The sequence below is a fragment of the Methylotenera sp. genome (assembly GCF_029945535.1).
Lineage (GTDB): Bacteria > Pseudomonadota > Gammaproteobacteria > Burkholderiales > Methylophilaceae > Methylotenera.
In genome coordinates, this window is sequence record NZ_JAQSCU010000006.1 from 115,343 (window position 1) to 172,526 (window position 57,184).

The following is a 57,184-nucleotide window of genomic DNA, read 5'->3' on the forward strand; positions in this document are numbered from 1 at the left end:
CTCCTCTTGTACTTCACGAATCGCAGCTTGCACAGGCGTTTCACCTTGCTCTAAGCTGCCCGTCACAGATTGCCAATATCCTAGTTTATCAGCGCGCTCCATAATCAGCACTTGCAGGTCTTTGGTGTGAATTAACACCAAAGCAGATACGGGGGTTTTAAACATAGTGAATAAAAAAGATGATTGCGTAAGCTTGCTATTGGATTTTCTGGGCTTGCGTCAAATTTTTAGGTAGTTGAAACACAACACTTTCAATAACACCTTGTAATTCTTGCACGTTACTTGCGCCTAGTTGCTGTAACTTGGCAATCACTTCATTGACCAACACTTCTGGTGCGGACGCACCCGCTGAAACGCCAATTTTCTTTTTACCTGCAAGCCATTCTGCTTTTAAGTAGCTGGCGTTATCTATCATATAGGCTTCCACCCCTTGGTTTTCAGCCACTTCACGCAAGCGGTTGGAGTTAGAGCTATTGGGAGAACCCACAATAATCACTAAATCACAATCCTTTGCCATGATTTTTACTGCATCTTGGCGATTCTGTGTGGCATAACAAATATCATCACTTTTTGGTGCATTGATTTCTGGGAATTTAGCCTTTAGTGCGTTAATTACCATAGAGGCATCGTCAATTGATAGCGTAGTCTGTGTCACATAAGCTAACTTTGATGGATTCTTTACAGATAATGTTGCTACGTCTTCGGGCGTTTCTACTAAATAAATGCCCGCGCTTCCTTCTACTTGCCCCATTGTCCCTTCTACCTCAGGGTGACCCTTATGACCAATCATGACAATTTCCATATTCGCAGCACGCATTTTAGCGACTTCAATATGCACTTTAGTAACAAGTGGGCAGGTCGCATCAAAAGCGTTTAAGCCGCGTGATTCAGCTTCGGCACGAACGGCTTTTGAAACACCGTGCGCACTGAAAATCACTGTGCTGCCAGCTGGTATTTCATCTAACTCTTCAACAAATACTGCGCCTTTGCTGCGAAGTTCATCCACCACAAATTTGTTGTGGACAACTTCATGGCGCACATAAATAGGCGCACCAAATTTTTCGAGTGCCTGCTCCACAATAATAATCGCGCGATCAACCCCTGCGCAGAAGCCGCGAGGGTTTGCTAATACAATTTCGGTCGGATTTGGCTTGTTTGAATCGATATCTGTCATACACACTTTTTAATCATTAAATTCACTTAAGGTATAATGCACATATTAACCTAAATAAGGGTGCGCTTAAAATTCAAGCATGCTTAAAATATGAATAATATTGCTGTAAAAACCACTGCCGCTAAAAATACGGCAACACTATTAATTACTTGCCCAGATAGCAAAGGTATTGTCGCAGCTATCGCTGATTTTTTATATCAGCATAATGCCAATATTTTGCATGCTGATCAGCACCAAGATGCAGAAAATAATCTCTTTTTAATGCGCGTTGAGTGGGATTTGGCAGGCTTTAGCCTTTTGCCAGCTGACTTCGAGCAACATTTTGCCGAGATTGCAAAGCGTTTCAGCATGGAGTGGCAGTTAAAGCTCTCACAAAAACCACTACGCGTTGCCATTATGGTTTCGCAGTATGACCACTGTTTAGCTGATTTGTTGCATCGCCATAAAAACGGTGAGTTGGTGTGTGATATTCCGTTGATTATTAGTAATCATAGAGACACCGAAGCCTTAGCTAAATTTTACGGCGTTGACTTTCACTATATTGAAGTTAAAAAAGACAATAAGCCAGAAGCGGAAGCGCAGCAATTTGCTTTGTTTGCAAAGTACGATATTGATTTAATCGTGCTCGCTCGCTATATGCAAATATTGTCGCCAGATTTTGTGGCGCGTTATCCTAAGCAAATTATTAATATTCACCATTCATTCTTGCCTGCGTTTATCGGTGCGCGACCTTATCATCGTGCATTTGAGCGCGGCGTTAAGCTGATAGGCGCAACGGGTCATTATGTGACTGAAGTGTTAGACGAAGGTCCGATTATTGAGCAGGATATTGACCGTATTTCGCACCGCGACCAAGTAGAAGACTTGATTCAAAAAGGCCGTGATTTAGAGCGTATAGTATTATCCAAAGCTGTGCGCTGGCATATTGAAAATCGTATTCTGCTGTATGCAAACAAGACTGTTATTTTTGATTAATAACTCAATCGGTAATAAAAAAAGCGAAGCACATCATGCTTCGCTTTTTTTGACTTTAAAACAGCTTACTTAATTACTTACCATCGTCTGTGGCTGGCGCATCAAGAGCTGGAACTGCCGCCTCATCGACTGGTGCAATCTCAGGTAATGCTTCATCTGCATATGCAGAAATGGCGCTAAATGCAAATAGTGCTGATAAAACTAAAAGAACTTTTTTCATACTTTCCCCTATTCTAAGCAACTGTTTTTAAAATTTATATTTTAAGAGTTAAACACCCTTAAAATACAAATTTACACCCAGAGAATAGCTTGTGCAACATAAATAGTCGTTTTGGTTTATGGTAGGCACTGTTCTAGTGCAAATAAGTCAGCAATCTGTTCGCGCTTTCTAATTAAGTGACATTTATCGCCATCTACCATGACTTCAGCCGCGCGAGGTCTAGTGTTGTAATTGCTAGACATGCTCATACCGTAAGCTCCAGCTGACATAATGGCGAGTACATCGCCTTCAACTAAAGCTAGCGTTCTATCATGGCCTAGAAAATCGCCACTTTCGCACACTGGGCCTACTATTTCATAAGTTAGCGCCGCCGTATCATCTTTTCTTGGCTGCACAGCTTGAATATCATGATAAGCATCGTATAAAGCTGGGCGCATTAAGTCGTTCATGGCAGCATCAACAATCGCGAAGTTTTTTGACTCGGTATGTTTTAGATATTCAACTTTAGTCAGTAAAACACCTGCGTTACCTACTAACGCTCTACCAGGTTCAAACACTAGTTTGACTTTACGATTGCCAAGTTTTGCACGCATAGCTGCGGCAAATACAGTGAATTCAGGAGGCGTTTCGTCGCTATAGCAAATACCAATACCGCCACCAGCGTCAATGTGCTGAATGACAATACCGTTTTGTGCCAGCGCATCAACTAGCGCTAATACACGGTCAAAAGCATCTAAAAATGGCGATAACTCGGTAATTTGTGAGCCGATATGGCAATCCACGCCGTGAATAGCGATGTTGCTCATTTTGGCTGCTTGCAAATAAATGTCTAATGCATCCTCATAAGCCACACCAAATTTATTATTTTTTAAGCCAGTAGATATGTACGGATGTGTCTTTGCATCGACGTTTGGGTTTACACGTAAAGATATTGGTGCGACTTTACCCATAAAATTAGCAACATCGTTTAAACGCTGCAACTCGCTGGCAGACTCAACGTTGAAGCAAAAAATGTCAGCATTAAGGGCTGCTTGCATTTCAGTCTCAGTTTTCCCGACACCTGAAAATACGATTTTTCTAGGGTCACCACCTGCTGCCAAAACACGCGCAAGCTCACCACCAGAAACAATATCAAAGCCAGCGCCAAGCTTAGCAAATAAATTCAAAATCGCTAGGCTAGGGTTAGCTTTTACTGCAAAACACACCAAATGATCGCAGTCATTAAAGCCCACACTAAAGTTCTCAAAAGCTTGAGTCAGCGCAGATTTGGAATAAACATAGCAAGGCGTATTAAATTCATCTGAAATGCTAGTAAGTGCAACATTTTCAACGTGTAATGTATTGTTTTTAAGTGTAAAAGAGTTCACAGGATCGCTTGTCAATTTAGATTGGATTAAGGTAAGGCAAAGCAAAGTGTTTATTTGCTAGCTGGCGCCGACTGCGGATATTCTTTCTCAGGAATATATAAAGGGCCTTTAGTGCCACAGCCGTATAGCGTAAAGCATACGGATAAAAGCAATAGTATATGGATAGCATTTTTTTTCATATATTGATAGCTTTCAAATTTAAAGTGCAGTGAGTATTTCAAAGCAGCTAATAACAACAAATTTTATTGATAGAATTTTAACATAAAGGTTAGCTGCATGATATTTTGCATTTTTGCTTATTTCGACGTCACTTTATTGATTTTTCTGATTTTAAGTATCAATAAACAGCCGCTTATCCTGCTTACTTCGCCGATTGTCGGTTGTTACTAGACTTTCGAAAGGCATGTGAGCATGATGCACTTAAGTAAAAAGGGGAAGTAAAATGAACTGCAATAAAAAAATCCAATTTAGATCACTATCTAATAGTTTACAAAATGGCTTTACTTTAATTGAGCTAATGATTACCGTCGCTATCATAGGTATTTTGGCAGCGATTGCTATTCCTCAATATAGCGACTATGTCATAAGAGCCAGCTTGCCTGATGCTACAAGTACTCTTATGGCTATGCGGGCTAAAATGGAGCAGCATTTTCAGGACAATCGCAGATATGATGATTCAGGTACTTTCATATCGCCCTGCAATCAGACTATAGCATCAGCTGGAAAATTTACTTTTGCTTGCTCAAATGTAGCTCCTACAACTTATACAGTTACTGCCACAGGTAGTGGTGTGGTTGCACTTTTTACATATAGTATTGACCAAGCGAACACTCAAAGAACCGTAAGTGTTAAGCCTGGATGGGGTGCGGCGACCACTGCATGTTGGATTACTAAAAAGGGTGGTACTTGCTAATCTACAGCTGAACTATTCAAGAAATTATATGAAAAATTTTAATAAGAATTCTGGATTTTCTCTCATAGAGCTAATGGTGACAGTTGCTGTGTTCGGAATAATGGCTGCGTATGCAATTCCAAGTTTTAGTACTTGGATTCAAGACTCTAAAACAAGAACAATTGCTGAATCATTGCAAAATGGTGTTCGATTAGCACAAGCGGAAGCTGTTAATAAAGGGCGCCAAGTGGCTTTCTTTGTAACTAATGTGCAACCTTCTGCAACAGCCGCTGCTGCAACAGTTGGCAGTAATTGGGGGGTCAGAGTAGTTGTGCCAACGCAAGCTGATGCTGATGGTTATTTGCAGGGTGCTGCATTAAATGGTGAAGGTGGCTCTGTTGTTGTGACAGCAGATGTAGCTGAAATTAGATTCAATTCAATCGGTAGACTTGTTAATAGTGGGAGCGCGGTTAACTATAACATCACAAATTCTAAAGGTACTAGGCCGCTAAGAGTTGTTGTTAGTAGTGCGGGTAGCGTCAGAATGTGTGATCCAAGTAAAAGTATAGTAACTGCTGCTGATGGGTGTTGATGTGAACAATAAATATAACAATTTAAGAAAGAACAACTCTGGCTCGGTACTCTTAGAAGTGTTGATCTCTATACTGCTTTTTGCTTTTGGAGTTTTAGGGCTCGTGGGCATGCAGTCTATCTCAACACAAAATTCAATGAGCTCTCAAGATCGAGCTGTCGCATCAATTTTAGCTAACGATATGGTTTCGCAAATGTGGGCAAGAAATATTAGCAGGCAAGCAAATCTAACTGTTGATATAGCTGCTTGGCAAACAAGAGTGCAGAACTCAATACTGCCTAATGCAAATGGCAATGTGGCTGATGTAAATGGTTTGGCAACAATTACTATCACCTGGAGGTCGCCAAGTAAAGCTGCTACAGAAAATGATAATAGATACGAAACAACCGTATTTGTTAATTAACTGGTAACTCAAAAGCTTTGAAGCTGAAGTAGTAAAGTCATCGCTCAGGAATTTAATTTAATGAAAAACATCTTCAATACATATTTGGTTAAGCCGCAATCCTCGAAGCAGCGGGGCTTCTCATTAATAGAGCTTATGGTAGGTTTGATAATAGGTTTACTTATGTCGCTAGTTGTATATAACGTATTAAATGTTAACGAAGGCAGAAAAAGAACAACCACATCATTAAATGACATTAATCAGGCTGGTAGTTATGCAATATATCAATTAGATAAGCAAATCAGAAGTGCAGGGAGTGGATTTACGGGAGGTGGGGATCAAATTGGTGCTAACTTTACCTATGGATGTAGGCTTGATATGGCGCTTAGTGGGTCGCAGCTTACGCCAGCAGCATCTTTCCCAGCTCCCTTTAATGCTGTCAATGGTGTCGTTAGAGTCGCCCCTGTAATAATCTTTGACGGCGCAGCAGGTGCGGGTGGAGATGTTATTGTGACCATGGCAGGAACTGCAGGCTTAGGTGAATTGCCCAGTGCCTTCTCATCGCCAGCAACTGCTGCAACTCTTCAATTAGTAAATCAGGCTGGGATGAGAGCAAATGATGTCTTGTTGTTAGCTGATCATACCGCGACAAATATCTCCCCTTGCTTGATGCAGCAGGTGGCATCAACTTTTACTCCAGTGGCTAATGGAAGTGCGGTGCCTTTATTAGGTGCTTACAATTCCGCTTCGGTCAACGGGACATCGGCCACAAGTTTTACTGCAACGGCACAAGCAGTTAATTTAGGCCAAGCGCCAAATCTAAATATGTTTGCAGTCGCCGCAAATGGTAGTAACTTTAATTTAATGAAGTATGACCTCATGCAACCCGTAAACGCAGGAAGCGCCGCTCCTAATCCCGCTATTTATGTTGATGGTGTCTACCAGATACATGCACTTTATGGCGTAGATACAAACCCTACTACCTCAACATTAACGTGGGTTGCACCTACAGGCGCATTCTCAGCAGTCAATTTATTAAATGGTTCATTAGCAGCCAATGCAGCGTTGCAAAGAATTAGGGCGATTAAAATTGGGGTAGTCATGCGCACATCTTTATTGGAGCGTGAGGCCGTTAGCGGTGGGCCAGCACATGCTGTTAGCAATACAACACTAACACTATTCAGTGACTCAGTACCCGTCACTGTAAATTTAAACCCTACAACTTACCGTTATCGTGCTTTTGAAGCTGCTGTGCCACTACGTAACACTTTGGTGCTAAGCGGTGCTTTAGGCAATTAAATTACCTGTTAAGCAAGGCAATTTCACATAATTAAATGTAAAAATTAAATGATGACTAATTTACAAAAAAACAACTTATCTCGTGCTAAAAAGCAGTCAGGCGTGGTGCTTTTTATTACATTAGTGGCTTTGGTCATTATGCTAATAGCCAGTGTGGCATTAATTCGCTCAACAGACACCAATCTATTGATAGCAGGTAGCTTAGCTTACAAAAGAGATGTCGTAAATCAAGCGGAAAGAAGTCTCCCTGTCATTCGGGCTCGGTTTGAGGCTGGTGCGCTTTCATCAAGCGCAGCTAAAGAGACTGACAGTCTAGCTAATAATTACTATGCCACCATTCAAGCTAGTAATGCAAAGGGTATTCCAAATATTTTGTTGGATACAGATGGTTTTGATACGACCTTCCCTAATAACAATATTACTAACGCAGCGGCTGGTATAACCATTCGATATGTTATAGACCGCATGTGCTTAGCGACTGGCGCAGTCTCAACAGGTAAATGTACTGTTAGTAAAGCTGGTACAGACGACGGCTGTAATGTAGGTACTTGCGAGACTAAACTTCCTGGGCCGGATATGCCAGTATACCGAATAAGCATACGCGCTACTGGCCCCAAGAATACAGAATCATTTATACAATCTACTTTTACTATTTAATCAGTTTATATCGAGAATATTATGTTTAAACACATTAAAAGATTACTTGCAGTTTCTACCTTAACGCTACCATTACTTTCGATTGCTGCTACTGATTTAGCCGATAAGCCTTTATTAACTGGAAATTCCGTTCAGGGTAACGTGGCAATTACTATTTCCGCAGAATTTCCTACGCCGCTTGGCTCCGCATATCAAGGCGCCTATGATAATGCAGCCAATTATATTGGTTATTTTGATAATACAAAATGTTATGACTATAAAGGTGATGTAGACACGGAGCTACGTTACTTTGTTCCTAGAGCTGCGCTTGCAGCAAATCACCAGTGCCCCGCCAATACTGCTTGGAGCGGAAATTTTCTTAATTATGCGTTAACGCAGACTATAGATCCATTAAGAAAAGCCTTAACGGGTGGGCATAGAAGTGTAGATACAGCAGCTTTAACAGTTTTAGAAAAGGCTTACGCATCAGGCCAAGGTGGCGGTGTGAATAGCCCATCAATTGCAGCTAATGCTAATTTATATACACCTTTTACTTGGACATCTGTGAATGTAAGAATTAACGGGCTTGGTAAAAGGTTCAGAATTACAGGAACTGGTAACTTAAGTAATGCTGGTGTGGAAATTGGCACAACTGCAGTTGCCACAATTCCAGTGGCTCCAGCCACTACTAATATTTACGAGTTTTATGCTCGCGCAAATGTGTGTGTTGCAGGCCGATTGGAAAGTAATTGTACTCAATATCCTAATGGAAATTATAAGCCAACAGGCCAAATTCAGAAAAACTCTAAAAAGTTAAATTTTGCGGCATTTGGTTATCTAAACGATGCCGCCGCCGCAAGGGATGGCGGCGTGCTAAGAGCTAAAATGGCACCATTAGGCCCATCGGTTGCTGTTCCTGGTGGTGTGGATATCGTTAACCCAAACTCTGAATGGGATGCTGCGACGGGTATATTTAATACAAACCCAGACCCTGTCGATGCAGCTGCAAGTGGCGTCGCTAATAGTGGTGTGATTAATTATTTAAACAAATTTGGATTGACTGCAGGCAGTTATAAGACTCTTGACCCCGTAAGTGAGTTGCTCTATACAGTAAGTCGATATTATAGAAATAAGGGTAATGTATCAAGCTACACAAACAATCTAACACCAGCAATGATTGATGGTTTTCCTGTGATTACAGCATGGAACGACCCAATAAAATACTCATGCCAAGCCAATTTTATTATTGGTATTGGTGATACCAACTCTTGGAATGATGCAAATTTGCCAGGCAGTACATCGCGTGGAACTGCTGAACCTGCTATTCCAGCAGAGGTTACCGCAGATTTAGGAAACGGCGATATGTCCGCTGCAGCAACAGCTTTAGTCAACAATCTAAATGTGGCAACAGCGACAAATAAAGTAGGTGATTTGCAAGGGACACCTTCGCCTTTAAGTAACTTTAATACTGGTGCAGGCCAAGCCCGCTATTACATGGCTGGTATTGCTTATGATTTACATACGCGTGACATTCGGCCAGACTTTAGTGGCAATCAAACTGTTACCACTTACTGGCTAGATGTATTGGAAAGTGGTTTCAGAAATGATGGTGGAAATCGGTTTAATCAATTTTATTTAACAGCAAAATTCGGTGGTTTTGATGTGCCAGTTGGATTCGATCCATACAGCCCGACTGCAGTGATGCCCGCGGTTACGACATGGGACAAAAATGGGGATGGAGATCCAGATAATTACTACAGAGCTAATAATCCAGCGGCTATGTTGGCAGGCTTGGATAAAGCTTTTGCAGATATTTTAAGTAAAATAACAGGATCATCAAATACTTTTGCGGTCATTAGCCCTCTGGTAAGTGCGGGTAGCATGAGCTTTGCAACGGCATATAAAACAGATGCTTGGACAGGCAATGTGGTGGGTAACGTAGTATCAATCGCTAATGGTGCTGCGGTAGAAACCAAAGCATGGGATGCCTCGGCAAAATTAGATGCGCAAGTTGCAGGTAGTGGATGGGATACAGCAAGAAAAATAGCTACATCAACTTGTACGGTTGGCACTGATGATACACAGAATTGCGTTGGTACTCTTTTTAGACCTGCAAATTTGGTATCTTTATTGTCAAATTTCTCTGCTGTAGCTACAGATCAAGCAAATGCAGTAAATTTTTTGCGTGGGGATGCAAGCAATACAGGGTCACTAGGTACGAAAAGTTTTAGAACTCGCACTAGTGTATTAGGAGACATTGTAAACTCTAAAGTAATTGCTGTAGGTCCACCACGTGCTCAATTTACTGATGAATTTACTCCTGGCTACGCAGCATTTAAAGCTACCTACGCCAATCGATCTACTGTTGCGTATGTTGGTGCCAATGATGGAATGCTACACGCATTTAATGGTGTGCCTACGGGCGGCAACGAGCTGTTTGCCTACGTGCCTAATGCAGTTATTAAAGGCCCAACCAATACTCCTTATGATAATGGTATTGGTTTTCTCGCAAATCCTTCATATGCACATAGATATTATGTAGATGCCACTCCAGTAAAATATGATGTGGATTTTGGTACTGGTACCGCTGACTGGCACACAATTTTAATTGGAGGTTTAGGTAAAGGTGGTAAGGCATATTACGCTTTAGACATAACTAACCCTGCAGGAATTACTAGCGAGGCCAGCTTAAGTAGTAAGGTTTTGTGGGAGTTCACCCATAAAAATATGGGGTATTCATACGGCAAAGCGATAGTTGCGAAAACTGCAAAGTATGGCTGGACCGTAATAATTACCTCTGGATATAACAACGCTGATGGTAAAGGTTACTTTTTCTTAATTAATCCAAAAACAGGTGCTTTATTTGAACCCCCAATTTCAACAGGTGTAGGTGACACTACGAATGACGCAGGTTTAGCTCATCTTGGCGCTTATATGGCAGATGTTAGAAATCCAATCATAGATGCAGTTTATGCTGGAGATAACTTAGGTAATGTGTGGCGCTTAGACCTTGCTAGCAATACAACCATATCAGCACCAACCAGAATAGCAGCTTTTGGTGCCAATCAGCCAATTACGACACCGCCCTTAATTGAGGTTGATAAGAAAACTTCGAAACGTTATGTTTTTGTGGGAACTGGCCGTATTCTGGCAGATAGTGATATTAATAGTACCCAAACACAAACTTTTTATGCGCTATTAGATGGCAACAAATATCAACCATTTAGTGCTAGCACATTACCATCAGGTGGTTCATATCCTGTTTCACGTGGGCTACTGGTTGATAATACCAACACACTGGCTACTACAGGTGTGGTTGTGGATGCTACTAAGCCAATGGGCTACTATATTGATTTAGGTAGCAGTGGAAGCTCACCAAATAGACTCAATGTTGATATTATAAGCTCCGCGGGTGTAGTTTCATTTGTCGCAAACTCGTTAGCTGGTGACGCATGTAATCCTTCAGGGAACTATCAAAAGTTTGCAGTTACTTATGGTAATGGTAAATCTAGACTTAGTGTTGGTGGTTCTGTAGTCGGATTTATTGCCGGTTCAGGCATGGCTACCTCAAATGACTTTTTCTCGTTAGACGGAGGTAAGACAGCACAATCTGGAGTTAGTCGTTCAGATGGTCAGCGAGATACAACAATCGTTGATCTCGGTGGCGCCTCACCATTCACTCAATTAAATTGGCGTGAGCTTCCTACCTCAGATTAGTTTATTGTCTGATTAGATCAAGATATAGATGAGAAATAAATTATTGACAGCATTATTGGTATCTGTATTTGCACATGTAATTTTAATATTTAATTTATCAATGGCTAAAAATTCAAATTTCTCTAAAAGAGATTTGAGAGGTAAGTTACTAATATCCAGCTTGAGCGCTCCTGCACTCCAAGTTGGGTTTTTGACTAAGCCTCTACCCTCACAAAATAAGCAAGAGCTTAATAACAAAAGCAATATCGGTGATGATATGCATACGGGACTTAATAGCAGTCTCCCAATAAAACCGCAAGGTGAACATACTCACCCTCTAGTGGGCTTAGCTCATAGTGATATCAGTGGAACTGAGGAGCTTAAGCAGTATTACAAAGTTAGTGAAGTTGATATGAGTGCAATTCCCCAGCACGGCATAGAGTCTCCAATAAGTGAATATAAATTATTGGAAGTGTATCAATTAGGAGTTTTTATTAATAAAAATGGCAGCGTGGACAAAGTCGTTAACTTAATTGAAGGTAAAAAACCTCAGCTTTTTTATACAAAAATTGAAGAGCAGGTCAAAAATCTTACATTTATTCCTGCAAAAAAAAATGGTATTGAGGTAGATAGTTATATTGAGATTGCATTAGAGATGTAAGTAATTTGTTGCTTCAATTTTAATAAGCTTTTTCGCAATGAGCCCGTTGACTAACCCAAAAAATAAGGCCGCAGCAGCAAACATTGGTATTAAATAACTCACCCCAGCATTAGGAATCAACCATAAGCGCACAACGATTAGTTGCCCTGCAATATGCGCGAAGGCTGCAACTATACTTAAAGAAACAGGGCTGAACCATTTTTTTGGTAGGTGCATCGCTAGCCATAGAGCACATAAGCTTAGCAACGCGCCACTTAAGCTTAATACGAATGTAGGTGATAAAAACTGCCCTAATAGCAAGCTGCTAGCAAACACTCGCAATATACTTACCCATGCGGCGGTTGCAAAGCCGTATTGGTATAGTACATATAAGGTCACAATATTGGCGATGCCGGGTTTTACGCCTGGTAATGGTGATGGGATAACAGCTTCAACCATGTGTAATGCGATTGCAATCGCTGCAAGTTTAGCAATTCGGTGGTCGTCTTCAGTGCTTTGAATCTGCGTGATTTTCAAGGTATTTGCTCGGCGTCGAGGCTAATAATTAAGCGTATCGTAGGGTTTAGTTTCACCAAGTAGCTCCAAACTGATTTGGTTGGGTAGACAAATGGCGGCTTGCCCTGCGTGCGTTAACCAGCCTTGATGCACGCAGTATTGCGTATGACAGGGTGATTTTGAAAACCTTGCCTTGCCTTGCGCGATGCTGATAGTAGCATCACCTAGTTTCCCATGTACATGAATCTCACGTTGTTGGTTTAGGCTGTAAGTAGCGTAAATCTTATCGCCCAGTCTGATTTGCACTTTAGCTGCGTGTTCATTAGTCCACAATGTTTGAAACAAATAAATGACACATAAGATGCTGGCTATTAGTACCAACCAGTCGCCAGCCAGAAATTCTTGAGTAAGGCTTTTAAGCTGGGCGCGTAAGTTATTGCAGTGTGGCGAATTTAACATTGGGACTTAGCCAATTGAGTTTTTTCACCATATTTGTCGAAACAAAGATATTGGCTTGATCATCAATGACCATGAAGTTTTCTATACCTAACTCACGAGCAGCTTTACTTCTATTTTGAGGCGATTCTATAAAAATTGGTTTTGATGCTACGTCTGACAATACACCTGCTTGTGACTGATTAGCAGGTTGTGGAGCTACTAGTACGGTGACTGATTGCGTGTGCTGAGCTGGGTAGCCTGTGCGAGGGTCGATGATATGACAGTAACGTTTACCCTTCAACATAAAGTAGCGCTGGTAATCGCCAGAAGTGCCTACCGCCCAGCCATCGGGTAAATCGACAGTGGCAATCGCTGTGGGCGCGCGCGGGTGCTGTATACCTACTCGCCAAGGCTTGTCGCCATGCTTGCCTATCGCAATAATGTTGCCGCCTATGTTAATTAATGCATTATTCACATGCTGTTTGCGTAAATAATTAGCTGCAAGGTCTAGAGCATAGCCTTTTGCATAGCCACCTAGATCAAGTTTTACCGCAGAGTTTTTACTATATGCCGTATTATTTTCAAGCACGATGTCGTTCATACTTGGGCTAGATTTGACGAGTTTTTTGATTTTTCTATCATTAACATCAACGGCACTAAATTCATCGCGCTGAAAGCCCCAAGTGCCGATTAAATGACCTATAGCAGGGTTAAATAGACCATGCGATTTAACTGATAACACTTTGGCATCAACTAAAATGGCAACTAAGTCTGGACTAATATTTGTTAGCATACGGCCACGCTCGAATGTCGAATTGAGTTGGCCTAACTCGCTCGGTTTGCCTTCAGAGATTGGTTTCCATGCATGTAAGCGGTTATGCAGACTTTGGAAGTCTTGCAGTATATGGTTGGAGAGTGAACGTGCGCGCTCATCATCTTCATCGTAAATACTAATATCGACTAAAGTGCCAAAAACATAACTTTGTGTGTGGTAAAGCGGCTCTTCGCGCGATAGCAGATAAGCGCCAAATACAAGGGCAGCAACTAGAGCAATGATGACGTATGGTTTGCGCATTTAAAATGCGGCATGCCGCTCCAGAGCATCTATCATAATGCTGGCAGGGTTGCAGGGCTGAGGTAAATGGCTGGTTTGTTTGGCGATTTCTACCATGCCTGTGGGGCTAGTGACATTGATTTCGGTTAGATGCTCACCAATCACGTCTAAGCCCACTAGAAATAAACCTTCAGCTTTAAGTACTTTACCTACGGTTGTGGCGATTTCTAAATCACGTTCACTAAGTAATTGTGCAACACCAGTGCCACCAGCGGCCAAATTTCCACGTGTTTCACCAGCTTTAGGGATGCGTGCTAATGAGTATGGTAGAGGAACACCATCAATCACAATGATACGCTTATCGCCTTGTAAAATTGCAGGTAAATAACGCTGTGCCATAATCGTGCGTTTGCCGAAGTCAGTAATGGTTTCTAGTATCACACTGATATTGGGGTCAGTCAAACTTAGCCTGAATATGCTACTGCCACCCATACCATCAAGCGGTTTAACGACTATATCTTGGTGAGTAATTAGAAACTCTCGGATTAAATCATTATTGGCGGTGACTAGAAACTCTGGTGCAAATTGTGGAAACCGGGTAACAGATAGCTTTTCATTCCAACTGCGGATTGCGCTAGGTTTGTTATAAACCTTTGCGCCTTGATTAGCTGCAATTTCAAGTAAATAGGTGCTGTATAGATACTCGTTATCAAATGGCGGATCTTTGCGCATGATAATGCCATCAAAGTCTGCTGGCGCGTATTCAATCGCTTCTTCTAATATGTAGCTTTGCTCAGTAAAAATGAATCTCTTTGCGCTAACTCTTGCTGTTGCGCCGCGTAAAAAAAGCTCATGCTGCATACTGACAAACAGCTCATGTCCACGCAGGCTCGCCTCACGCATGATGGCTAAACTGGTGTCTTTGTAACTTTTGAGGTTCTCGAGTGGATCCAAAATAAAGGCTAGTTTCATAATGACATGCTTTATTGGTTAAGCGGATCTTGTTCTTGCAACTCAATAGCTGCGGCAAGTAAAGCTAAACGCGCTACTACGCCGTAAGCATAAAAGCGATTAGGGGCTGCATCTGGCGCTCCTGCACAGTCGGGTGTAGTACATGGCTTTTCGAAAGCTAATGGCACAAATTGTGAGCCTGGCGCATTGAGGTTTTCATCTATGCCGCGACCTGTATGTACACGGTAGAAGCCACCGATTACAAAATGGTCCATCATATATACGACAGGCTCTGCAACCGCATCGTTGATACTCTCAAAGGTATAAACGCCCTCTTGAATAATCACTTCTGAGACTTGCAAACCTTCTTTTACGACAGACATTTTATTGCGTGCTTTGCGATTTAGATCGCGTACATCATCGGGTGATTTAACCGTCATAATGCCCATGCCATAAGTACCTGCATCGGCTTTTACAATGACAAATGGTTCTTGCGTTACGCCGTATTGTGCATATTTAATTTTGATCTTTGCCAGTAACTCTTCTACTTTAAGTGCAAGGCATTCTTCGCCAGTCCGCGCGTGAAAGTCAATTTCACCGCAGGTATCAAAGTATGGGTTTAACAACCATTCATCAATACCAAGTAGGGCAGAAAACTCACTTGCCACGCGGTTGTATGCAGCAAAATGTTGCGACTTACGGCGCGTACTCCAGCCTGCATGTAGCGGCGGGATTAAATTCTGTTCAAGATTTTCAAGTATTGCAGGAATGCCGGCAGACAGGTCATTGTTAAGCAAAATCGCACAGCTATCAAAGTCGCCAAGCTCTTCGTTGATGAGTTTAATGCGGTTGCCTACGCGCACAACAGGCTCTAATAAAAGCGTATGACCATCATGAGTTTCTAGCTTGGTAGGTTCAGTAATCTCGGGAGAAATAGAGCCAACTCTTACGTCAAGACCCGCTTGCTTCATGATATTCACAAGCTCAACCACATTGCGTAAGTAGTAAGTGTTACGTGTATGATTTTCAGGAATAATCAGCAGTCGATGCGCTTCTGGGCAGACCTTCTCAACCGCAATCATCGCGGCTTGAACACTTAAAGGTAAGAAATCAGGATTGAGGTTATTAAAACCGCCGGGGAATAAATTAGTATCAACAGGCGCCAATTTGAAGCCAGAGTTGCGTAAATCTACGCTGGCATAAAACGGTGATGAATATTCTAGCCATTGCGAGCGAAACCAATGTTCGATTTTCGGCATGGCATCAAGCATGCTTTTTTCTAAGCTAAGTAAAGGGCCATTGAGCGCGGTTGTTAAATGTGGAACCATAGAATCTCTTTTCGGTATCTAGTTTAGGCTACTCTGTCATCGCGACGTGTGCATTTTCTTTTATCTAGCTTATTAAATGACTTCATGCGCTTGAACGTCAGCGTGATAGCTGCTTCTTACCATGGGGCCACTAGCCGTATTATTAAAGCCCATCGCATCAGCTTTTTCTTTTAATTTTTCAAATGATGCAGGTTCTACATAGCGCATAACAGGTAAGTGATGCACGCTAGGTTGTAAATATTGACCTAAGGTTAACATACTGACGTTGTGTGCACGTAAATCTGCCATGACTTCTAGAATCTCTTCGTCAGTTTCTCCTAAGCCTAGCATTAAGCCTGACTTTGTTGGTACATCAGGATACATCTCGCCAAAGGTTTTTAATAGCTGTAATGAGTTTTGATAGTCCGAGCCTGGCCTTGCTTGCTTATACAGGCGAGGAATTGTCTCAAGATTGTGATTCATGACATCAGGCGGTGCATTGCGCAGAATTTGCATGGCAACATCTAAACGACCACGAAAATCCGGTACAAGGATTTCAATTTTAATATTGGGTGATTGCGCACGCACGGCCCGTATACAATCTACAAAGTGTTGCGCGCCACCATCTTTTAAATCATCGCGGTCTACGCTGGTAATCACAACGTACTTGAGCTTCATTTGGGCAATCGTGCGTGCTAAGTTCTCAGGTTCGTTCACATCTGGTGGCAGTGGTTTGCCGTGCGCAACATCGCAAAATGGACAACGACGCGTGCAAATATCACCCAAAATCATAAAAGTAGCAGTGCCGCCACTAAAGCATTCGCCGATGTTTGGGCAACTAGCTTCTTCACATACAGTATGAAGATTATTCTCCCGCAGAATTTTCTTAATCTCTTGATAGCGCGCAGAATCAGGCGCTTTCATGCGTATCCACTCAGGCTTGCGCAGCATGGGCATCGGAATGATTTTGATAGGAATGCGCGAAGTTTTCGCGCTATCAATTTCTTTTACACCAGCGATTTTTGATGTTCTTACATCAGTCATTTGTATTTCCATTTGCTAAGTTTTTTGTAAGCCAAGATTCTTCATTAGGATGTTGAGTAACAACTCCCTTATTATTTCAAAATTGGCGTTAATGCCTAAATCTTTAGTTTGTGTGACTTTTAAGCCCACGTAGCCACATGGGTCGATGGCTTTGAACGGTGATAAGTCCATGTTTATATTTAAACTTAAGCCATGATAACAGCAATTATTTTTGATGCGTAATCCCAGCGAGGCAATTTTAGCTTCTTCAACATATACGCCGGGAGCATCGGCTTTTGCAACAGCCTTTTTACCGAAAGTATCCAGTAGCTCTACGACGGTATTTTCTAGCAGGCTCACCAGTTTTCTAATATTGAGGTTATTCCGTTTTAGGTCAAATAGAACGTAAATAATTACCTGACCAGGTCCGTGATAAGTGATCTTCCCACCTCGGTCAGTAGGCACTAATGGAATATCATCTCGAATGGGTAAGCGCACATTTTTGCGATTCAGCCCCAGTGTATATACAGCCGAGTGTTCAGTTAACCATAGCTCATCAGGCGTATTTTCAGTGCGCTCTGCCGTAAACTTTTGCATCGCATGCCATGTAGTTTCAAAATCAGTAAGACCTAGCTGCCTGATTAAGAAAGGTTGCTGCACAGTCATTGGTTTTAGTCTGGTGAAATTACTTTAAAAAATTAAGTGTTAGTTTTAAAGTGCAAATTTAACCAGTGGGTGCGCACTGATTAGGCGATAAATGTCGTCTAATTGCGCTTGTGATTCGACACGCACGGTGCAGGTGAGACTGGTATATTTGCCAGAAGAACTTATTCTGGATTCAATGTTTTCAGGGTTGAACGTCGGCACGGTTGTTTGAATAAGCAAAATCACAGTATCGGGAAATTGGCTTTCAGTCTTCCCCATGACTTTAATAGGGAAGTCCGTTGGAAAGTCAATGAGTGGGGGGGCGGTGTGTGGTTCTATGTCAGCCATGATGTTGAGCTCAGTAAATTTGCAATGATATTTATTGCATTAACAGTTTAATTGAATCCCAAGCGCGCCCTAAAATACCCGCGCCATCGATAGACTTCGCGGCCACTAAGCTGCGCTCTTCTATTACTTTGCCATTGAGTGTGAATTTCACACTGCCGATTACTTGACCTTTTTTAATAGGGGCAATCAGTGGTTGAGTACTAGACATCACCGCCTTAACGTTGGCGTAGTCACCTTTTGGAATGGTGACAAATAAATCATTAGCTACAGTTGAAGCTAATTGATTTTCAGTACCTTTCCATACTTTAAGCTGATTTATGCTTTGACCTTGTTTGTAGACTAATTTTGAATCAAAGTATTGAAAACCATAATTAAGTAGCTTTTGACTTTCGCTTGCACGTGCTGAGTCTGTTGGCGCGCCTAGCACCACAGAAATACGACGATTACCATCACGTTTTGCTGATGCAATTAAACAATAGCCTGCAGTTTCGGTATGACCAGTTTTCATGCCATCTACGTTTGGATCTGACCATAGCAAGCGATTGCGATTTGGCTGGGTGATTTTGTTGTAGGTATATTCTTTGACTGAGTATAAACGCTGATATTGGTCAGGGAAGTCACGTATCAATGCTGTAGCTAGCGTTGCTAAATCGTCGGCAGTAGTGAAGTGCTGAGCATCTGGCAAGCCAGTCGCATTCATATAGTGTGTATTTTTCATGCCTAATCGTGCGGCTTCCTTGTTCATCATATCTGCGAACTGTGGCTCAGTACCTGCAATACCTTCAGCCAGTGCGATAGAAGAATCGTTGCCAGATTGAATAATCGTACCGTGTAAAAGCTCATCCACTGTTACAGGCTTATTAGGCTCAATAAACATTTTTGAGCCTTCAACTTTCCACGCCAATTCGCTGACTGGTAGCGTTTGTGTTAGTGAGAGGTGACCATTTTTGAGTGCTTTAAAGGCCAAGTATGCAGTCATGATTTTAGTCAGTGAGGCAGGTTCAATGCGCATGCTGCTATTTTGTGATGCGATTACATAATTGCTATTAAAATCTTTAAGTAAATAGGCTTTAACCGCTAGGTTTGGCGGCGGTGCAATTTGTGCACTTTCAGCCTGCGCTGTAGACGAAATAGCCATCGCCGTTGCACTGAGCACAAAAGCGCATAAAAGATTTTTGAATGGAGTACTAGTTAGTTTTTGCATGTAATTATGTTTTGATGATGTTGATTAATTGGTGACGTGTGCGGCAATGTTTAATTGTCTGCGGATATTTGCAGCTGAAACATCGGCTTCAGATCTACTTGCATATGGCCCAAGCTTTACGCGATACAGGCCACTATTATACACGTTAGCTACTCCTACATTTTCGCCCAAATCCAAACTTTGGATTTTTTTCTGTAATAAATCGCCATTCGCTTCACTCTTAAAAGCACCCGCTTGAACATAGAATTGTGAGTTTAGTGTGCTGGTAGCAGCAGTCGTGATTGCAGGTGTTACCGTTGGTGTTGCTTCCATCGCAGTAGTCTTTGCAGCAGGCATGGTATTGCTTGGCGGTATGTTTTCAGGCAATATATTTTGAGATGTGGCAGCCGTTTGAATTGATGAGTCAGCTGGAGCCTTTCGCAAAGCTTCTAGGCTGGTGTCTATCGTTTCTACTTCTACCAAGCCACTGCCTTGTTTAATCAAGCGCAATTGATAAGCGGCGGCATAAGATAAATCAATCAGTCGATCACGTTTAAACGGCCCTCTGTCATTAATGCGTACTATGACAGAGCGCCCATTCGCAGGGTTCGTGACTTTTGCATAGCTAGGAATCGGCAAAATGGTATGTGCGGCAGTCATGGCGTACATGTCATACACTTCACCTGTTGAGGTTTTTTTGCCATGAAAACGCTTGCCATACCATGAGGCAACGCCTTGTTTTTTATACGGAACGTAACTAGTCATAGGCGTGTATTGCTGACCTAGTGCTGAATATGGCTTATTTGCACGCTTGTAAGGCTGTTCCGTTTTTAATGTAGCACTGGGAATGCTGTCTATATTCGCTGGTGCATTTTCACCTGGACCATCATCTAAGTAATAACCACCTGAGCCTGGTTTAGGCTCAGTTTTTGTCGTGGATTCGTTGTTAGGTGCAGTTGGGGATTGTTTTGCTGGAGCAGAAGCTGTCGGCACTTTAGGGGTAGATTTGAGTGGAGGATTTTCTCCGCAAGCCGCTAACAGTGCAGTCATTACCAGTATGAATAAGCGAGCGCGCAGCAATTGATGGTTAGTAATATTGAAATTCATTAAGTGGCTACCAATTTTTTGTGTGTATGTATGCTCATTAGAATACCTAGACTAAGGCAAAGCGTCACCATGGAAGTTCCGCCATAGCTAATTAATGGTAATGGTACACCCACCACAGGTAAAATGCCGCTTACCATGCCCATATTCACAAATGCATAGGTGAAAAAAGTCAGCGTAATACTGCCTGCTAAGAGTCTCGCAAAAGTGCTCTGCGCCTGTGAGGCGATGACTAAGCCGCGTAAAATAATCAAAGTAAATAATAGTAGCAGCAATAAATTACCCAATAATCCGAACTCTTCACCGAAGACGGCAAAAATAAAGTCGGTCGTCCGCTCGGGTAAAAAATCTAACTGAGCTTGCGTACCATTTAACCAACCTTTACCCGCTGTGCCGCCAGAGCCAATTGCAATAATCGCTTGTATGGTATGGTAACCAGCGCCTAGAGGGTCTTGTGTAGGGTCTAGTAAAATTTCGATACGCTTACGTTGATAGTCATGCAGCATCGACCAAAGAATAGGCGTTGATGCGGCAAATAATACTCCGCTACCTAGCAGTAACTTCCAGCTTAAGCCGGCTAAAAATAATACGTAAAAGCCTGATGCAGTAATAAGCAATGACGTGCCTAAGTCTGGCTGCTTCATAATCAGCGCGACGGGTACCAATAATAGTAAGCTCCCTATCGCAAAATCAGCCATCTTAGGTTTGCCTTCTTGCTTGGAAAAATACCAAGCAAGCATCATCGGCATGGCAATACGCATGATTTCAGACGGTTGAATTTTAGTAAAACCTAGGTTAAGCCAGCGCTGCGCGCCATGACTAATCGAGCCAAATAATGCCACTGCGATTAATAATAGTACGCCAAAAATATAAAGTGGCAGAGCCGCCCGCTCAAGTTGATTGGGGGCAATATTGGCGGCCACCCACATAAAGCTTAAGGCAACTACTATGTTAATCCCTTGCCCGTATATGCGCGCAACGCTTTGCCCAGATGCGCTATAGAGCACAAACAAACCGACCATTAGGGTGAAAAATAAACACACCATCAGGAACGGATCGATGTGTTTAAAAAATTGCTTTAACAGTTGATTAATCATGCAATTCTTCTTCTGGCACTGGTTGAGTTGCCGCTGTACCTAATGCATTATTAGGTGATTTTGACGGTACTTTTTTATCGTCCTTAGCTATTTCAGGCACAGGTACTTTGCCTAATAGATAATAATCCATCACTTTTCTAGCGATTGGCCCAGCAGTGGTGCCGCCGTGATTACCATTTTCTACGATGACTGCTATCGCAATTGTTGGATCCTCCGCTGGGGCGTAGGCAATAAATAAGGCGTGGTCACGATGACGCTCATCAATGCTGCTAGCATTATATTTTGCATTTTGTTTGATGCCAATCACTTGAGCCGTACCTGTTTTTGCAGCAATAGAATACGGCGCATTTGCACCTACAGCAGCGGCGGTACCACCTGGTTGCGTGACCGCAATCATGCCGCGTTTAACAATATCAATATTCTCAGGTTTTAGTGGAATGGTATCTTGCACAATCAGTGGTACCGTTTGCGTTTCATTGGTAATGGTTTTTTGAATCTTAGCGACTAAATGCGGCTTCATTGCCACGCCATTGTTCGCTAATGTCGCTGTGGCTTGAGCTAGCTGCAGAGGCGTCACTAAAGTATAGCCTTGGCCAATGCCAACAATGACGGTTTCACCTTGATACCAAGGTTGCTTAAAGCGTCGCATTTTCCATTCTGGCGTGGGTAGTAGGCCCTCATTTTCACCTTGAATGTCTATGCCAGTTTTCCTGCCAAAATTAAAATGACGGACAAAACTCGTCAGCTTGTCGATACCTAATTCCAGCGCCAATCCATAGAAAAACGTATCACAAGAGATGGTGATGGCGCGCTGCATATCTACCATGCCATGACCAGATGGTTTCCAGTCTCTATACTTATGCACGCTATTGGCTAAAGTAAAATAACCAGGGTCGCTGATGCTAAAAGGTGGAACACGTTTATCATTTTCTAGCCCAGCCATTGCCACAAATGGCTTGAATGTTGAACCTGGTGGATAAATGCCGCGTATAGGTCGATTGATCAGTGGCTTATCCAGGGAATCATTGAGTAGTCGCCAATTTTCAACATCGATACCATCTACAAACATATTGGGGTCAAAAGTTGGCTGACTAACATAGCTGAGCACTTCGCCCGTTTTGGGGTTAATTGCCACTAATGCGCCACGATGTTCGCCAAAAGCGGTTTCAGCAATCTCCTGAATTTTGCTGTCAATCGTTAAAACTAGATTGCTGCCAGGTATAGGCGCTGTGCTTGATAATACGCGTACGGCTCGGCCATCGGCATCAATCTCAACTTGCTGAAAGCCGGTGGTGCCATGCAGTTGACGCTCATAAAACTGCTCTATACCGCTCTTGCCTACATGGTCAGAACCTTTGTAATTGGACAGGTCACCATTCTTTTCAAGATTTTCTAAATCTTTATCATTGATACGTCCGATGTATCCCACCATATGCGCGCCTAGTTTGCCTAGTGGATAGTGTCTAAATAATCGCGACTTGATTTCCACCCCTGGGAACCGGTAGTGGTTAACTGCAAAACTTGCAGCTTCTACTTCATTTAAGTGTGTGCGAATCGGCACACTTTCAAAGTTGCGGCTTTCTTCGCGAAGTTTGTTAAAGCGTTTGCGGTCTAATGAGCTGACCTCTACTAACTTGCTGACTTCGGAAATGGTTTTTTCAAGGTCATCGACCTTGGATGGCGTAATCTCTAAGGTGTAAACGAAGAAGTTATGAGCAAGTACCACTCCATTTTTATCAAGGATCAAACCACGGTTAGGCACAATCGGCACGAGTGAAATGCGGTTGTTTTCCGCCAGCGTTTGATAGTGTTTGTACTGCTTGATTTGCAAGTATGAGAAGCGCAGCGCCAGCACACTGAATAGCGTTATCACAACAAAAGCCGTGAAGCCCAATCTCAGCTTAAAGTAATATTGCTCATGCTGAAAGTTCTTAAGTTCAGCGCGCATAATTAAATGGCAGCCATCGAAATATTAAGTCCCACGCGAGCGGCCGCCAGTATTTAAGCCAAAAATGACAGCGACTCTCCATAATATAACGCCGATAATACTTGGTAAGAAATAACTCCAACCTAAAGCATCTGCACCAGAGAAGGTTTTAATGATGAGTAAAACGATTTGCGAAATCATCAGTAGCAAGAACACGTAAAATAATTGCTGAGTGTGGTTAAACAATACTAAGCGGCGCTGATAGGTCACCGCAAAAAATGCTGTAATGGTGTAAGCCAAGGCAAACTGACCAAATATTCCACCTGTGGCTAAATCTACAAAAAGCCCTAGAAACCAAGCTGTGCCTACGTTGCATAAATTTGGTGCACGTATTAGCCAAAAAATAATGACCAGCAAGATAAAATCTGGGCGTATTTTTAGTGCAAACCCAGACCACGGCAGCAGTAAAAATACAAATGCCAAAATCAGCGACAGATAAAGGGATTTGAGCTTACTCGGCGGCATGTGGCTTGCTCGTATTGTTGGGAGGCGTGATTACTGTAGGCTTGGCCTCTGGTATTAATTTCGGCTTCCCAGTCACCGTGTTATCTGCAGCAGGTTTTGTCATTTCAGGTTGGGCTGCTACCGGTTTGGCAGCTGTGGGTTTAATTTCAGATTTTTTGATTTTTGCATCGGGTTTAATTGCGCTAATTATTTCCGTTTCAACCGGCTCGGCTATACGCGGAATGCTGACTAAAAGCACTTGTTTATGGTTTTCTACACCGCCAGTCGGTACGCAAATAATACGTGCAAAGGGCGAATCGGGTGTAATTTCAATTTGTGAAACTGTCGCAACAGCTAGTCCTGCAGGGTAGACGCCATCTATGCCTGATGTCACCAATTTGTCGCCACGTTGAATATCTACATTGGTCGGCAAGTACGGTAAATCCAAGGTGTTGTCGCGACCATGTCCAAATGCAATGGCACGCAGACCGTTACGTTCGACCTGTATTGGAATGGCTAATGATTTATCAGTAATAAGTGTGACTTCGCTGCTCAGCGGATAGATACGCGTGACTTGACCAATCACACCAGTCGAATCAACCACAGCTTCGCCGGCCACGATGTTATGTGTTGCGCCACGATTCACGATGATTTTCTTGGTAAATAAATCGCGGCCCACATGCATAATTTCAGCCGCCACACTAGTTTCAACAATCGATTGATTAGTTCGTAATAATTGGCGAAGGTTATTGTTTTCCAGCTCAAGTGAATTGAGTTTTTGTAACTCAACAGCTTGTTTCAGCGCATTCTTTTTTAAGCTTCTATTTTCATTAAGTAAGTACTCATGCGTTGAAAAGTACTCAGTGGTATCACGATAAAGCCGTGATGGTGCATTAGCCAGTAATTGCAAAGGGTGCAACAGCGCTTGTAGATTTTGGCGCACAGTCGTGAGATATTCTAGGCGTGAATCCGCCGCCATTAATGCCAGTGAAAGAGCAGAGAAAAAAGCCAAACGCGCAAGCGGACTTGGGCCGCGCACAAAAAATGCTGGGGCGGATTGTTGCTCGAGTTTGTGATTAAAGCGGCGTGACATTGGTTAAGCGATATTCAATTTCTCTTTATAAGGTAGAAGTTTAACTTCTTATGTGATTTAGGCCGTATAGCACGGCCTAAATTTTACTTCATCACGAAGGCTATTGAGCCTTTATTACTCGTAGGCGAAGATGCTGCCTAGTTTATCCATTTCTTCTAAAGCTTGACCGCAGCCGCGTGCTACGCAAGTCAGAGGATCTTCTGCAACGATGACAGGCAAGCCAGTTTCTTCCACCAATAGCCTATCTAAATCACGCAGTAAAGCGCCGCCGCCAGTTAATACCATGCCCTTTTCGGCAATATCAGCACCTAGCTCTGGTGGGGTTTGTTCTAGTGCGGATTTCACAGCGCCAACAATTGAATTTAATGGCTCAGTCAGCGCTTCTAAAATTTCATTGCTTGAAATCGTAAATTTGCGTGGCAAACCTTCTGCAAGATTGCGACCGGTAACTTCCATTTCTAACACGGCTGAACCTGGGAATGCAGAACCAATGGTTTTCTTGATGTTTTCAGCCGTTGGCTCAGAAATTTGCATACCGTAATTGCGGCGAATGTAATCAATAATCGCTTGGTCGAATTTATCACCGCCAACACGTTCAGATTTCGCGTAAACAATACCGCCAAGTGAGATTACACCCACTTCAGTTGTGCCGCCACCAATATCCACCACCATAGAACCAGTTGCTTCTGAAACTGGCATACCAGCGCCAATCGCTGCTGCCATTGGCTCTTCTATCAAAAACACTTGTTTAGCACCAGCGCGCTCAGCAGACTCTTTAATCGCACGGCGCTCAACTTGAGTCGAACCAACCGGTACGCAAATAATAATACGTGGGCTAGGTGAAAACCAACGTGCATCATGTACGCGGCGGATAAAGTATTTGAGCATTTGCTCAGTAATGGTGAAGTCTGCAATCACGCCGTCTTTCATTGGGCGAATCGCTTGAATATTTGCTGGCGCACGGCCAAGCATGCCTTTGGCTTCAGCGCCAACCGCGAGTAGAATTTTTTTGCCACCTGGGCCGCCTTCTAAACGAATGGCAACCACGGATGGTTCATCTAGAACGATGCCTTTGCCGCGAGAGTAAATCAGCGTGTTCGCTGTACCCAAGTCAATAGCAAGATCGTTTGAAAAATAGCTAGTTATAAAACCGAACATTGTGTTTTTCCTGTGATTTGATGCAAGATGACGATTTGGGGCGCTAAGTAAATATTTAAGCGCAATTAAGACGTCAGTAAATTGCAGGTATAATACCGCATATTGAGTTGAAAATTAAGATGTGATTGCAACTTAATTGTAAAGAGAAGTCATATCAAGTGACTCATTTTGAACATCAAAATGTACTAATTAAATTTCGGATTAATGAAACATGGCATTGAGCATTGAAGACATCAAAAAAGTAGCACATTTAGCACGTATTGAAGTGAGCGAAAGTGATGCTGCGGCAACACTCACTAAGTTGACAGGAATTCTTGGTTTGATTGAGCAAATGCAGGCTGTAGATACCACTGGCATTGAGCCGATGTCGCATTCTCAAGATTTAAGCCAGCGCCTGCGTGATGATATCGTCACTAAAACCAATCTGCGCGACGAGTTTCAGAAAAACGCGCCTGCACTAGGTAATGGATCAACTGAACCAGCGGTTGCAGGTGGTTTGTACCTTGTACCTAAAGTAATTGAGTAAGCACTTAAATATAAGACCTGAATATGATGAACAGTAGCCCTATAAATTTAAGCTTAAGCCAGCTGGGCGAGATGCTCCAAGCGAAGAAGATTTCCAGTGTTGAATTAACACAAACTTTTCTAGATAGAATTCAGCAATACAATCCTAGTATTAATGCCTATATTGCTCTAGATGAAGGTAAAACATTGGCGCAGGCCAAAGCAGCGGATGCGCGCATCGCGGCTGGTAATACCGCGCCTTTAACAGGTATTCCAATCGCGCAAAAAGACATTTTTTGTGCCAAAGGCTGGCAGACCACTTGCGGTTCTAAGATGCTCGCCAATTTTATTGCACCTTATGATGCACATATCATTACTCAGTTTGATGCGGCAGGTGCAGTGAATTTGGGTAAAACCAATATGGATGAATTCGCGATGGGTTCATCTAACGAAACTTCATATTTCGGTGGCGTTAAAAACCCTTGGAGTTTTGACCGTGTGCCGGGCGGAAGTAGTGGCGGTAGTGCAGCGGCGGTAGCGGCAAGGCTTTGTGCGGCAGCAACGGGTACTGATACTGGCGGTTCAATTCGCCAACCAGCTTCGTTGTGCGGTTTTACAGGGTTAAAACCAACTTATGGTGCTGTGTCACGTTTCGGCATGATTGCCTTTGCATCTTCGTTAGACCAAGCAGGACCGATGGCAAAAAGCGCTGAAGACTGTGCGCTGATGATGAACGTGATGGCAGGTTTTGACGAACGTGATTCAACCAGCTTGAATCGTGAAAAAGAAGATTACACGCGTGATTTAAACTTACCACTGCAAGGCTTAAAAGTTGGTCTGCCAAAAGAGTATTTCGCAGAAGGTTTAGATGCCAGCGTAGGTAAAGTGATTGAAGCCGCCATTGCAGAATATAAAAAGTTAGGCGCTGAAATTGTAGATATTTCATTACCAAATACGGGCTTATCGATTCCTGTTTACTATGTGTTGGCGCCAGCTGAGGCTTCAAGTAACTTGTCGCGCTACGATGGTGTGCGTTACGGACACCGTGCTGCTGAATATACAGACTTGATGGATATGTACAACAAGAGCCGCGCTGAAGGTTTTGGCGCGGAAGTAAAGCGTCGTATCTTGATTGGTACTTATGTATTGAGCGCGGGTTATTACGATGCTTATTATCTAAAAGCCCAGCAGATTCGCCGTTTGATTGCGCAAGACTTTGTCGAAGCTTTCAAAAAATGTGATGTGATTATGGGGCCAGCAGCGCCTTCAACTGCATTTAAAGCGGGTGAAAAGGTGGATGATCCAGTTGCCATGTATCTGCAAGATATTTACACCATCTCTACCAATTTGGCTGGCTTACCGGGCATGAGTATACCTGCCGGCTTTGCACAAAGTGATGATGGCGTGTCGTTACCAGTTGGTTTGCAAATTATCGGTAATTATTTTGATGAAGCACGTATGTTGAATGTGGCGCATCAATATCAACAAGTGACAGATTGGCACGAAAGAATGCCAGAGCTGGTATTGCCAAAGGAAGTTAAATAATGGAATGGGAAGTCGTCATTGGGTTAGAAACTCACACTCAACTAAGAACAAACACTAAGATTTTTTCAGGTGCTTCTATCAAATACGGTGCTGAGCCAAATACTCAAGCCTGTGAAGTGAGCATCGCCTTGCCAGGCGTGCTGCCCGTATTGAATAAAGAGGCAGTACAGTGCGCCATTAAGTTTGGTTTGGCGATTAATGCCCATATTGCACCACGCTCTGTGTTTGCACGTAAAAACTATTTTTACCCTGACTTACCAAAAGGCTATCAAATCAGTCAGTTTGAGTTGCCAGTGGTTGGTAAAGGTGCCGTCACAATACAAGTGCCAGCGGTTGGTAAAAATTCAGCTTATGAAAAGGTTGTGAATATCACGCGCGCGCATTTGGAAGAAGATGCAGGTAAATCTGTGCATGGTGCGGTTGAAGGCATGAGCGGTATTGATTTAAACCGTGCAGGTACGCCATTATTAGAAATCGTGACTGAGCCTGATATGCGCTCAGCGGCTGAAGCTGTGGCTTATGCGAAGAAGCTTCATGAGCTAGTGCAATGGATAGGCATTTGCGATGGCAATATGCAAGAAGGTAGCTTCCGATGCGATGTTAATGTGTCTGTGCGCCCTAAAGGTACAGAAAAGTTAGGCACGCGCCGTGAGATTAAAAACCTGAACTCGTTTAAATTTATGACTCAAGCCATTGAGTATGAAACTCGCTGGCAAATCGAAACGCTAGAAGATGGCGGAACGATACAACAGGCAACGGTGTTGTTTAACCCAGATACTGGCGAAACACGCTCTATGCGTAGCAAAGAAGAAGCGAACGATTACCGCTACTTTCCAGACCCTGATTTGTTGCCATTGGTGATTTCAGAAGCAGATAAAGATGCGGTGAGAGCCACTATGCCAGAATTGCCAGAGGCGATGAAAGCGCGCTTTGAAGCAGAATATGCATTGTCTAGCTATGATTCAAACGCGCTGACCACTTCACGAGATTTAGCCAACTACTTTGTTGCAACCGTTGATGCTGGTGCGGATGCTAAGCAATCGGCGAACTGGGTAATGGGTATATTGGCTGCTAAATTAAATGCAGCTGATACTAGCATTATTGACTCACCCATCAATGCGCAACAGCTTGCGCAGTTGTTAAGGCGTATTGGCGACAATACGATTTCAAATAACGCCGCCAAGCAAGTGTTTGAGGCGCTGTGGAATGCTGAAGGAAGTGTTGACGATATCATCGCAGCCAAAGGCCTAAAACAAGAGTCAGACAGCGGTGCAATTGAAGCGATTATTGACGAAGTATTAGCCGCAAATGCTGCCATGGTTGACGAATTTAAAGCAGGTAAAGAAAAAGCGTTTAATGCGTTAGTTGGTCAAGCCATGAAAGCCTCAAAAGGTAAAGCTAACCCAGCGCAAGTGAACGATATTCTGAAGAAAAAGTTAAGCTAAGACCTCAGCTAAATTAATTTTCAGAGTCCGCAAATTAAAACGCCGCCAATGCCGAGAAAGTTTCGGACTTAGGCGGCATTTTTTATGCGTTACTTGTTACATTAATATTTTTACGTGAGCTTTATTGTGGCTTTAGCTGAATATACCTAGACCGATATTGACTGAAACGAGTTTTTGTTTGTGCAATACTATTTTGCACTGCAAGAATTTGGGATTTTGATTTTGTAATTTGCGTTTGATAATTTTGAGCATCTTCAGTAGCTTGACTAGGCATTTTTCTACCAGAAAATTTTGCATAAATGCTGGCCAACATCTTTTTGTTATCTTCTTGATTCTGGCTTAAGGTGAGCAAAGCAGCTTCGTCACTCTTTAAGTTACGTTTTTCTGCCATATCAATTTCTTCTACAGACGAATAAGACGCTAACAAGGCTTTATCTTGCCTTTGTTGCTCTGCTGAAAGCTTCTCAGTTTCTTGAGAGTTATCTTTTGGATTAAAAGATTCATTCGTTTTAATCACGGTGCCTTGATTATTCAACACAGAATTGCTGCGCCCAGATTCTTGCGCTGGCATTTTGTCGCCGTAATGGGTGACGCCATTTGCGTCTTTCCATTTAACGATTTTACTGCCATCAGCGTAGGCTAGGTGCGCATAGCAGGTGAGTATCAGTAGGCTTGAAGAAAGCAAAGCAAACAAGGCTGAACTCGAATGACCAAGCTTCGCCTTGTCAGAAAAATGTGAATTAATCTCAGCTAAAGGTTTCATTTTAAAAACTAATACTTTTTCTTCACCATTTTTATGAATATTTCTAAGGCGCTATATTCAACCTTAAAACTAATTAAATAACGCCATACATTTGGCGATACGATTTGACTTTATCCAAAAGCAAATTTTGTGCCATACCGTTTTGGTTTTCTAGATAGGCCAATAAGTCATCCAAATTTGCGATGGCGCATACTGGTATTCCATTATTTTTAATCACTTCTTGCACGGCAGATAGCTCACCCAAACCTTTCTCCTGTCTGTCTATGGCAATAGCCACGCCACAAGCAGTTGCGCCATTGTGGCGGATAAGCTCAACAGACTCTCTCACTGAGGTGCCTGCCGAAATCACATCATCAATGATGAGCACCCGACCTTTTAGTGGGCTACCCACAATGACACCGCCTTCGCCATGATCTTTAGCCTCTTTGCGATTGTAAGCGTAGGGCACATTGTGACCATTTTTGGCAAATGCGATGGCAATACTTGCCGCTAGCGTAATACCTTTGTAGGCTGGGCCAAATAACATATCAAATTCTATGCCGGAGTTTTCAATGGCAGCTGCATAAAACTCGCCGAGCTTCATCAAGCTTTCGCCATCATCAAATAAACCTGCGTTAAAAAAGTAGGGGCTTAGGCGGCCTGCTTTGGTTGTAAATTCGCCAAAGCGCAAAACCTCTTTTTTAATGGCAAATGCGATAAACTCTTGTCTGAATTGCTCAGACTGCTCAATTGTGTGTTTCGTGCTCATGTTCTAGATCATTATATTAAGGAATTAAGTTTTGAAGATTATATCGCTAAACCTGAATGGCATACGCTCTGCAACAAATAAAGGTGTGCAAACTTGGCTGCAAACGCAAAATGCAGACGTAGTGTGCATGCAGGAAATTAAAGCCCAACAAGCAGACATGACGCCAGAAATGCTCAACCCAGCTGGCTACTATGGCTATTTTCATTATGCTGAAAAGAAAGGCTATAGCGGCGTAGGTATTTATTGTAAAACCAAGCCAGATGCCGTGATTGAAGGTTTAGGTGGTTCTAACGATGACGTTAAAGATATCGATAGCGAAGGACGCTATATAGAATGCCAGTTTGGTAACTTAAGTGTAATTTCACTCTACTTGCCAAGTGGCTCTAGTGGACAAGAGCGCCAAGCTTTTAAATTCAGTGTCATGACGCGCTTTATGCTGCACATGCAAGCACTGATTAAAAGTGGTCGTGAAATCATTATTTGTGGTGATTGGAATATCGCTCACAAAGAAGCTGACCTTAAAAACTATAAAGGTAATAAGAAAAACTCAGGTTTCTTGCCAGAAGAGCGCGCATGGCTGACAACATTGTTTGATGAAGTTGGCTGGGTAGATGTATACAGAACCCTACACCCTGATACCACAGATGAAAGCTATACGTGGTGGAGCAACCGTGGGCAGGCCTGGGCGAAAAACGTAGGTTGGCGTATTGACTATCAAATTGCTACGCCCGCAACGGCGGCTAAGGCTGTTTCAACTAGTGTTTATAAGGTTGAGAGATTTAGTGATCATGCGCCGCTGATTGTGGAATATTCGGATTAGAGATTTAAATTTATTAACGAAAAACTTATTCAAAATAATTGAGCAAATTAGGCTAGACTAATAGTGTATTTAATTTACTGATTCATTTTTTGCATTAAATTATTAAACTACCCCAATAACCGATTTAATTTTTTTAGGTTTACTGTCTAACTTAAAATTCAGGAGTGAGTAAAAATGAGAATAATTATTTTAATATTGATTGCAGTGATTTCATTGGTGGCATCAAACCACATTCTGGCAAATGAGCTAACTCACCTTAAATGCTCTGGGGTATTATCGACTACACATTTAATTTTAGACAATAGTGAAAAGAGTCGTACAGAGAATCATGGTATTGAAGTCATCGGAATGACGATTGACGGCAATAAAATTAGGCTCTCTGGCGGTGATGCGGTTTTTTCTTTGCTTATGCCTAAAACAGAATTTTCTATATGTAAGGCTCATGAAGTCATTGAGTTTTATGCCATAAACGATCAAAACTGCAAATTAACAATCGAGAAAAAGAGTCTTGCAACACCCACAGACTTTTACTCAGGCGAATACAATCGAATATTAGACTCATTTGTTATTTCTAGGCAGCGTAATGACTTTATCCTATATAAAGACTCAGAAATAAAAACACAAACAATTACGACAGGTGGTGAGTTTCATTGCGAAAAAGTAAAACTTTAACATCGTACAAGGGCTACATAGAAATGTACGAACTGTCCACATCACTTAAGCGTTAGCTATACCCAATGAACATATGGCAAACAATTTTATTGGCTTTTGGTGGCAATGCTGCTTTACTTGCTGTACTTGGATATATTGGGAAATCGCTACTTGAAAAACTGATTGTTCGGGATACCAAATTATTTGAGTCCGACTTAAAAGCCAAAACTGACGCTGAGATTGAAAGGTTAAAAAATGAATTAATGCACAGAGTTGAAAGCTATAAAGTACAACTCAAAAAATCTGAGTTTCTCTTCCAAAAAGAGTTTGAAGCGGCCTCGGCCTTCGCTGCGTTACTGCAGTCAATACATCCTGGATTTAACCCTATGATGGATTGGTATGAGGCATGCGACGTTATAGCGCAAGACCTTGAAAAAATTGAGACTAGGCTCAGTGATTTTCTCGCTAAATATGGTGCAGTTCTTACTGACTATGAGAAAAATATTTTAACCAGTGCTATTTCAGATGCTGGATATGGAAAGTTTGATGTCATCGATGGAGAGGTTGACTCTGATGCTAACCAAAAGGCAGGTGAGCTTTATAACAGCCTATATGAGCTTGAGAAACAACTAATTGTGCGAGTTCGTGACCAATCTAGTCTTTAACTAATCCATTAATTGGATACAGTAAAGTGCGTTTCTAGAGTTCGCAGGGGTTACTCGCTTCCAGTACGCTGTATGTCACTTCCTTTTTCGCCTCTAGGCGAGTTACTTTCTTTTGCTTGCTCAAACAGCCGCTTGCCGACAACTCCCATCAAGCTTGCGCTGCTCGGCGCGGGTCAATGGGATATTTAAGTTCAAACGCGTTGAGGCTTCGCGGTTGGTTGATTAATCCTAAAATCTCTCAACGCCCGTCATTCTGAGTGCAATGAAGAATCCAGTTTTTAGTCACGTTCAAACTGCTGGATTCTTCATTGCACTCAGAATGACGGGGGTGTGTAGCTTATGCGGTGGACTTGCTTGTAGTAAGCCGTAATTCAAATTACCTTTTATTTTTTGTAACTCACTTTACTAAACACCAATAGCCCACCCGCCACCATAATTAGCATGCCAAACAAACCCATCAAATATGGGATTTTATTAAAAAAGACATCGCCGATTAAGCCTGAGAATAATAGCTACGTGTATGAAAACGGCGCTAAAGTGGCGAGTGGATAGGTTTTGGTCATTGAATACTCAGCATACCAACTTAGGCTAACAATTTTTTTTTAATTGTTTTGTAAGGACTGATGAGTTGTTCCGACTAAATTGAGTGTGGCGCATGATGCATCTAAATTATGCAATCTCACGTAATTAAATACGCTACGTTTCTAATTGATTTTGTTAGGCCTCAATAAAATTTAGAAGCCTATTGAAACTTTAGATGGAAGCTACTTATCATCAATTTGGAAGGAATCATCATGTCTATTGAAACATCTAAAGGTCGTCGAGGTGCACTATTGGCGATTGGCGCCGCAGCACTTATCTTAGCGGGTTGTGCAGCAACAGGCTCAGGCGCCAATATGGCTAGCAACAGCACTGTGGGTGCATGTGTAGGCGTAAACTCATGTAAGGGCACTAGTGATTGCAAAACTGCTGGCAATTCATGTAAAGGTCAAAACTCTTGTAAAACAGCAACAAATGCTTGTAAAGGCCAAGGTTCTTGCAAAAGTGCTGCAAACGCTTGTAAAGGTCAAAATGAGTGTAAAGGTCATGGTCATTTAGCTTTAACTGGTGCTGATTGTGATGCAAAAGGCGGACATTTAGTTTAATAGTTTGTTAATTTGAGCATGGGTATGGTGACATGCCCATGCTGATTTTAACGACTTATCAAACCTTCACGCCATTATTTGAGATTTACATGCGCAACAATCTACCGTCATTAGGTTTTGGTCTCGGTTTACGAACAGAGCACTACAACACTATTTTAGAAACCAAGCCAAAGGTTGACTGGTTTGAAGCATTATCTGAAAACTACATGGTACCTGGTGGTTTACCACTAAATTTCTTAGACCGTATTCGTGCAGATTACCCAGTAGTCATGCATGGAGTATCTTTATCAATTGGTTCTACAGAGCCATTCGACCAAGCGTATTTAAAAGATTTAAAAAAGCTAGCCGATAGAATTCAACCCGCTTGGATTTCTGATCACCTATGCTGGACAGGCGTGCATGGTCAAAATATACACGATTTATTGCCATTGCCTTACACCGAAGAAACTGCAAAACACATAGCCGAGCGCGTGAACACTGTGCAAGATTATCTAGGCCGTCAGATTTTGCTAGAGAACGTCTCTAGTTACGCCAGTTACGTTGATTCCACTATGACTGAGTGGGAGTTCATCTCGCTGATTTGTGAACAAACCGATTGCTTACTGCTATTAGACGTCAACAATATTTACGTCAGTAGCTATAACCACAATTTTGATGCCAAAGACTTTATTGACGGAGTGCCTCAACATCGTGTCCAGCAAATTCATTTGGCTGGGCATCAAAATAATGGTGACTACATTATTGATACACACGATGCACCAGTGATAGACCCAGTGTGGGATTTATATAGCTATGCAATTTCCAAGCTGGGCGAGGTTTCTACCATGATAGAGCGCGACGACAACATGCCCGAGTTAGACGTGCTAGTGCAAGAGTTGCAAATCGCACGTCATCTATCAGCCAATGTACTAAAGGAGGCCGCATGAGTCATCTAGCCAATCTGCAAGCAGAGTTCCAAGCTTACTTAATGGATGATGTTAAAGGGGCCGGCTTCATAAAGTCTGTCATCGATGACAAAAAAGTCGGTGCAAAGAAACGTTTAGGCATTTATTTTGACGCTTATCGACTGCGCATTATTGAAGCGCTAGCCACCGCTTACCCGCAGCTAAAAGCATTATTGGGTGATGTGCTATTTAATAAAGTGGCGCGTGAATACATAGATGCATACCCATCTACCTACCTTAATTTGCGTTGGTATGGCAGTCAGATGCGTGGACATTTGCAAGAGACGTTAGCACAACACCCAATTGCGGCTGAAATGGCCAATTTTGAATGGACGCTATCATTAGCCTTTGATGCAGAAGACGTGCCTGAGTTAAGTCTGCAAGACCTCGCGACGATTCCACCAGAAAGCTGGGTTGACCTAAGTTTTGAATTTCAACCCGCCATTAAGATTATTCAAACGAGCTGGAATACCATCGCCGTATGGCAAGCCTTAGAAGCTGAAGAAACGCCACCAAAGCCAAAGCAGGAGAGCATTTATCAATCTTGGCTAATCTGGCGAAAAAACTTCAACTCACAATTTAGGCTGATAACAGAAATGGAAGTTACCGCCTTAAATATGGCGGTGATGGGGGCAACTTTTGGAGAAATTTGCGCAAGTTTAGAAGTTGAGATGGATGAGGAGCAAGCTATGGTAACTGCGGCACAATACCTAGCTAGTTGGTTAGAAAATGGGCTGGTTTGTAAGGTCAGCTTAATTAAATTCGCGTCGTAGTTGAACGCTCAATTTGCTTTCGCCATGCTGACTTTCGTCAGCATGGCGAAAGAGTGTAACTTTATTTTCTGTAGCTAACTTTACTAAACACTAATAACCCACCCGCCACAATAATCAGCATGCCAACCAAACCAATCAAGTCTGGGATTTGATTAAAAAAGACATAGCCGATTAAGCCCGCAAATAATAGTTGTGTGTATGAAAATGGCGCTAATGTCGAAGGCTTGGCGTGTTGGTAGGCTTTGGTCATCCACAGGTGGCTAACGAGGGCCGATATGCCAAGTAGTACCATTAATAAAGCAAAATGCAGAGTAGGGGTTTTCCAAAAAAATGGCAGTAACATGCTTGTTATTAGCGCACTGATGAGTCCGCTAATGAAGTTTGTGGTGCTTGAGCTATCGGTATGGTTCAGTTTGCGAGTGATGATTTGATACACGCTGAACGAGAGTGCCGCGCCTAAAGCCAGTAAGGCAACTGGGTGGAACATACTGCCGCCGGGGCGTACGATGAATAAAACTCCTATAAACCCAATGGCTACTGCAATCCACTGTAAACGCGCGATGCGTTCACCTAATAGCGGACCTGATAATGCGGTGACTATTAACGGGCTAAGATAAACAATGGCGGTACCTTCTGCTAGTGGAATGTAATGTAAGGCGCTGATGAACATTAAGTTTGTATTCACCATGCACAGGCCGCGAATAATTTGTAGCTTGGGATTTTGGGTAACGATTAAAGTTTTTAATGATGGCGGCCTTAATACCGCTAACATTAATGAAATATGCACAATATAGCGCACCCATAGCACCATGACGACAGGGTAAAAATTAGTGAGGTATTTAGATAGCGCATCGCTACTTGCAAAGAGAAACACTGCGGCACAAATAAATAAAATGCCTTTTTGAGGATGTTCGGTGTTCACGTAACGGCGCTATATTTAAGGGTAAAGCCATATTCTATCTTAAAATCCACATCAATTTTTGCTCACGTTAAATTTTGGTTGGCCTGTTTATCGTTTTAAGTTTAGCCACAAAAAGGCAAAGCTAAGCTCTGCAAAATCTCGCCATTTCTTGAATCTTGCACAAATATCACTGCGCCTGCTTGTCGGCCTTTCCACTCTGGTTTTAAAGTGATATTTTTTGCAAACTCATTCTTATTGCTGAGTTGATAAGCACCATAGAAATCACGCACCACGTAATCATGCTTTAGTTCGCGACCATTGTTTTCGCCTGCATTCACTTGGCTGACTAATTTATTTTCATAAATCGCTATAAAAATATCGGCATTGTTAATATCGGCAGGGTTAATGGCTTGTGCAGTTGCTTTAAGTATGATTTCACCATTCGCTAGTGTGATGGAGTTTAGGCTTAAATTAGCGCGTGAGGCTAACTTTTGACTAGCAGAAACTGCTTGGTTTAAGCGCGAGGTGTCTGCACCTTTAAAGTCGCGCCCGTTTAATACGAACTGGGGCGTATAGACAAAACCAGCACCTGCGAAAGCGGCAGTTTTGCGTTGTCTGTCGCTATATTCGGCTTTAGAGAATTTGTCTTTCCAGCCGATATAGTCCCAATAATCTACGTGAAAAGCGAGTGGGATAATTTTTTTAGTGTCTGGCTTTAAATCGCTTAGCCATTTATCTGCGGGTGGGCAGCTGCTGCAACCTTCTGAAGTATATAGCTCGAGTAAAGGTACTGTCGCTGCGCCGCTTTTGGCGCTACATTCTGCGGCGATTGCGGGTTGGATAGTAAGGTTAACTAAGCTTAAAGCGAATGCTATTTTAGCAATCAGGCGCATGATTGAACTCCTTTTGTGATCATAGGAGTTAGTCGTGTGGGTTGTGGAAACCTTACAAGCGTTTCAATGCGTCGTCATTCTGAGCATAGCGAAGAATCCAGAACTAAATTCCTAAAAAACTAGATTCTTTCGCGCCTAATCTTACCGCTTTAGCGATTTAGATTGGCGGAGAAGACCTTTACGGTCTCGCTACGCTCAGAATGACGGGAATGGGAGAGTGATGTTTTTATCTATGCTCACGCCAAGGCGCAACTTTTAATAAAAGCACCATGCCCGGAATGGCTAAGAACGTACAGACGTAAAAGAAATTCTCCCAGCCTAAATTTTCTACCATGCCGCCTGTAAGCGCGTTAAACACTGACCTTGGCACGGCAGATAAGCTGGTAAATAAAGCGAGTTGAGTGGCGGTGTAAATAGGGTTGGTTTCGCGCGCCATGTAGGCAACGTAGGCAGCTGTGCCAAGACCTACACCAAAGGCTTCTGCACCAATCACAATGGCTAGCATGCTGCGTTCAGCTGTACCAATGACATCAAAAGGTCCCGCATGTGCCAGCCAAGCAAAGCCTAAAATAGTGACAGCTTGGGCAATACCAAACACCCACAAGGCGCGGTTTATGCCCAATTTGAGCATCCATAAGCCGCCTACAAATGCGCCTGCAATTTGCAAGACTAAGCCGCTGCCTTTTGCAATGGCGCCAATATCACTTTTGCTAAAATGCATATCTAAATAAAAGGGCGTGGCGAGTGCGGTTGCCATGCTATCGCCAAGTTTGTAGAGCAAAATAAATACCAGTACCAATAATGCGCTTTGCCAGCCCTGTCGGCCAATAAACTCACGAAATGGCTCAACGACAGAGGCATACAGTGTTTTAGGCGCAACGGCTTTGAGTGATTCGCGTATCAATAATGTCATGATGATGCCGGGCAGCATAAAAAGGGCAACAATCCAAAACACGGATGACCACGGCAAATGGTCTGCTAGTATTAGCCCAAGCGAGCCTGGCACCAAACCTGCGATGCGGTAAGCATTCACATGTATGCTATTGCCTAAACCTAGCTCATGGTCACTTAAAATTTCGCGGCGAAACGCATCAATGACAATATCTTGGCTGGCGGAGAAAAACGCAATCAGCGTTGAAATAACCGCAATGGTGGTAATGTTGAGTTTTGGCTCATAAAAGCCGTAAGTAATCATGCTGGCAAAAAGCGCCACCTGCGTGATGAGCATCCAACTGCGTCTGCGTCCAAGCGGTGCGATGAGGTTGTATCTATCCATCAGTGGCGCCCATACAAACTTCCACGAATATGGCAACTGTATAAACGCAAAAGCGGCGATGGTTTTGAGGTTCATGCCTTCAGAACGTAACCATGCGGGTAACAGTTGCAAGAGCAAATACAATGGTAAACCTGAGGTAAACCCCAAGAAGACACAGATCAACATCTTTTTACTAAGCAGCGATTGCCAGATGCTAGGCTGAGCGGGGTTTTGAAGCACTACTAATTGGCTTTCAGACGATAAATAGCCAAATTACCTAAGAAGTTAGGCATAAAATCTATTTGATTACCATCGGTAATGACTTTGCGTTCTAACACTGAAATTTTGTGATTTTTACAAAACTCGTCAAAATCATTAATGGTGCAAAGGTGTACATTCGGCGTATCAAACCATTGATAAGGCAGTATTTTAGACACAGGCATATTGCCTGAGAGAATTTGCACGCGGTTGCGCCAATAGCCAAAGTTAGGAAAAGTGACGATCACTTCACGACCAACGCGCAGCATCTCCAGCACGATTCCTTCTGTATTGTGCATGGCTTGTAGCGTTTGAGAGAGAATCACAGTGTCAAATGACTGGTCTTCAAAGCCTGATAAACCGTCTTCTAAGTCCATTTGAATCACGTTCACGCCATTGTTCATACAGGTCAACCAATTGGCATCATCTTTTTCTACGCCGTAGCCTTTTACTTCTAAGCCACTGCGTAAGAATTGCAGCAATGCACCATCGCCGCAGCCTAAATCGAGTACTTTTGAGCCGAATTTTACCCAGCCAGAGATAATTGCAAAGTCTTGCCTGAATTCTTGTGTTGAATTTGTAATATTTACATTATTTTGCATGGTGAGTACCAACTTCAATACTATTTAAATAGGCGCGCAAAATGTTGTGGTAATGCGCATCAGGCATTAAGAATGCATCATGGCCATGCGCAGCAGTGACTTCTGCATAGCTAACGGTACGTTCATTGTCGAGCAGCGCTTTTACAATTTCGCGTGAGCGTGCAGGTGAAAAGCGCCAGTCACTGGTGAAAGAAACCACTAAAAATTTCGCGGTGACTTTGTTCAAAGCGGCGCTTAAATCGCCATCGAAATTGAGTGCGGGGTCGTAATAATCCAAAGCTCGCGTCATGCGCAGATACGTATTGGCATCAAACTCGCCCGCAAACTTATCGCCTTGATAACGCAAATAAGATTCCATTTCAAACTCAGCGTCAAAGCTATATTTAATGTCACCTTTAAGCTTACGGCCAAATTTGGCGCCCATTGCATCGTCGCTTAAATAAGTAATGTGGCCTAGCATGCGCGCAATGCGCAAGCCGCGGCGTGGCAATACTTGGTGTGCGTAATAATCGCCGCCATGAAACTCGGGATCGGTAATAATGGCTTGACGCGCTACTTCGTTAAATGCGATGTTTTGTGCGGTGAGATTAGGTGCAGATGCAATCACCAAAGCATGGCGTACGCGTTCTGGGTAAGCAATTGTCCATTGCAGTGCTTGCATGCCACCAAGGCTGCCGCCAATAACGGCAGCAAGTTGTTGGATGCCTAAATAGTCTGCCAATAAAGCCTGAGATTTAACCCAATCTTCAACCGTCACAACGGGAAACTGTGACCCCCATTGCTGATTGGTATCGGGGTTATTACTCACGGGCCCAGTGCTACCGTGACAGCCACCAAGATTGTTAAGGCCAATGACGAAGAATTTATTAGTGTCTAACGGCTTATTCGGGCCAACTAAATTGTCCCACCAGCCGGCATATTTATCATTTTCACTGTATTTACCAGCGACGTGATGTGTGCCAGATAGCGCATGGCAGATTAAAACCGCGTTGGATTTATCTGCATTTAGTGTGCCGTAAGTTTCATATACAAGGTCGAACTGCGGCAGTACAGCGCCGCTTTTTAGCGTGAGCGGTTTCGCGAAATGTGCAGTTTGTGGAGCAACTATGCCTACAGAGCCAGTGCCAACGGAGTTATTTTCAGTCATTTTGTGATTATACTATGTGTAAATTAAATACTGCTGCTAGTAATTCTGGTTAGTGTGATTTTAACTTGAAGGTAATTCACTTGTAAAAAACCAGCTTGTATAAAAGAGGCGTGATGATGCAATTAAAAAACATTCAAACATTTCAGAACAAAACGCCACAAATAGCTGGAAGTGCTTACGTTCACGAATCCGCCACTGTCATAGGTGAGGTGAGCATAGGCGAGAATAGCTCGGTGTGGCCTAGTGCAGTGATACGCGGCGATGTGAATTTTATCCGCATAGGCAAAAACACTAATATTCAAGATTTAAGTATGCTGCATGTGAATCATAAATCTAGTGATGACCCGCAAGGTTCACCCTTAATTATTGGCGATAACGTCACGATAGGTCATACGGTGATTTTGCATGGCTGCACCATTGAAGATACCTGTTTGATTGGCATGGGCAGTATCGTGATGGACAAAGCTGTGGTGCAAAAGTGCGTACTGCTCGCGGCGGGTAGCCTTGTGCCAGAAGGCAAAGTGCTGGAAAGCGGTCACTTATATGTCGGCCGCCCTGCTAAGAAAATCCGCGCATTAACGCAAGAAGAAATCGCAGGTTTAATGGATTCTGCCAATAATTATGTGCAACTGAAAAACTTATATTAAGGGGGAATAAACACGCCCTAAGTATTAAGCTTTACGTTTAAATGGATAGCAAAACTGCTGCCAATAACCATTTGGCACTGGGTGTCCACCCACGCCATAGCCGCTAGGCCATTGGTTTGGCGGCATATAGTAAGTGCCAAATAGTCGATCAATCAGCGGAAAGTGAATAGAAAAATTCACGTCTATCGCTTCTTTTTCTATGCCGTGGTGCCAGTGGTGAAAGCGCGGCGTAACGATGAAGGGTTTGAGCCACTCCACATTAAAACGTACGTTGGCGTGGATAAATGTTGCATTGAGATACACCAGAAAAATGTAAATATGCAGCGCATTTTCAGCATAACCTAACGCATACATTGGAATAATCGTCATCGAACGCAAACCAATAATTTCGACGATATGCATGCGCGAGCCTGCAAGCCAATCCATATATTTAGCCGAATGATGCACCGCATGAAAGCCCCACAAAAATGGAATCTGATGGAACGCACGGTGAAACCAATATTGCACAAAATCAGTCAAAAACATGATTTCAATGACTTGTAGCCATAATGGCTGATTCGCTACCATTTGTCTAAATTCTGCCCAGTTACCTGTGTGCTGCAAGATTGCCATGGAAGGTGCAAGAGTGAGAAATGCCAAGCTTTGTACCAGCAAACTGCCTAGCAGGAAATAGAATAAATCTTCACGCCATTCGGTTCTGAAGAGCGGTTGATTAAGGCGCCCGAACACTTTTTCTAACGGTACAAAAAGTAAACCTGTGAATAAGATATTCAGTACAAACCAATCTAACCCCAGCGAGGCCAAGTGCGTTGCGTTTGGATCTGCGCTGGATGCACCAGAACTCATTTCACCAATGATGGTGGCTAAAAACACCACGGCAATCGCGCTGAATCCTAGCACTCTGTTACGTCTCAGCATCATGTTGATGCAAGCTAAGGCATAACCAATGCCCAAAAGTACTTGTATGATTAAAGTTAAATAAGGCAGTTTGTATAAACCACCAAGCTCTTTGGTAGAGAAAAATGCCGAGTATTGCGAACTAAGCATTAAAAATAAACCTGCAATACCAATCACTAAAGCCGCAACGCCACTTAACCAGCCAGAGCCAAATGTACGCGCTTCGGCAGGTGCTTCTAAGTCGTTACGTATGGCGAGGCGAACGTGGTTAATCATAAAAACTTTCTATTTAAATAGGACTATAAAACTATAGGACTTAAAACTAAAGTATTAACAATAGCGCTATTAAAGATAAAGAGGGTTAATCCCAATGGGTACTGACAATTAGCGGATTTTTTCCTAACGTAACACGGTCATTGTTACCTAAATCTTTAATCGTTTCAATGTTTGTTAGCCCTGCATCCGCCATTAAATCAGCGACCTGTTCCGCTTGATTATAACCATGTTCCAGCATCAGCCAGCCTTGTGGTTTTAAGTAGATCAAGCAATCTCCAATAATTTGACGAATGTCATCCAAGCCATCCGCACCAGAGGCTAATGCACTTATAGGCTCAAAGCGTAAATCGCCTTGCGTAAGATGAGCGTCATCTTTTTCAATGTATGGTGGATTGCTGACGATGACATCAAACCGTTGATTGTTTAGATTTTCAAACCAGTTGCTCAAAACAAACTCAACATTGTTAATCCTTAAGTGTTCAGCATTTTGTTTGGCGATTTCTAAAGCCGCTGCTGAGGCGTCAACCGCAATAATACTGGCTTGCGGGCGATTTTTTGCAATAGCCAGTGCAATTGCACCAGTGCCTGTGCCAAGGTCTAAAACTCTTAAATCGTCATTCCGACGAAAGTCGGAATCCAGTGTCTTTTTGCCATATTGCTCAACGCCACTGGATTCCGACTTTCGTCGGAATGACGAACTCGGACTACTTTCACTTGGTGGAGTCTTAGCCAAAGCCGCTTCCACCAAAGTTTCGGTATCAGGTCGCGGAATCAATGTATCAGGCGTTACCAGCAAATTCAAACCATAGAACTCACGGCTACCTAAAATATAAGCCATAGGTTCGCCACCTAAGCGACGTTTTAGCAGTGCCTCAAACGCCGCATGGATATCGGGCTGCAGAGCATCATTTGCATGCGCAATTAACCATGCGCGATTCACATTGAGCACATGTTGCAACAGTAATTGCGACTCAAGTTTGGCTTCTTCCGTGCCGAGTAGCGAAGTTGATGTTTGTAATATGTATTTAATGGATTGAGTGTGGTTCATTTGTTTTTTTGTAGGGTGGGTAACTCGTTACCCACGCGGTGCAATGTATCAATAAAAATCTAACACGTGGGCAAACAAGTTGCCCACCCTACTTGGCTGCTTAATTGGCAAGCAGTGCTAATTCTATTGTTAACAGGAGCTGATGTGCATTATGAGCTTCATATTGTGCCACTTTCGCTTCGCCAGTATCAAAGTACGCTTTTTCATGGACAAGCTCTTTACGAGCTCTCCTAAATCGGCTCGCGGCCTCAAGAATTGACTGATCAGTGATGTCTAATAGTTTGAGTTTTTCTTCATAAGGCTTAAAGTCAAATTCCCGAAACTTGTCTTCGTTGTAATCGCGGACAATCAATAAATGTAACAATGCCTCTAACCACATCCCCGTAAAAACAATCACTATCATTGCTTGTTTGAAGCTCATTTGGCTTGGGTCGAATTGGAGTATCCAGCCTTGAGTTTCATCGTCTTTTGGTTTATGGCCAGACTTAATGAGTGTTTGCATGGATTCAAAAGCATCAATGGCAATAGCCTTATAAGCCGAGATATTGGTGAGGATGAGTTCGCTCATAGAGTTGTATAAAGTAAAATATGCATTTGATTTAATTGCATTGTCTCAAATTGCTAATTATCTTCACCCAAACTTGCCAACAAATCGGCCTGATGCTCAGCCGATAATGCGCCAATCAATTCATCCATATCACCTTCGGTAATTGCATCAATTTTATATAACGTGAGGTTGATGCGATGGTCTGTGATGCGGCCTTGCGGGTAGTTGTAGGTGCGGATGCGCTCTGAACGGTCGCCTGAGCCAATCAAACTTTTACGTTCGCTGGCGATTGCGCTATTTTGCGCATCAACTTGTTTGGCTTTAATGCGTGCGGCGAGTACGGCCATGGCTTGCGCTTTGTTGGCATGCTGGCTGCGGCCTTCTTGGCATTCGACCACAATACCTGTTGGCGCGTGGGTAATACGCACGGCAGAGTCGGTTTTGTTAATGTGTTGACCACCCGCACCACTGGCGCGGTAGGTATCAATGCGAATATCGGCTGGGTTAATCACCACATCGCTCACTTCGTCCGCCTCAGCCAACACGGCCACCGTGCAAGCTGAAGTATGAATGCGGCCTTGTGTTTCGGTATCTGGCACGCGCTGTACGCGATGCACGCCACTTTCAAATTTCATTTTGGAATATGCGCCGTAGCCTTCAATTTTGGCGATAATTTCTTTGTAGCCGCCCACTTCACTTTCATTGGCGGACATAATTTCGACTTTCCACTTTTGTTTTTCGGCGTATCTTGAGTACATTCTGAATAAATTGCCACAGAACAAGCCTGATTCATCACCGCCCGTACCTGCACGAATTTCTAAAAAGATATTTTTATCGTCATTGGGGTCTTTCGGCAACAACAATACTTGTAAGGCTTTTTCTACCGCTTCTAGTTTAGTTTTACCGTTTTCGATTTCTTCTTGCGCAAACTCTTTCATATCAGGGTCACTCAACATCGATTGCGCTTCTTTGATGTCGGCCTCAGCCTGTTCAAACATGTGATATTGCTCAACGATAGGTGTAATTTCCGCATGCTCTTGTGTGAGTTTGCGATAGTTGTCCATGTTGTTGGTCACACCCTCAGAACTCATCAGGCGGTTAATTTCTTCTAAACGCTCGCTTAAAGTGGCGAGTTTTCTAATCATGCTTGGTTTCATACGGGTTACTCTTTAGAGAATTGCTTTAATGTTAAGACTTAGCTTTTGATGTGGTAAAGCTGCTTAATCACATCTTCCAGCTTGGCATGCTCATCGCCATGCGCTTGATTCAAAGCGTGGCTTGGTGCATGCAGAAATTTATTGGTCAGTGCGTTACTAAGTGCTTCTAACACTTTTTCTGCACTTTCGCCTTTTTGAATGAGTCTGAGCGCTTTTTCTAATTCCATTTGGCGAGTGGCTTCCGCTTGGTCTCGTAGCGCTTTGATGGTGGGCACAGTGTCGCGCTTTTTCATCCACTGCATAAAGTTTTCAACACGAGCAGTCACGATTACTTCAGCATCTACGGCGGCTTCCTGACGATTAGCCATGCCATCGGTCACTACTTGCGCCAGATCATCAACCGTGTATAAAAACACGTCATCTAGCTGCGCAACTTCAGCCTCTATATCACGAGGTACAGCCAGATCGACCATAAAAATCGGACGATGACGGCGAGCCTTAATCGCGCTCTCAAGCATACCTAAGCCTACAATCGGCAATTGGCTAGCGGTACTGGTAATCACAATATCAAATTCGGCAAAGCGATCTGGCAGGTCATTTAGCAGAATGGCCTGTGCTTTAATGCCTTGCGAAGAAATTTTCTCTGCTAAAGCGGTGCCACGTTCCAGCGTACGGTTGGCTACCATGATACTTTTAGGTTTTTGTGCTGCAAAATGGTCTGCGCACAGTTCTATCATTTCACCAGCGCCTATAAACAACACTTTTTGCTGGCTGATGTCGCCAAAAATACGTTGAGCCAGCTTAACTGCAGCAGCCGACATTGAAATGGAGTTTGCGCCAATGTCTGTGTTGGTACGCACTTCTTTGGCGACTTCAAAAGTGCGTTGAAAGAGCTTGTGCAATAAAGTACCTAGCGTGCCGGCATCTTGGGCGATTTTAACGGATTGCTTGAATTGCCCTAAAATCTGCGCTTCACCTAACACCATGCTATCCAAGCCAGACGCCACCCTAAAAGCATGTTTTACCGCTTCGTCATTCGGTAAAGTGTAGATATAAGGTTGAATGCTACTAGTATCTAATTTGTGATAATGCGATAGCCATTGCAGTGGTTTCTCAGAGTTTTCGGCGCTGCAATAGAGTTCTGTGCGGTTACATGTAGATAGAATCGCCGCTTCAGTTGCATCATGTGAGGTGAGTTCGCGCAAGGCACTACCTAGATGTTCGCTGTTAAAAGCGACATTTTCTCTAATCTGAACGGGTGCGGTCGTGTGATTGACGCCGATTACATATAGCTGCATAAGTGTAATTTTGATGTATTGGCCTATGTTAAGCAAGGCTGATATCCAAAAAGTGTAAAATCGCGTTAAAATAACGACTTATTACTTAATTTTTTGGACTTTTGGATTTTCGTCATGGATAAAACTTTTAGAATTGCCCCTAGTATTCTTTCTGCAAACTTTGCTAAATTAGGCCAAGAAATCGACGATGTCATTACGTCAGGTACAGATTTAGTGCATTTTGATGTGATGGATAATCACTACGTGCCTAACTTGACGATCGGACCTTTAGTTTGTGAAGCGATTCGTGAAATTTCAAAAAATGCAGGTGCGTTGATTGACGTGCATTTGATGGTAAAACCAGTGGATCGTATTATTCCTGACTTTGCTAAAGCTGGCGCGAACATCATTACATTCCACCCAGAAGCTTCTGAACATATTGACCGTAGCCTTGCAATGGTGCGTGATTTGGGTTGTAAATCTGGCTTGGTATTTAACCCAGCCACCTCATTAAGCTATTTAGACCACGTGATGGACAAAGTAGATATGATTTTATTGATGTCTGTAAACCCTGGCTTTGGTGGTCAGAAATTCATTCCAGAAACTCTAGAAAAGTTGAAATTAGCGCGCGCAAGAATTGATGCTTACTACGAAAAAACAGGTCGTCAAATTTGGTTAGAAGTTGATGGTGGCGTGAATGCGCAAAATATCGCTGAAATTGCTCGCGCCGGCGCTGATACATTTGTAGCTGGTAGCGCGATTTTCACTAAAGGTAACGATGCTGATAAAAATCGTTACAACACCGTTGTTGGCGAAATGCGTGCTGCATTAGCCACTGTTTAAAAACTCAAATATCGATGTATTGCTGTTTGAATTTTTTGCATTTAAGTTAATTAGCCATGTTTAGAGTAAAGGCCGTCATGCTGGATCTTGACGGCACGCTAATCAACAGTGCGCCAGAAATCGCATCAGCAATCAACTTAATGCTGGCTGATTTAAATCGGCCAGTGTTGCCCGCAAAGCAAGTTGAAAGTTATATAGGTGAAGGCGCGGCGGTGCTTATTAAGCGTTGCTTGAATAGTCAGTTGGATATCAGTCGCTTGAATGATGAGCCTGATGCGATATTATTTGCGCAAGCGGAGAAGTTATTTTTCGCATATTATGCAAATAATGTAACCGATAGTAAGCCGTATGATGGCGTAGTAGAGGGCTTACAAGCCTTGCGTAACAAAGGCTTGAAGTTGGCTTGTGTGACCAATAAACCTGAAAAATTCACCTTGTCGTTGTTACAAAAAAGCGGTTTGGCAGAGTTCTTCGAGATTGTAGTTTCTGGCGATAGTTTGCCAAAAAAGAAGCCTGACCCTATGCAATTGCAGCATATTTGTGCAAAGCTAGACGTTCATACTTTTGAGGCAATGTTAGTGGGTGATTCAGAAACTGATATAGCGGCGGCGCATGCGGCTGGCTGCTTTATTGTTACCGTGCCTTACGGTTATAATCAGGGTCGGCCGATTGATGAATCTACGGTCGATGCAATGATTGAGGATTTAACTGAGTTGGTCTCGCAAGATTTAATTACAGTTTTACTTTAATAATTTACGAGCAGAATATAAGTGAATATGATGACTTTTAATAATGACTTTCTAAGCTGGCGTGGCTCTTGGCGAAGCTGAGCCGACCTTGCCAGCAACCAATAGGCGAAATGTAGCCAGTACGGCTGCATAAAGCCGCCAATATTAGAAAATTATTAGAAAGATTTTGACATCATGTTTACCACAATCAACAAAACAGAATTCGATGCTTTAGCGGCAAAAGGATTTAACCGCATCCCGCTAGTGCTGGAAACCTTTGCTGACCTAGATACACCATTGTCGCTGTATCTAAAATTAGCCAATCAACCTTTTTCATACCTGCTTGAATCCGTGCAAGGTGGTGAGCGTTTTGGTCGCTATTCGATTATCGGCTTGCCAGCCAAAACACGCATCGTGGCGCACGATAATCAAGTACAAGTATTTGAAAATAATATCGTGGTTGAAACGGTTGAAAATACCAATCCATTAGACTTTGTCAAAAGCTATCAAGCGCGTTATAAAACGCCGCCTTATGAAGGCTTGCCACGTTTTACTGGTGGTTTGGCGGGCTACTTTGGCTATGAAACTGTACGCTATATTGAAAAACGTTTAGCTGGCGTACAAAAGCCAGATGCAATCAATGTGCCTGATGTGTTGCTGATGGTGTCTGAAGAGATTGCCGTAGTTGATAACTTAAGCAGCAAACTGTATTTCATTGTTTATGCTAATACAGACCAAGCGAATGCTTATGAAACGGCGCTAAATCGCTTGAATGATTTAGCCAAAATGTTGCGTAAAAACGTAACGATTCCAGAATCAAGTCCATCAGAAACATCAGTTGCTACTTCTGAGTTCGGTGAAGATAACTTCAAAGCCGCGGTTAAAAAAGCACAGCAATACATTTTAGATGGCGACATTATGCAGGTTGTATTGTCTCAGCGCATGTCGCAAAAATTCACTGCGCCGCCATTGTCCTTGTATCGTGCTTTGCGTAGCTTGAACCCATCGCCTTATATGTTCTATTACGATATGGGGGACCATCATGTAGTGGGTGCCTCTCCTGAGATTTTAGTGCGCTTGGAAAATGGTACGGTGACTGCTCGTCCGATTGCAGGTACTCGCCCTCGCGGCAAAACGCGTGAGCAGGATCTGGCGCTGGCCGTAGAGTTGTTAGCCGACCCTAAAGAGCGGGCAGAGCATGTGCAACTGATGGATTTAGGCCGTAATGATGTAGGCCGTGTGGCGCAAACCGGTAGTGTAAAAGTCACAGATAACATGATGATAGAGCGCTATTCGCATGTCATGCATATCGTCAGCAATGTAGAAGGCAAGCTCAAAGCTGGCATGGATGCGATTGATGTCATTAAAGCCACTTTTCCAGCAGGTACGGTAAGCGGTGCGCCAAAAGTACGCGCCATGGAAATCATTGATGAATTAGAGCCAAGCAAACGCGGTATCTATGCAGGTGCAGTGGGCTACTTAGGCTTCAATGGCGATATGGATGTGGCGATTGCGATTAGAACTGGCGTTATTAAAAACAATATGCTGTATGTGCAAGCTGGCGCTGGCATTGTCGCTGATTCAGTGCCGCAAAGTGAATGGGAAGAAACACAGAATAAAGCCAAAGCCGTTCTGCGTGCGGCTGAATTAGTCCAAGCCGGGTTGGATTTGAACTTGAACTTAGATTTGAACCCAGACCTGACTTCAAATACAAATTTGGCAGCGAAAGCAGGGAATTAATATGTTACTCATGATAGATAATTACGACTCTTTCACTTATAACTTGGTGCAGTATCTAGGCGAGCTGGGGCAAGACGTTCAGGTGTATCGCAACGATGAAATTGATTTGGCAAAGGTCGCGTCACTTAAGCCAGACCATATCGTTATTTCACCTGGCCCATGTACGCCAAATGAGGCGGGGATTAGTGTGCCACTCATTAAAGAGTTCGCAGGCAAGATTCCATTGTTAGGTGTTTGCTTAGGCCATCAAAGTATTGGTCAGGCTTTTGGCGGACATATTATTAAAGCTAAAACTTTGATGCACGGTAAAACCTCATTGATACACCATAAAAATATTGGTGTGTTTAAAGACTTGCCTAACCCTTACACGGCAACGCGCTATCACTCACTGGTGATTGAAAAAGAAACGATACCAGGCTGTCTGGAAATCACTGCGTGGACTGATGATGGCGAGATTATGGGCGTGCGTCACAAAACCTTGCGTGTAGAGGGCGTTCAATTTCACCCAGAATCTATCCTTACAGAATATGGCCACGAGTTGCTGGATAATTTCTTGAAGGAAAAGTAATGGCTGAAGGACAAGTAATCCTTGAGAGAGAAACAATGAAGCTATCCTTCAAAGAAGCCTTGCAGAAACTGCTGGATCGCGAAAACTTCACCCATGCGCAAATGTTGGAAATCATGCGCATGATGATGTCTGGCGAGCTGACTTCAGTGCAAATTTCCAGCTTGTTGATGGGTTTACGCATGAAAGGCGAAACGGTCGATGAAATCGCCGCCGCTGCCAAAGTTATGCGCGACCTTTCAACTAAAGTCACCATTAACGACACAAGCCACTTGATTGATACGTGTGGCACAGGTGGCGATGGTATTCAGACATTTAATGTATCTACTGTCTGTGCTTTCGTTGCCTCAGCGGCGGGTGCAAAAGTTGCTAAACATGGTGGCCGCTCGGTGTCATCTACTTGCGGTAGTGCTGACGTGTTGGAAGCTTTAGGCGTTAACGTTAATTTGTCTCCTGAACAAGTCGCGAAATGTGTCGATAGCATCGGCATTGGTTTTATGTTTGCACCAAACCACCATAGTGCTATGAAGCATGCTGCGCCTGTACGTCGTGAGATGGGCATACGCACCCTGTTCAATTTACTCGGCCCAATGACCAACCCTGCAGGCGCTAAACGGCAAGTGATGGGCGTGTTTCATAAAGACTTAACGATTTTATTAGCGCAAGTCTTGCAGCGTTTGGGCAGCACGCACGTCATGGTTGTACATGGCGCTGATGGCATGGATGAGATTTCGTTTACGGGCGATACTTATGTTGCCGAGTTAAAAAATGGTGCAGTCACTGAATATACGCTCAACCCAAGCCAGTTTGGTATGCAAAACCATGATTTAAAAACCATACAAGTGCAAAACGCTGAAGAATCAAAAGCGATGATTTTAGATGTGCTAAGTGGTAAGAAAGGTGCGGCGCGCGACATTGTTATATTAAATGCTGGCGCGGCAATTTATGTTTCTGGTGTTGCAGATAGCCTTCAAAGTGGCATCAACCTTGCCGCGCAGGTCATAGACAATGGTACTGCCATGGCAAAACTGCAAGCACTTAAGCAAGAATCCGCAGCATGAAGAAAAACTTATATTTAATTTTACTATTAAGTGTTTTAGGGGCGTGCAGGCAACATGAAGCTGCTACTCCGTCAGTTGCTGAGTCGCAAATTTCCACACAGGTTCAGCTTAGTAATGATGCGGTTATACAAGCTTTTCATGATAAAAAGAGCAATATTTTTGTCGAAGGCAGTGGCGTTGTGAAAAAGCTATTGCCTGAAGACGACAACGGCTTGCGCCATCAAAAGTTTTTAGTAAGCATTTCCGATGAGCAAACATTGTTGTTTGCGCATAATATCGACTTAACTTCAGCTATACCGCTGGCTGTGGGCGATACCATTCAGTTTAGAGGTGAATATGTTTATAACCCTAAAGGTGGAATTGTGCATTGGACGCATCGCGACCCACAAGGAAAAATAGAGGGTGGTTGGATTAAACACAAGGGCACCACTTACAATTAGAAATTCAATTTTCTAACTACGAATGAAATATCATCAGGTAAATTAAATAATGTCAGACATCTTAAATAAAATTTTAGCCACTAAGCGTGAAGAAGTTGAAGCTAGCAAAGGCCTCGTGAGTTTAGCTGAGTTAGAAAAACAAGCTGAAGCGCAAGGCGATCCGCGCGATTTCGTAGGTAGCATCTTTAAAAAAGTGAGTGCCAACAAACCTGCAGTGATTGCTGAAATCAAGAAAGCCAGTCCTTCTAAAGGCATCATCCGTGAAGATTTCAACCCGGCAGAAATTGCTAAAAGCTATGAAAAAGGCGGCGCGGCGTGTTTGTCAGTACTCACTGACGTTGAGTATTTTCAAGGTAGTGCAGAATATCTAAAACAAGCCCGTAAAGCTTGCAAGCTACCAGTGTTGCGTAAAGATTTCATGATAGACCCCTACCAAGTGTTTGAAGCACGTGCGATGGGCGCGGATTGTATTTTGCTGATTGTGGCCGCGCTAGAAGTGAAGCAAATGCGCGCTTTAGAGCAACTCGCGCATGACTTAGGCATGGCGGTATTGGTAGAGGTGCATGATGCTGACGAACTAGAACTTGCTATGCAATTAGATACACCGTTAATCGGCATCAATAACCGCAATCTGCGTACTTTTGATGTGACATTGCAAACCACTTTAGATTTATTAAAAGTGCTGCCAGAAGACCGCTTTGTGATCACTGAGTCAGGTATTTTCACGCCAGAAGATGTGAAGTTAATGCGAGACAACGATGTGCATGCGTTCTTGGTTGGTGAGGCATTTATGCGTCAGCCAGACCCCGGTGCAGAGTTGGCAAGGGTTTTTGGATAAAAAATCATTCCTTCCCCGCTTTAGGGGGAAGGCTAGGATGGGGGTGAAACATGTCAAATTTCACCAACATTACCCCCACCCCAACCCTCCCCCTTAAATGGGGAGGGAGTATAACGTTATTGAGCTGAGGTAATTAAAAATGAGCTATCCCTACGCCCGCCCACGCCGTATGCGTAAAGATGATTTTTCACGCCGCATGATGCGCGAAAATGTGCTGACAACCGATGATTTAATCTACCCAGTATTTGTATTAGATGGCGAGAATCGCACCGAAGACGTGGCTTCTATGCCGGGCGTAAAGCGTCAAAGCATTGATGTGCTACTTAAAACGGCCGCTGAATGTGTAGCACTTGGTATCCCTCTTATTGCATTGTTCCCTGTAGTCGATAGCAAATTCAAAAGTCTAGACGCAGCAGAAGCCTATAACCCCGAAGGTTTAGCGCAGCGCGCTGTGATGGCATTAAAGGCCGCGTTCCCGCAACTCGGCGTGATGACTGATGTAGCATTAGACCCATTCACCACCCACGGCCAAGATGGCTTGATTGATGATGCGGGCTATGTGATGAATGATGAAACCATTGAAGTATTGGTGAAACAAGCTATCTCTCACGCCAATGCAGGTGCTGACATTGTTGCGCCTAGCGACATGATGGATGGGCGAATTGGTCAAATTCGCGAAGCGTTAGAAAGTACAAGAAATATTCACACCAAGATTTTGGCTTATTCGGCTAAATACGCTTCAGCATTTTATGGGCCATTCCGCGATGCAGTTGGTTCGGCGGGAAATCTAGGTTCAGGTAATAAATACACCTATCAAATGGATCCAGCCAATAGTGACGAGGCCATAAACGAGGTTAGGCTTGATATTGAAGAGGGTGCAGATATGGTGATGGTGAAACCGGGTATGCCGTACTTAGATATTGTGCGCCGAGTGAAAGATGAGTTTGGTGTGCCGACGTTTGCCTATCAGGTGAGTGGTGAATATGCGATGTTGAAAGCGGCAGCGCAAAATGGTTGGCTGGATGAAAAGGCGTGCGTGATGGAGAGTTTGTTGGCGTTTAAACGGGCTGGTGCGGATGGGGTTTTGACTTACTTTGCGATGGATGCGGCACGGTGGTTGAAAGTATAACTAACTAATTATAGATTTATGTCAAATTTTAAAAAAATTACGATGAGTCCCAGCAAATGAAACCACGCCGCACAAAAGAAGAGATGTGTGTAGATGTTTACAATGTGTTAATTTCAGAACTTCATTGTGCTACAAAACATGCTGTATTCGCTGATGTTATTTGGAAATGGTCCTTGTTTGATGGTAAATATAAAGGGTGTAAATATTGGTCAGAGGATGCATTTAAAGTTCGTAAGAAAAAAGTTAAGTTTATTCATGAACATGTCGTTCCTAAGAAGCTAATTATTGAACGCTTGATGAGCCATAAAAATCCCTCGCAAGAATCGGTAAAGCATATATTGGAAGACTATTTTATAGCTGTAGTAGTAACTGTGGATCAAGACAAAAAACTTAATAAGTTAGGGCTTCGATCAAAAATGCCAGAGGGTTGTAATATAAGTGATAATCCTTGGGCTCGGTATGATGAGGCAGGAATTAAAAAGATAGAGCCTGACTGGTCAGTTCATAGTTGAATATCTTAAAAGCATGGTGCTGTATGTAAGTGGTCGCTTTCGCGCGACTGACGAGTTACTTTTTCTTGCTTAGCCAAGAAAAAGTAACCAAAAAGAAGGCTACCCCCTCCCGCTTATTTCCTGCGCTGCTCAGCTTCATGGGAGGCAATCGGAAACTCACTTCGCTCAAACAGCCGCTTACCGAAATCCCCCATAAAACTGAGCAGCGAAGGCGCAGTAGCAGGGGATTGTAGGTCAAAAGCATTTATATTTCACGTATGTTGGCTTAACGCTTAACTCTTTCAAATGCTATCAATCAAGGTAGGGTGGGTAACTTGTTACCCACGCGGTGAATGTTGCAAATGTCGCTACGCGTGGGTTCAAGAACCCACCCTACTGATTCTCAATTCTTACAAGAGTCGTCATTCCGACGAAAGTCGGAATCTAGTGACTTTTTATTCTTAACTCATAAAATTGTTTTAACCCCATAGGGATAGATTGACCGTTTAACTCCCTAATGACACACTGGCTTAATGAGCATCATTTTAATTACCGATGAAGATTTAATGCGCAAATTTTGCGCTGGCGACGGCAAGGCTTTTCACAATTTGTATATGCGGCATGAGAAGCCGCTTTATCGATATTTGCGGCGAGTGTTGGGGGTTGGTTTGTTGGCGCAGGTGGATGAGGTGTTTCAGGATACTTGGATGCGATTGGTTGATGCGCGTGATAGTTGGCAGCCGCGTGATGGTGTAGCGTTTAAGACTTGGCTTTATGCCTTGGCGCATCATCGTGCGGTGGATATTTTGCGTAAAAGCGGGCGTGAATTGTCAGCGGATGAAGGTTGGCTGGATGATGACAGTGAAACAGCTTGGCAGTTATGGCCAGCATCCAGTGCAGAGCAGCCTGAGCAACAGGCGTTTTGGAGAAAAGCAGGTCAGCAGCTTTTGCATTGCTTAGAGGGTTTGCCTGCAATGCAGCGCGCAGCATTTTTGTTGCACCATGATGATGGTTTGAGTTTGCATGAAATGACGCAGGTGCTAAATGCTGAGTTTGAAACGGTTAAAAGCCGCTTACGATATGCCTTGTCTAAACTGCGTTTGTGTATGGGCGCACATTTGCAGCCTATTTTGGAAGCGGATGCGACTTCATGAGTTTGCAAGATCAACATTTACAGCAAGCACTCAAGCATGCGCCAGATAGCGAGTTAACACCAAGTGATATCAGGCGTGCGGCGGTATTGGCTTATGCGGATAACGCCTTAAAGCAAGCCGGTGAAACGTGGCTTAGTCGCCTTTCTAACGTTTGGCGTAAATGGTTTGGTGCAAGCTGGCATATCACTGGCATTGGAAGTGCTGTGGCTACGGTGTTGGTCGTGGTGATATTTTGGCATGAGCTGCCAGATGATTCGATGCGGAAAGTGGCTGCATCAAGTGACAAAATGGAAGTAAGTGAAAGCGTGGTAGATGGCGTGACTAGTTCTGTAGATAAACGTGTTGTAACAGAGGCTAATGCTGAAAAAATCTTACAAAAGAAATCAACTCAAGTTACCGCACCTCGCAAAGAAAAATCCTCATTGTCTGTGGTTCCACAGGCGCCTGCACCAATCCTAAAAGAATCCCAGGCACCAGTCGCAGCGGCGCCTGCAGAAGCGTCAACGCCAAGTTTGCAAGATAATGCTGTGGCACAAAGCGTGCCTGCAGGAATGATTAGTCTGCCTGAAACTGCACAGCCTTTGCCAAAAGTAGCGTTAGACAAGAGCGTGACTTCTTCAACAAAACTTGATGCAAGAATATCTAAGCTCATCTCACCAAAAGAGGGTGTTGCTGATTTATTGGTGGGAATCAACTCTGAGGGTGGAGTTGTAACTGCAAATAAAGATATTCAGGCATTGAGGTTGCGACTACTGGCATTAGATGAGCAAAGCGTTCAGGCTAATGGCGCTTGTCCACCGCCAAGTCAGCATCCTTTTGTGATAGATACTACTACTGGATATAACATTGAAACACTCCGTGTGTGCAATGTTTCTACGTCATTGTCAAATGAGGTGGAAGCTTATAACCAAACAATGCGGAATTGGCATGCTAAGCATGAAAATAAATAGCATGGCGATGAATAAGAATTTGGGAGTGGGCTGGCTAAATAAAAAAATCTGAAGAATGGATCGTCATGCTGGGGGTTAAGCCAATAATGCTTTCACATCTTGAATGTTAGCACGCT

Annotated in this window: 62 protein-coding genes (2 of these 62 cut by a window edge); 29 read left to right on the forward strand and 33 right to left on the reverse strand. The window is 43.1% G+C overall.

Going from position 1 to position 57,184, the window contains the following annotated elements:
* Positions 1 to 165 carry the 5' portion of a dihydroneopterin triphosphate diphosphatase gene (gene nudB / locus PSU72_RS01620; protein ID WP_300430004.1) on the reverse strand. It extends 282 nt beyond the left edge of the window, so 165 of the gene's 447 nt are visible here — the first part of the coding sequence; its start codon is at positions 163 to 165; its stop codon lies beyond the left edge, outside the window.
* A 31-nt stretch (positions 166 to 196) separates the two neighbouring features.
* Positions 197 to 1,174, reverse strand: a complete 978-nt coding sequence (gene ispH / locus PSU72_RS01625; RefSeq protein ID WP_300430005.1) for a 4-hydroxy-3-methylbut-2-enyl diphosphate reductase — start codon at positions 1,172 to 1,174, stop codon at positions 197 to 199.
* A gap of 90 nt (positions 1,175 to 1,264) precedes the next feature.
* Between ispH and purU the strand changes: the two genes are divergently transcribed.
* The gene (gene purU, locus PSU72_RS01630) at positions 1,265 to 2,149 is read left to right on the forward strand and encodes a formyltetrahydrofolate deformylase (protein WP_300430007.1); all 885 of its coding nucleotides are present in this window, start codon (positions 1,265 to 1,267) and stop codon (positions 2,147 to 2,149) included.
* A gap of 73 nt (positions 2,150 to 2,222) precedes the next feature.
* On the opposite strand, the gene PSU72_RS01635 is transcribed toward purU, so the two are convergent.
* The 3 genes from PSU72_RS01635 to PSU72_RS01645 form a co-directional block, all read right to left on the reverse strand.
* Positions 2,223 to 2,369, reverse strand: a complete 147-nt coding sequence (locus PSU72_RS01635; protein WP_300430009.1) for a hypothetical protein — start codon at positions 2,367 to 2,369, stop codon at positions 2,223 to 2,225.
* 116 nt (positions 2,370 to 2,485) lie between these two features.
* A complete protein-coding gene (gene lysA / locus PSU72_RS01640) occupies positions 2,486 to 3,736 on the reverse strand; it encodes a diaminopimelate decarboxylase (RefSeq protein WP_300430011.1) in 1,251 nt (416 codons plus the stop codon).
* A 50-nt stretch (positions 3,737 to 3,786) separates the two neighbouring features.
* Positions 3,787 to 3,915, reverse strand: coding sequence for a lipoprotein (locus PSU72_RS01645; RefSeq protein ID WP_300430013.1), 129 nt, complete (start codon positions 3,913 to 3,915; stop codon positions 3,787 to 3,789).
* A 263-nt stretch (positions 3,916 to 4,178) separates the two neighbouring features.
* Between PSU72_RS01645 and PSU72_RS01650 the strand changes: the two genes are divergently transcribed.
* The 7 genes from PSU72_RS01650 to PSU72_RS01680 are packed head-to-tail and all read left to right on the forward strand — an operon-like array spanning position 4,179 to position 11,894.
* The gene (locus tag PSU72_RS01650) at positions 4,179 to 4,649 is read left to right on the forward strand and encodes a type IV pilin protein (RefSeq protein ID WP_300430015.1); all 471 of its coding nucleotides are present in this window, start codon (positions 4,179 to 4,181) and stop codon (positions 4,647 to 4,649) included.
* 28 nt (positions 4,650 to 4,677) lie between these two features.
* On the forward strand, positions 4,678 to 5,220 hold the full coding sequence (locus tag PSU72_RS01655; RefSeq protein ID WP_300430017.1) for a GspH/FimT family pseudopilin: 543 nt from the start codon (positions 4,678 to 4,680) through the stop codon (positions 5,218 to 5,220).
* Between the two features lies 1 nt (position 5,221).
* Positions 5,222 to 5,623: a hypothetical protein gene (locus PSU72_RS01660; protein WP_300430018.1), complete on the forward strand. Its 402-nt coding sequence runs from the start codon at positions 5,222 to 5,224 to the stop codon at positions 5,621 to 5,623.
* Between the two features lie 60 nt (positions 5,624 to 5,683).
* Complete coding sequence (locus PSU72_RS01665) at positions 5,684 to 6,901, forward strand: PilW family protein (protein ID WP_300430020.1); 1,218 nt, start codon at positions 5,684 to 5,686, stop codon at positions 6,899 to 6,901.
* 48 nt (positions 6,902 to 6,949) lie between these two features.
* Positions 6,950 to 7,558, forward strand: coding sequence for a hypothetical protein (locus PSU72_RS01670; RefSeq protein ID WP_300430022.1), 609 nt, complete (start codon positions 6,950 to 6,952; stop codon positions 7,556 to 7,558).
* Between the two features lie 21 nt (positions 7,559 to 7,579).
* Positions 7,580 to 11,254, forward strand: a complete 3,675-nt coding sequence (locus PSU72_RS01675; protein WP_300430024.1) for a PilC/PilY family type IV pilus protein — start codon at positions 7,580 to 7,582, stop codon at positions 11,252 to 11,254.
* A 28-nt stretch (positions 11,255 to 11,282) separates the two neighbouring features.
* The gene (locus PSU72_RS01680; protein ID WP_300430026.1) at positions 11,283 to 11,894 is read left to right on the forward strand and encodes a hypothetical protein; all 612 of its coding nucleotides are present in this window, start codon (positions 11,283 to 11,285) and stop codon (positions 11,892 to 11,894) included.
* Here PSU72_RS01680 and PSU72_RS01685 read toward each other — a convergent pair.
* The 15 genes from PSU72_RS01685 to PSU72_RS01755 form a co-directional block, all read right to left on the reverse strand.
* Positions 11,883 to 12,410 carry a Gx transporter family protein gene (locus PSU72_RS01685; protein WP_300430028.1) on the reverse strand — a complete coding sequence of 176 codons (528 nt, stop codon included), beginning with the start codon at positions 12,408 to 12,410 and terminating at the stop codon, positions 11,883 to 11,885. The genes PSU72_RS01680 and PSU72_RS01685 overlap by 12 nt on opposite strands.
* Before the next feature lie 21 nt (positions 12,411 to 12,431).
* A complete protein-coding gene (locus tag PSU72_RS01690; protein WP_300430029.1) occupies positions 12,432 to 12,848 on the reverse strand; it encodes a NusG domain II-containing protein in 417 nt (138 codons plus the stop codon).
* Positions 12,823 to 13,902 (reverse strand): FAD:protein FMN transferase, encoded by a 1,080-nt coding sequence (locus PSU72_RS01695; RefSeq protein ID WP_300430031.1) that lies wholly within the window; start codon positions 13,900 to 13,902, stop codon positions 12,823 to 12,825. Before PSU72_RS01695 ends, PSU72_RS01690 begins: the two co-directional genes overlap by 26 nt.
* Positions 13,903 to 14,853, reverse strand: a complete 951-nt coding sequence (gshB, locus tag PSU72_RS01700; RefSeq protein ID WP_300430033.1) for a glutathione synthase — start codon at positions 14,851 to 14,853, stop codon at positions 13,903 to 13,905.
* A gap of 11 nt (positions 14,854 to 14,864) precedes the next feature.
* The gene (gene gshA / locus PSU72_RS01705; RefSeq protein ID WP_300430035.1) at positions 14,865 to 16,160 is read right to left on the reverse strand and encodes a glutamate--cysteine ligase; all 1,296 of its coding nucleotides are present in this window, start codon (positions 16,158 to 16,160) and stop codon (positions 14,865 to 14,867) included.
* Between the two features lie 72 nt (positions 16,161 to 16,232).
* Complete coding sequence (gene lipA / locus PSU72_RS01710) at positions 16,233 to 17,183, reverse strand: lipoyl synthase (RefSeq protein WP_013149275.1); 951 nt, start codon at positions 17,181 to 17,183, stop codon at positions 16,233 to 16,235.
* Between the two features lie 15 nt (positions 17,184 to 17,198).
* On the reverse strand, positions 17,199 to 17,828 hold the full coding sequence (gene lipB / locus PSU72_RS01715) for a lipoyl(octanoyl) transferase LipB (protein ID WP_300430037.1): 630 nt from the start codon (positions 17,826 to 17,828) through the stop codon (positions 17,199 to 17,201).
* Between the two features lie 45 nt (positions 17,829 to 17,873).
* Complete coding sequence (locus PSU72_RS01720; RefSeq protein ID WP_300430039.1) at positions 17,874 to 18,155, reverse strand: DUF493 domain-containing protein; 282 nt, start codon at positions 18,153 to 18,155, stop codon at positions 17,874 to 17,876.
* Between the two features lie 31 nt (positions 18,156 to 18,186).
* Positions 18,187 to 19,359 (reverse strand): D-alanyl-D-alanine carboxypeptidase family protein, encoded by a 1,173-nt coding sequence (locus PSU72_RS01725; protein ID WP_300430040.1) that lies wholly within the window; start codon positions 19,357 to 19,359, stop codon positions 18,187 to 18,189.
* Positions 19,360 to 19,383: 24 nt separating this feature from the next.
* Positions 19,384 to 20,445, reverse strand: a complete 1,062-nt coding sequence (locus tag PSU72_RS01730) for a septal ring lytic transglycosylase RlpA family protein (RefSeq protein ID WP_300430041.1) — start codon at positions 20,443 to 20,445, stop codon at positions 19,384 to 19,386.
* Positions 20,445 to 21,539: a rod shape-determining protein RodA gene (rodA, locus tag PSU72_RS01735; protein WP_300430042.1), complete on the reverse strand. Its 1,095-nt coding sequence runs from the start codon at positions 21,537 to 21,539 to the stop codon at positions 20,445 to 20,447. Before rodA ends, PSU72_RS01730 begins: the two co-directional genes overlap by 1 nt.
* Positions 21,532 to 23,487 carry a penicillin-binding protein 2 gene (gene mrdA / locus PSU72_RS01740; protein WP_300430044.1) on the reverse strand — a complete coding sequence of 652 codons (1,956 nt, stop codon included), beginning with the start codon at positions 23,485 to 23,487 and terminating at the stop codon, positions 21,532 to 21,534. Before mrdA ends, rodA begins: the two co-directional genes overlap by 8 nt.
* A 24-nt stretch (positions 23,488 to 23,511) precedes the next feature.
* On the reverse strand, positions 23,512 to 23,991 hold the full coding sequence (mreD, locus tag PSU72_RS01745; protein ID WP_300430045.1) for a rod shape-determining protein MreD: 480 nt from the start codon (positions 23,989 to 23,991) through the stop codon (positions 23,512 to 23,514).
* Complete coding sequence (gene mreC / locus PSU72_RS01750; RefSeq protein WP_300430047.1) at positions 23,978 to 25,063, reverse strand: rod shape-determining protein MreC; 1,086 nt, start codon at positions 25,061 to 25,063, stop codon at positions 23,978 to 23,980. The genes mreD and mreC overlap by 14 nt, the downstream gene beginning before the upstream one ends.
* A gap of 114 nt (positions 25,064 to 25,177) precedes the next feature.
* Entirely contained in the window at positions 25,178 to 26,221 is a 1,044-nt protein-coding gene (locus PSU72_RS01755) for a rod shape-determining protein (RefSeq protein WP_013149265.1), read from the reverse strand.
* A 211-nt stretch (positions 26,222 to 26,432) separates the two neighbouring features.
* Between PSU72_RS01755 and gatC the strand changes: the two genes are divergently transcribed.
* From gatC to gatB, 3 genes are read left to right on the forward strand one after another with little or no spacing between them, the layout of a single operon-like run.
* Positions 26,433 to 26,747 (forward strand): Asp-tRNA(Asn)/Glu-tRNA(Gln) amidotransferase subunit GatC, encoded by a 315-nt coding sequence (gene gatC, locus PSU72_RS01760; protein WP_300430050.1) that lies wholly within the window; start codon positions 26,433 to 26,435, stop codon positions 26,745 to 26,747.
* A gap of 23 nt (positions 26,748 to 26,770) precedes the next feature.
* Entirely contained in the window at positions 26,771 to 28,270 is a 1,500-nt protein-coding gene (gatA, locus tag PSU72_RS01765) for an Asp-tRNA(Asn)/Glu-tRNA(Gln) amidotransferase subunit GatA (RefSeq protein WP_300430052.1), read from the forward strand.
* Entirely contained in the window at positions 28,270 to 29,715 is a 1,446-nt protein-coding gene (gene gatB / locus PSU72_RS01770; protein WP_300430054.1) for an Asp-tRNA(Asn)/Glu-tRNA(Gln) amidotransferase subunit GatB, read from the forward strand. Before gatA ends, gatB begins: the two co-directional genes overlap by 1 nt.
* Positions 29,716 to 29,836: 121 nt before the next feature.
* On the opposite strand, the gene PSU72_RS01775 is transcribed toward gatB, so the two are convergent.
* Positions 29,837 to 30,478 (reverse strand): DUF4124 domain-containing protein, encoded by a 642-nt coding sequence (locus PSU72_RS01775; protein ID WP_300430056.1) that lies wholly within the window; start codon positions 30,476 to 30,478, stop codon positions 29,837 to 29,839.
* A 73-nt stretch (positions 30,479 to 30,551) separates the two neighbouring features.
* On the reverse strand, positions 30,552 to 31,226 hold the full coding sequence (pyrE, locus tag PSU72_RS01780; RefSeq protein ID WP_300430058.1) for an orotate phosphoribosyltransferase: 675 nt from the start codon (positions 31,224 to 31,226) through the stop codon (positions 30,552 to 30,554).
* Between the two features lie 31 nt (positions 31,227 to 31,257).
* Between pyrE and PSU72_RS01785 the strand changes: the two genes are divergently transcribed.
* From PSU72_RS01785 to PSU72_RS01810, 6 genes are all read left to right on the forward strand, one after another.
* A complete protein-coding gene (locus PSU72_RS01785) occupies positions 31,258 to 32,046 on the forward strand; it encodes an exodeoxyribonuclease III (protein ID WP_300430060.1) in 789 nt (262 codons plus the stop codon).
* Between the two features lie 174 nt (positions 32,047 to 32,220).
* Entirely contained in the window at positions 32,221 to 32,718 is a 498-nt protein-coding gene (locus PSU72_RS01790; protein ID WP_300430062.1) for a hypothetical protein, read from the forward strand.
* Positions 32,719 to 32,783: 65 nt separating this feature from the next.
* Positions 32,784 to 33,362, forward strand: a complete 579-nt coding sequence (locus PSU72_RS01795) for a hypothetical protein (protein ID WP_300430064.1) — start codon at positions 32,784 to 32,786, stop codon at positions 33,360 to 33,362.
* 794 nt (positions 33,363 to 34,156) lie between these two features.
* A complete protein-coding gene (locus PSU72_RS01800) occupies positions 34,157 to 34,507 on the forward strand; it encodes a hypothetical protein (protein ID WP_300430066.1) in 351 nt (116 codons plus the stop codon).
* 89 nt (positions 34,508 to 34,596) lie between these two features.
* Entirely contained in the window at positions 34,597 to 35,433 is an 837-nt protein-coding gene (locus tag PSU72_RS01805) for a DUF692 domain-containing protein (RefSeq protein WP_300430159.1), read from the forward strand.
* Positions 35,430 to 36,224 (forward strand): DNA-binding domain-containing protein, encoded by a 795-nt coding sequence (locus tag PSU72_RS01810; RefSeq protein WP_300430068.1) that lies wholly within the window; start codon positions 35,430 to 35,432, stop codon positions 36,222 to 36,224. Before PSU72_RS01805 ends, PSU72_RS01810 begins: the two co-directional genes overlap by 4 nt.
* A gap of 61 nt (positions 36,225 to 36,285) precedes the next feature.
* Here the strand turns inward: PSU72_RS01810 and PSU72_RS01815 are convergent, their stop codons facing one another.
* The 5 genes from PSU72_RS01815 to PSU72_RS01835 form a co-directional block, all read right to left on the reverse strand.
* The gene (locus tag PSU72_RS01815) at positions 36,286 to 37,146 is read right to left on the reverse strand and encodes a DMT family transporter (RefSeq protein ID WP_300430070.1); all 861 of its coding nucleotides are present in this window, start codon (positions 37,144 to 37,146) and stop codon (positions 36,286 to 36,288) included.
* 101 nt (positions 37,147 to 37,247) lie between these two features.
* Positions 37,248 to 38,018, reverse strand: coding sequence for a DUF1223 domain-containing protein (locus PSU72_RS01820; protein ID WP_300430072.1), 771 nt, complete (start codon positions 38,016 to 38,018; stop codon positions 37,248 to 37,250).
* Between the two features lie 226 nt (positions 38,019 to 38,244).
* On the reverse strand, positions 38,245 to 39,459 hold the full coding sequence (locus PSU72_RS01825) for an AmpG family muropeptide MFS transporter (protein WP_300430161.1): 1,215 nt from the start codon (positions 39,457 to 39,459) through the stop codon (positions 38,245 to 38,247).
* A gap of 56 nt (positions 39,460 to 39,515) precedes the next feature.
* Positions 39,516 to 40,133 carry a methionine biosynthesis protein MetW gene (metW, locus tag PSU72_RS01830; protein ID WP_013149254.1) on the reverse strand — a complete coding sequence of 206 codons (618 nt, stop codon included), beginning with the start codon at positions 40,131 to 40,133 and terminating at the stop codon, positions 39,516 to 39,518.
* On the reverse strand, positions 40,123 to 41,280 hold the full coding sequence (locus tag PSU72_RS01835) for a homoserine O-acetyltransferase (RefSeq protein WP_300430076.1): 1,158 nt from the start codon (positions 41,278 to 41,280) through the stop codon (positions 40,123 to 40,125). Before PSU72_RS01835 ends, metW begins: the two co-directional genes overlap by 11 nt.
* A 116-nt stretch (positions 41,281 to 41,396) precedes the next feature.
* Between PSU72_RS01835 and PSU72_RS01840 the strand changes: the two genes are divergently transcribed.
* The gene (locus PSU72_RS01840) at positions 41,397 to 41,927 is read left to right on the forward strand and encodes a gamma carbonic anhydrase family protein (protein WP_300430163.1); all 531 of its coding nucleotides are present in this window, start codon (positions 41,397 to 41,399) and stop codon (positions 41,925 to 41,927) included.
* Positions 41,928 to 41,951: 24 nt separating this feature from the next.
* Here the strand turns inward: PSU72_RS01840 and PSU72_RS01845 are convergent, their stop codons facing one another.
* The 5 genes from PSU72_RS01845 to hemA form a co-directional block, all read right to left on the reverse strand.
* Positions 41,952 to 43,100 carry a sterol desaturase family protein gene (locus PSU72_RS01845; protein ID WP_300430078.1) on the reverse strand — a complete coding sequence of 383 codons (1,149 nt, stop codon included), beginning with the start codon at positions 43,098 to 43,100 and terminating at the stop codon, positions 41,952 to 41,954.
* A gap of 85 nt (positions 43,101 to 43,185) precedes the next feature.
* Entirely contained in the window at positions 43,186 to 44,148 is a 963-nt protein-coding gene (gene prmC / locus PSU72_RS01850) for a peptide chain release factor N(5)-glutamine methyltransferase (protein WP_300430080.1), read from the reverse strand.
* 100 nt (positions 44,149 to 44,248) lie between these two features.
* The gene (locus tag PSU72_RS01855; RefSeq protein WP_300430081.1) at positions 44,249 to 44,716 is read right to left on the reverse strand and encodes a hypothetical protein; all 468 of its coding nucleotides are present in this window, start codon (positions 44,714 to 44,716) and stop codon (positions 44,249 to 44,251) included.
* Positions 44,717 to 44,769: 53 nt separating this feature from the next.
* Positions 44,770 to 45,852: a peptide chain release factor 1 gene (gene prfA / locus PSU72_RS01860; protein WP_300430083.1), complete on the reverse strand. Its 1,083-nt coding sequence runs from the start codon at positions 45,850 to 45,852 to the stop codon at positions 44,770 to 44,772.
* A 38-nt stretch (positions 45,853 to 45,890) separates the two neighbouring features.
* Entirely contained in the window at positions 45,891 to 47,150 is a 1,260-nt protein-coding gene (hemA, locus tag PSU72_RS01865; protein WP_300430165.1) for a glutamyl-tRNA reductase, read from the reverse strand.
* A gap of 114 nt (positions 47,151 to 47,264) precedes the next feature.
* On the opposite strand from hemA, the gene rpe reads away from it, so the two are divergent.
* The 11 genes from rpe to PSU72_RS01920 all read left to right on the forward strand — a co-directional run bounded on the left by rpe (position 47,265) and on the right by PSU72_RS01920 (position 57,068).
* On the forward strand, positions 47,265 to 47,972 hold the full coding sequence (rpe, locus tag PSU72_RS01870) for a ribulose-phosphate 3-epimerase (RefSeq protein WP_300430085.1): 708 nt from the start codon (positions 47,265 to 47,267) through the stop codon (positions 47,970 to 47,972).
* A 56-nt stretch (positions 47,973 to 48,028) separates the two neighbouring features.
* Positions 48,029 to 48,721, forward strand: a complete 693-nt coding sequence (locus tag PSU72_RS01875; RefSeq protein ID WP_300430087.1) for a phosphoglycolate phosphatase — start codon at positions 48,029 to 48,031, stop codon at positions 48,719 to 48,721.
* A 174-nt stretch (positions 48,722 to 48,895) separates the two neighbouring features.
* The gene (trpE, locus tag PSU72_RS01880; protein WP_300430089.1) at positions 48,896 to 50,440 is read left to right on the forward strand and encodes an anthranilate synthase component I; all 1,545 of its coding nucleotides are present in this window, start codon (positions 48,896 to 48,898) and stop codon (positions 50,438 to 50,440) included.
* A gap of 1 nt (position 50,441) precedes the next feature.
* Entirely contained in the window at positions 50,442 to 51,008 is a 567-nt protein-coding gene (locus tag PSU72_RS01885; protein ID WP_300430091.1) for an aminodeoxychorismate/anthranilate synthase component II, read from the forward strand.
* Positions 51,008 to 52,066: an anthranilate phosphoribosyltransferase gene (gene trpD / locus PSU72_RS01890; RefSeq protein ID WP_300430093.1), complete on the forward strand. Its 1,059-nt coding sequence runs from the start codon at positions 51,008 to 51,010 to the stop codon at positions 52,064 to 52,066. Before PSU72_RS01885 ends, trpD begins: the two co-directional genes overlap by 1 nt.
* Entirely contained in the window at positions 52,063 to 52,506 is a 444-nt protein-coding gene (locus PSU72_RS01895) for a DUF3465 domain-containing protein (RefSeq protein ID WP_300430095.1), read from the forward strand. Before trpD ends, PSU72_RS01895 begins: the two co-directional genes overlap by 4 nt.
* A 49-nt stretch (positions 52,507 to 52,555) precedes the next feature.
* Complete coding sequence (gene trpC / locus PSU72_RS01900) at positions 52,556 to 53,344, forward strand: indole-3-glycerol phosphate synthase TrpC (protein ID WP_300430097.1); 789 nt, start codon at positions 52,556 to 52,558, stop codon at positions 53,342 to 53,344.
* A 139-nt stretch (positions 53,345 to 53,483) separates the two neighbouring features.
* Positions 53,484 to 54,473 carry a porphobilinogen synthase gene (hemB, locus tag PSU72_RS01905; RefSeq protein ID WP_300430099.1) on the forward strand — a complete coding sequence of 330 codons (990 nt, stop codon included), beginning with the start codon at positions 53,484 to 53,486 and terminating at the stop codon, positions 54,471 to 54,473.
* A 56-nt stretch (positions 54,474 to 54,529) separates the two neighbouring features.
* Positions 54,530 to 54,985, forward strand: a complete 456-nt coding sequence (locus tag PSU72_RS01910) for a hypothetical protein (protein WP_300430101.1) — start codon at positions 54,530 to 54,532, stop codon at positions 54,983 to 54,985.
* Between the two features lie 512 nt (positions 54,986 to 55,497).
* Positions 55,498 to 56,118, forward strand: coding sequence for a sigma-70 family RNA polymerase sigma factor (locus PSU72_RS01915; RefSeq protein ID WP_300430103.1), 621 nt, complete (start codon positions 55,498 to 55,500; stop codon positions 56,116 to 56,118).
* Positions 56,115 to 57,068 (forward strand): hypothetical protein, encoded by a 954-nt coding sequence (locus tag PSU72_RS01920; protein WP_300430105.1) that lies wholly within the window; start codon positions 56,115 to 56,117, stop codon positions 57,066 to 57,068. The genes PSU72_RS01915 and PSU72_RS01920 overlap by 4 nt, the downstream gene beginning before the upstream one ends.
* A 75-nt stretch (positions 57,069 to 57,143) precedes the next feature.
* On the opposite strand, the gene PSU72_RS01925 is transcribed toward PSU72_RS01920, so the two are convergent.
* Positions 57,144 to 57,184, reverse strand: partial view of a hypothetical protein gene (locus tag PSU72_RS01925; RefSeq protein WP_300430107.1) — the end only. 580 nt of this gene lie beyond the right edge of the window; 41 of the gene's 621 nt are visible here — the last part of the coding sequence; its start codon lies beyond the right edge, outside the window; it ends in the stop codon at positions 57,144 to 57,146.

Coding starts and splice junctions, on each gene's coding strand:
- rodA (WP_300430042.1), bottom strand. CDS start 21,539: ATGATTAATCAACTGTTAAAGCAATTTTTTAAACACATCGATCCGTTC.
- prmC (WP_300430080.1), bottom strand. CDS start 44,148: ATGAACCACACTCAATCCATTAAATACATATTACAAACATCAACTTCG.
- PSU72_RS01730 (WP_300430041.1), bottom strand. CDS start 20,445: ATGAATTTCAATATTACTAACCATCAATTGCTGCGCGCTCGCTTATTC.
- rpe (WP_300430085.1), top strand. CDS start 47,265: ATGGATAAAACTTTTAGAATTGCCCCTAGTATTCTTTCTGCAAACTTT.
- PSU72_RS01720 (WP_300430039.1), bottom strand. CDS start 18,155: ATGGCTGACATAGAACCACACACCGCCCCCCCACTCATTGACTTTCCA.
- gatA (WP_300430052.1), top strand. CDS start 26,771: ATGATGAACAGTAGCCCTATAAATTTAAGCTTAAGCCAGCTGGGCGAG.
- PSU72_RS01790 (WP_300430062.1), top strand. CDS start 32,221: ATGAGAATAATTATTTTAATATTGATTGCAGTGATTTCATTGGTGGCA.
- PSU72_RS01805 (WP_300430159.1), top strand. CDS start 34,597: ATGCGCAACAATCTACCGTCATTAGGTTTTGGTCTCGGTTTACGAACA.
- PSU72_RS01915 (WP_300430103.1), top strand. CDS start 55,498: ATGAGCATCATTTTAATTACCGATGAAGATTTAATGCGCAAATTTTGC.
- trpD (WP_300430093.1), top strand. CDS start 51,008: ATGGCTGAAGGACAAGTAATCCTTGAGAGAGAAACAATGAAGCTATCC.
- PSU72_RS01775 (WP_300430056.1), bottom strand. CDS start 30,478: ATGAAACCTTTAGCTGAGATTAATTCACATTTTTCTGACAAGGCGAAG.
- PSU72_RS01635 (WP_300430009.1), bottom strand. CDS start 2,369: ATGAAAAAAGTTCTTTTAGTTTTATCAGCACTATTTGCATTTAGCGCC.
- gatB (WP_300430054.1), top strand. CDS start 28,270: ATGGAATGGGAAGTCGTCATTGGGTTAGAAACTCACACTCAACTAAGA.
- PSU72_RS01755 (WP_013149265.1), bottom strand. CDS start 26,221: ATGTTCGGTTTTATAACTAGCTATTTTTCAAACGATCTTGCTATTGAC.
- mreD (WP_300430045.1), bottom strand. CDS start 23,991: ATGCCGCCGAGTAAGCTCAAATCCCTTTATCTGTCGCTGATTTTGGCA.
- gshB (WP_300430033.1), bottom strand. CDS start 14,853: ATGAAACTAGCCTTTATTTTGGATCCACTCGAGAACCTCAAAAGTTAC.
- ispH (WP_300430005.1), bottom strand. CDS start 1,174: ATGACAGATATCGATTCAAACAAGCCAAATCCGACCGAAATTGTATTA.
- PSU72_RS01920 (WP_300430105.1), top strand. CDS start 56,115: ATGAGTTTGCAAGATCAACATTTACAGCAAGCACTCAAGCATGCGCCA.
- gshA (WP_300430035.1), bottom strand. CDS start 16,160: ATGGTTCCACATTTAACAACCGCGCTCAATGGCCCTTTACTTAGCTTA.
- PSU72_RS01675 (WP_300430024.1), top strand. CDS start 7,580: ATGTTTAAACACATTAAAAGATTACTTGCAGTTTCTACCTTAACGCTA.
- PSU72_RS01810 (WP_300430068.1), top strand. CDS start 35,430: ATGAGTCATCTAGCCAATCTGCAAGCAGAGTTCCAAGCTTACTTAATG.
- prfA (WP_300430083.1), bottom strand. CDS start 45,852: ATGAAACCAAGCATGATTAGAAAACTCGCCACTTTAAGCGAGCGTTTA.
- gatC (WP_300430050.1), top strand. CDS start 26,433: ATGGCATTGAGCATTGAAGACATCAAAAAAGTAGCACATTTAGCACGT.
- mrdA (WP_300430044.1), bottom strand. CDS start 23,487: ATGCGCGCTGAACTTAAGAACTTTCAGCATGAGCAATATTACTTTAAG.
- PSU72_RS01875 (WP_300430087.1), top strand. CDS start 48,029: ATGTTTAGAGTAAAGGCCGTCATGCTGGATCTTGACGGCACGCTAATC.
- pyrE (WP_300430058.1), bottom strand. CDS start 31,226: ATGAGCACGAAACACACAATTGAGCAGTCTGAGCAATTCAGACAAGAG.
- PSU72_RS01655 (WP_300430017.1), top strand. CDS start 4,678: ATGAAAAATTTTAATAAGAATTCTGGATTTTCTCTCATAGAGCTAATG.
- PSU72_RS01820 (WP_300430072.1), bottom strand. CDS start 38,018: ATGCGCCTGATTGCTAAAATAGCATTCGCTTTAAGCTTAGTTAACCTT.
- hemB (WP_300430099.1), top strand. CDS start 53,484: ATGAGCTATCCCTACGCCCGCCCACGCCGTATGCGTAAAGATGATTTT.
- PSU72_RS01665 (WP_300430020.1), top strand. CDS start 5,684: ATGAAAAACATCTTCAATACATATTTGGTTAAGCCGCAATCCTCGAAG.
- PSU72_RS01835 (WP_300430076.1), bottom strand. CDS start 41,280: ATGACTGAAAATAACTCCGTTGGCACTGGCTCTGTAGGCATAGTTGCT.
- PSU72_RS01895 (WP_300430095.1), top strand. CDS start 52,063: ATGAAGAAAAACTTATATTTAATTTTACTATTAAGTGTTTTAGGGGCG.
- hemA (WP_300430165.1), bottom strand. CDS start 47,150: ATGCAGCTATATGTAATCGGCGTCAATCACACGACCGCACCCGTTCAG.
- PSU72_RS01725 (WP_300430040.1), bottom strand. CDS start 19,359: ATGCAAAAACTAACTAGTACTCCATTCAAAAATCTTTTATGCGCTTTT.
- trpE (WP_300430089.1), top strand. CDS start 48,896: ATGTTTACCACAATCAACAAAACAGAATTCGATGCTTTAGCGGCAAAA.
- trpC (WP_300430097.1), top strand. CDS start 52,556: ATGTCAGACATCTTAAATAAAATTTTAGCCACTAAGCGTGAAGAAGTT.
- PSU72_RS01795 (WP_300430064.1), top strand. CDS start 32,784: ATGAACATATGGCAAACAATTTTATTGGCTTTTGGTGGCAATGCTGCT.
- PSU72_RS01855 (WP_300430081.1), bottom strand. CDS start 44,716: ATGAGCGAACTCATCCTCACCAATATCTCGGCTTATAAGGCTATTGCC.
- PSU72_RS01840 (WP_300430163.1), top strand. CDS start 41,397: ATGCAATTAAAAAACATTCAAACATTTCAGAACAAAACGCCACAAATA.
- PSU72_RS01695 (WP_300430031.1), bottom strand. CDS start 13,902: ATGCGCAAACCATACGTCATCATTGCTCTAGTTGCTGCCCTTGTATTT.
- purU (WP_300430007.1), top strand. CDS start 1,265: ATGAATAATATTGCTGTAAAAACCACTGCCGCTAAAAATACGGCAACA.
- PSU72_RS01680 (WP_300430026.1), top strand. CDS start 11,283: ATGAGAAATAAATTATTGACAGCATTATTGGTATCTGTATTTGCACAT.
- PSU72_RS01650 (WP_300430015.1), top strand. CDS start 4,179: ATGAACTGCAATAAAAAAATCCAATTTAGATCACTATCTAATAGTTTA.
- PSU72_RS01885 (WP_300430091.1), top strand. CDS start 50,442: ATGTTACTCATGATAGATAATTACGACTCTTTCACTTATAACTTGGTG.
- PSU72_RS01690 (WP_300430029.1), bottom strand. CDS start 12,848: ATGTTAAATTCGCCACACTGCAATAACTTACGCGCCCAGCTTAAAAGC.
- PSU72_RS01825 (WP_300430161.1), bottom strand. CDS start 39,459: ATGTTGATCTGTGTCTTCTTGGGGTTTACCTCAGGTTTACCATTGTAT.
- mreC (WP_300430047.1), bottom strand. CDS start 25,063: ATGTCACGCCGCTTTAATCACAAACTCGAGCAACAATCCGCCCCAGCA.
- lipA (WP_013149275.1), bottom strand. CDS start 17,183: ATGACTGATGTAAGAACATCAAAAATCGCTGGTGTAAAAGAAATTGAT.
- metW (WP_013149254.1), bottom strand. CDS start 40,133: ATGCAAAATAATGTAAATATTACAAATTCAACACAAGAATTCAGGCAA.
- PSU72_RS01845 (WP_300430078.1), bottom strand. CDS start 43,100: ATGATTAACCACGTTCGCCTCGCCATACGTAACGACTTAGAAGCACCT.
- lipB (WP_300430037.1), bottom strand. CDS start 17,828: ATGACTGTGCAGCAACCTTTCTTAATCAGGCAGCTAGGTCTTACTGAT.
- PSU72_RS01670 (WP_300430022.1), top strand. CDS start 6,950: ATGATGACTAATTTACAAAAAAACAACTTATCTCGTGCTAAAAAGCAG.
- PSU72_RS01800 (WP_300430066.1), top strand. CDS start 34,157: ATGTCTATTGAAACATCTAAAGGTCGTCGAGGTGCACTATTGGCGATT.
- PSU72_RS01645 (WP_300430013.1), bottom strand. CDS start 3,915: ATGAAAAAAAATGCTATCCATATACTATTGCTTTTATCCGTATGCTTT.
- PSU72_RS01910 (WP_300430101.1), top strand. CDS start 54,530: ATGAAACCACGCCGCACAAAAGAAGAGATGTGTGTAGATGTTTACAAT.